Annotated in this window: 51 protein-coding genes and 3 pseudogenes (1 of these 54 only partly in view); 29 read left to right on the forward strand and 25 right to left on the reverse strand. The window is 59.8% G+C overall.

All coding sequences use genetic code 11. The annotated features are described in order from the left end of the window. Positions 1-126 precede the first annotated feature (126 nt). Positions 127-543 carry an RrF2 family transcriptional regulator gene (locus tag ACXAED_RS23410; RefSeq protein ID WP_027233574.1) on the reverse strand — a complete coding sequence of 139 codons (417 nt, stop codon included), beginning with the start codon at positions 541-543 and terminating at the stop codon, positions 127-129. A 238-nt stretch (positions 544-781) separates the two neighbouring features. Between ACXAED_RS23410 and ACXAED_RS23415 the strand changes: the two genes are divergently transcribed. From ACXAED_RS23415 to ACXAED_RS23425, 3 genes are all read left to right on the forward strand, one after another. Further along, positions 782-1,822 carry an NAD(P)H-dependent flavin oxidoreductase gene (locus ACXAED_RS23415; protein WP_475054086.1) on the forward strand — a complete coding sequence of 347 codons (1,041 nt, stop codon included), beginning with the start codon at positions 782-784 and terminating at the stop codon, positions 1,820-1,822. A gap of 53 nt (positions 1,823-1,875) precedes the next feature. Continuing rightward, a complete protein-coding gene (locus ACXAED_RS23420) occupies positions 1,876-2,520 on the forward strand; it encodes a 5-formyltetrahydrofolate cyclo-ligase (protein WP_475054089.1) in 645 nt (214 codons plus the stop codon). A 302-nt stretch (positions 2,521-2,822) separates the two neighbouring features. Beyond that, the gene (locus ACXAED_RS23425) at positions 2,823-3,125 is read left to right on the forward strand and encodes a hypothetical protein (RefSeq protein WP_475054092.1); all 303 of its coding nucleotides are present in this window, start codon (positions 2,823-2,825) and stop codon (positions 3,123-3,125) included. Positions 3,126-3,296: 171 nt separating this feature from the next. Here ACXAED_RS23425 and ACXAED_RS23430 read toward each other — a convergent pair whose 3' ends face one another. Then, positions 3,297-4,445, reverse strand: a complete 1,149-nt coding sequence (locus tag ACXAED_RS23430; protein ID WP_475054095.1) for an HPP family protein — start codon at positions 4,443-4,445, stop codon at positions 3,297-3,299. A gap of 463 nt (positions 4,446-4,908) precedes the next feature. On the opposite strand from ACXAED_RS23430, the gene ACXAED_RS23435 reads away from it, so the two are divergent. Together ACXAED_RS23435 and ACXAED_RS23440 are read left to right on the forward strand one after the other, a co-directional pair. Next, positions 4,909-5,349, forward strand: coding sequence for an HIT family protein (locus tag ACXAED_RS23435; protein WP_027233571.1), 441 nt, complete (start codon positions 4,909-4,911; stop codon positions 5,347-5,349). 332 nt (positions 5,350-5,681) lie between these two features. After that, on the forward strand, positions 5,682-6,425 hold the full coding sequence (locus ACXAED_RS23440; protein ID WP_475054357.1) for a Crp/Fnr family transcriptional regulator: 744 nt from the start codon (positions 5,682-5,684) through the stop codon (positions 6,423-6,425). Between the two features lie 490 nt (positions 6,426-6,915). Here the strand turns inward: ACXAED_RS23440 and ACXAED_RS23445 are convergent, their stop codons facing one another. From ACXAED_RS23445 to ACXAED_RS23455, 3 genes are all read right to left on the reverse strand, one after another. Next, the gene (locus tag ACXAED_RS23445) at positions 6,916-7,209 is read right to left on the reverse strand and encodes a transposase (protein ID WP_027233568.1); all 294 of its coding nucleotides are present in this window, start codon (positions 7,207-7,209) and stop codon (positions 6,916-6,918) included. 63 nt (positions 7,210-7,272) lie between these two features. Then, positions 7,273-7,587 (reverse strand): transposase, encoded by a 315-nt coding sequence (locus ACXAED_RS23450; RefSeq protein WP_084299294.1) that lies wholly within the window; start codon positions 7,585-7,587, stop codon positions 7,273-7,275. A 107-nt stretch (positions 7,588-7,694) separates the two neighbouring features. After that, positions 7,695-7,847 (reverse strand): hypothetical protein, encoded by a 153-nt coding sequence (locus ACXAED_RS23455; RefSeq protein ID WP_154667598.1) that lies wholly within the window; start codon positions 7,845-7,847, stop codon positions 7,695-7,697. Positions 7,848-8,156: 309 nt separating this feature from the next. On the opposite strand from ACXAED_RS23455, the pseudogene ACXAED_RS23460 reads away from it, so the two are divergent. Then, positions 8,157-8,240: pseudogene (locus tag ACXAED_RS23460) on the forward strand (transposase); the annotation flags it as partial. A 21-nt stretch (positions 8,241-8,261) separates the two neighbouring features. Here ACXAED_RS23460 and ACXAED_RS23465 read toward each other — a convergent pair. Together ACXAED_RS23465 and ACXAED_RS23470 are read right to left on the reverse strand one after the other, a co-directional pair. After that, positions 8,262-8,840, reverse strand: a complete 579-nt coding sequence (locus tag ACXAED_RS23465; RefSeq protein WP_027233567.1) for a UbiX family flavin prenyltransferase — start codon at positions 8,838-8,840, stop codon at positions 8,262-8,264. After that, a complete protein-coding gene (locus ACXAED_RS23470) occupies positions 8,837-10,345 on the reverse strand; it encodes a UbiD family decarboxylase (RefSeq protein ID WP_027233566.1) in 1,509 nt (502 codons plus the stop codon). Before ACXAED_RS23470 ends, ACXAED_RS23465 begins: the two co-directional genes overlap by 4 nt. 199 nt (positions 10,346-10,544) lie before the next feature. Here ACXAED_RS23470 and ubiT point away from each other — a divergent pair, with 199 nt between their 5' ends. From ubiT to ACXAED_RS23505, 7 genes and pseudogenes are all read left to right on the forward strand, one after another. Beyond that, entirely contained in the window at positions 10,545-11,024 is a 480-nt protein-coding gene (gene ubiT / locus ACXAED_RS23475; RefSeq protein WP_245597301.1) for a ubiquinone anaerobic biosynthesis accessory factor UbiT, read from the forward strand. Continuing rightward, positions 11,024-12,001, forward strand: coding sequence for a ubiquinone anaerobic biosynthesis protein UbiU (gene ubiU, locus ACXAED_RS23480; protein ID WP_027233564.1), 978 nt, complete (start codon positions 11,024-11,026; stop codon positions 11,999-12,001). The genes ubiT and ubiU overlap by 1 nt, the downstream gene beginning before the upstream one ends. Positions 12,002-12,005: 4 nt before the next feature. Beyond that, positions 12,006-12,461, forward strand: a pseudogene (locus ACXAED_RS23485) (U32 family peptidase); the annotation flags it as partial. Between the two features lie 48 nt (positions 12,462-12,509). Then, positions 12,510-13,220, forward strand: a complete 711-nt coding sequence (locus ACXAED_RS23490; RefSeq protein ID WP_008335478.1) for an IS6 family transposase — start codon at positions 12,510-12,512, stop codon at positions 13,218-13,220. After that, positions 13,217-13,837 carry a type IV secretory system conjugative DNA transfer family protein gene (locus tag ACXAED_RS23495; RefSeq protein WP_475054098.1) on the forward strand — a complete coding sequence of 207 codons (621 nt, stop codon included), beginning with the start codon at positions 13,217-13,219 and terminating at the stop codon, positions 13,835-13,837. The genes ACXAED_RS23490 and ACXAED_RS23495 overlap by 4 nt, the downstream gene beginning before the upstream one ends. Before the next feature lies 1 nt (position 13,838). Continuing rightward, the gene (locus ACXAED_RS23500) at positions 13,839-15,335 is read left to right on the forward strand and encodes an LPD7 domain-containing protein (protein WP_475054099.1); all 1,497 of its coding nucleotides are present in this window, start codon (positions 13,839-13,841) and stop codon (positions 15,333-15,335) included. 206 nt (positions 15,336-15,541) lie between these two features. Beyond that, a pseudogene (locus tag ACXAED_RS23505) lies at positions 15,542-16,633 on the forward strand (IS481 family transposase). 151 nt (positions 16,634-16,784) lie between these two features. On the opposite strand, the gene ACXAED_RS23510 reads toward ACXAED_RS23505, so the two are convergent. The 8 genes from ACXAED_RS23510 to capB form a co-directional block, all read right to left on the reverse strand. Then, entirely contained in the window at positions 16,785-17,066 is a 282-nt protein-coding gene (locus ACXAED_RS23510) for a hypothetical protein (RefSeq protein ID WP_475054101.1), read from the reverse strand. 193 nt (positions 17,067-17,259) lie between these two features. After that, on the reverse strand, positions 17,260-18,429 hold the full coding sequence (locus ACXAED_RS23515; protein WP_475054103.1) for an ABC transporter substrate-binding protein: 1,170 nt from the start codon (positions 18,427-18,429) through the stop codon (positions 17,260-17,262). Positions 18,430-18,442: 13 nt separating this feature from the next. Next, positions 18,443-19,501, reverse strand: coding sequence for a branched-chain amino acid ABC transporter permease (locus ACXAED_RS23520; RefSeq protein ID WP_475054105.1), 1,059 nt, complete (start codon positions 19,499-19,501; stop codon positions 18,443-18,445). 3 nt (positions 19,502-19,504) lie between these two features. Next, positions 19,505-20,419, reverse strand: a complete 915-nt coding sequence (locus ACXAED_RS23525) for a branched-chain amino acid ABC transporter permease (RefSeq protein ID WP_475054108.1) — start codon at positions 20,417-20,419, stop codon at positions 19,505-19,507. Further along, complete coding sequence (locus ACXAED_RS23530) at positions 20,416-21,162, reverse strand: ABC transporter ATP-binding protein (RefSeq protein WP_475054111.1); 747 nt, start codon at positions 21,160-21,162, stop codon at positions 20,416-20,418. The genes ACXAED_RS23525 and ACXAED_RS23530 overlap by 4 nt, the downstream gene beginning before the upstream one ends. Continuing rightward, on the reverse strand, positions 21,162-21,911 hold the full coding sequence (locus ACXAED_RS23535; RefSeq protein ID WP_475054113.1) for an ABC transporter ATP-binding protein: 750 nt from the start codon (positions 21,909-21,911) through the stop codon (positions 21,162-21,164). Before ACXAED_RS23535 ends, ACXAED_RS23530 begins: the two co-directional genes overlap by 1 nt. 3 nt (positions 21,912-21,914) lie before the next feature. Then, a complete protein-coding gene (gene capA / locus ACXAED_RS23540; protein ID WP_475054115.1) occupies positions 21,915-24,041 on the reverse strand; it encodes a caprolactamase subunit alpha in 2,127 nt (708 codons plus the stop codon). Between the two features lie 26 nt (positions 24,042-24,067). Then, positions 24,068-25,819, reverse strand: a complete 1,752-nt coding sequence (capB, locus tag ACXAED_RS23545) for a caprolactamase subunit beta (RefSeq protein ID WP_475054118.1) — start codon at positions 25,817-25,819, stop codon at positions 24,068-24,070. A 272-nt stretch (positions 25,820-26,091) separates the two neighbouring features. Between capB and ACXAED_RS23550 the strand changes: the two genes are divergently transcribed. Next, a complete protein-coding gene (locus ACXAED_RS23550) occupies positions 26,092-27,042 on the forward strand; it encodes an AraC-like ligand-binding domain-containing protein (protein ID WP_475054121.1) in 951 nt (316 codons plus the stop codon). Positions 27,043-27,169: 127 nt separating this feature from the next. Here the strand turns inward: ACXAED_RS23550 and ACXAED_RS23555 are convergent, their stop codons facing one another. From ACXAED_RS23555 to gabT, 3 genes are all read right to left on the reverse strand, one after another. After that, the gene (locus ACXAED_RS23555) at positions 27,170-28,045 is read right to left on the reverse strand and encodes a 3-hydroxybutyryl-CoA dehydrogenase (RefSeq protein ID WP_475054123.1); all 876 of its coding nucleotides are present in this window, start codon (positions 28,043-28,045) and stop codon (positions 27,170-27,172) included. Between the two features lie 4 nt (positions 28,046-28,049). After that, the gene (locus ACXAED_RS23560; protein WP_475054126.1) at positions 28,050-29,519 is read right to left on the reverse strand and encodes an aldehyde dehydrogenase family protein; all 1,470 of its coding nucleotides are present in this window, start codon (positions 29,517-29,519) and stop codon (positions 28,050-28,052) included. 209 nt (positions 29,520-29,728) lie between these two features. Next, complete coding sequence (gene gabT, locus ACXAED_RS23565) at positions 29,729-31,033, reverse strand: 4-aminobutyrate--2-oxoglutarate transaminase (protein ID WP_475054128.1); 1,305 nt, start codon at positions 31,031-31,033, stop codon at positions 29,729-29,731. A 134-nt stretch (positions 31,034-31,167) separates the two neighbouring features. Here gabT and ACXAED_RS23570 point away from each other — a divergent pair, with 134 nt between their 5' ends. Next, a complete protein-coding gene (locus ACXAED_RS23570) occupies positions 31,168-31,749 on the forward strand; it encodes a cupin domain-containing protein (RefSeq protein WP_475054131.1) in 582 nt (193 codons plus the stop codon). A gap of 42 nt (positions 31,750-31,791) precedes the next feature. Beyond that, the gene (locus ACXAED_RS23575) at positions 31,792-32,901 is read left to right on the forward strand and encodes a CaiB/BaiF CoA transferase family protein (protein ID WP_291731425.1); all 1,110 of its coding nucleotides are present in this window, start codon (positions 31,792-31,794) and stop codon (positions 32,899-32,901) included. Between the two features lie 184 nt (positions 32,902-33,085). Here ACXAED_RS23575 and ACXAED_RS23580 read toward each other — a convergent pair whose 3' ends face one another. Further along, a complete protein-coding gene (locus ACXAED_RS23580) occupies positions 33,086-34,012 on the reverse strand; it encodes a LysR family transcriptional regulator (protein WP_475054133.1) in 927 nt (308 codons plus the stop codon). Positions 34,013-34,218: 206 nt separating this feature from the next. Between ACXAED_RS23580 and ACXAED_RS23585 the strand changes: the two genes are divergently transcribed. From ACXAED_RS23585 to ACXAED_RS23605, 5 genes are all read left to right on the forward strand, one after another. Next, positions 34,219-34,926 (forward strand): isochorismatase family protein, encoded by a 708-nt coding sequence (locus ACXAED_RS23585; RefSeq protein WP_222505969.1) that lies wholly within the window; start codon positions 34,219-34,221, stop codon positions 34,924-34,926. Between the two features lie 66 nt (positions 34,927-34,992). Continuing rightward, positions 34,993-37,065, forward strand: coding sequence for a hydantoinase/oxoprolinase family protein (locus ACXAED_RS23590; protein WP_475054134.1), 2,073 nt, complete (start codon positions 34,993-34,995; stop codon positions 37,063-37,065). A 13-nt stretch (positions 37,066-37,078) separates the two neighbouring features. Then, entirely contained in the window at positions 37,079-38,857 is a 1,779-nt protein-coding gene (locus tag ACXAED_RS23595) for a hydantoinase B/oxoprolinase family protein (protein WP_475054136.1), read from the forward strand. A gap of 17 nt (positions 38,858-38,874) precedes the next feature. After that, on the forward strand, positions 38,875-39,927 hold the full coding sequence (locus ACXAED_RS23600; RefSeq protein WP_475054138.1) for a GlxA family transcriptional regulator: 1,053 nt from the start codon (positions 38,875-38,877) through the stop codon (positions 39,925-39,927). Further along, positions 39,924-41,429 (forward strand): NCS1 family transporter, encoded by a 1,506-nt coding sequence (locus ACXAED_RS23605; RefSeq protein WP_475054139.1) that lies wholly within the window; start codon positions 39,924-39,926, stop codon positions 41,427-41,429. The genes ACXAED_RS23600 and ACXAED_RS23605 overlap by 4 nt, the downstream gene beginning before the upstream one ends. A 372-nt stretch (positions 41,430-41,801) precedes the next feature. On the opposite strand, the gene ACXAED_RS23610 is transcribed toward ACXAED_RS23605, so the two are convergent. Together ACXAED_RS23610 and ACXAED_RS23615 are read right to left on the reverse strand one after the other, a co-directional pair. Continuing rightward, positions 41,802-42,938, reverse strand: coding sequence for an acyl-CoA dehydrogenase family protein (locus ACXAED_RS23610; protein ID WP_475054141.1), 1,137 nt, complete (start codon positions 42,936-42,938; stop codon positions 41,802-41,804). Continuing rightward, positions 42,935-44,110 carry a CaiB/BaiF CoA transferase family protein gene (locus ACXAED_RS23615; protein ID WP_475054142.1) on the reverse strand — a complete coding sequence of 392 codons (1,176 nt, stop codon included), beginning with the start codon at positions 44,108-44,110 and terminating at the stop codon, positions 42,935-42,937. Before ACXAED_RS23615 ends, ACXAED_RS23610 begins: the two co-directional genes overlap by 4 nt. Before the next feature lie 85 nt (positions 44,111-44,195). On the opposite strand from ACXAED_RS23615, the gene ACXAED_RS23620 reads away from it, so the two are divergent. The 3 genes from ACXAED_RS23620 (at position 44,196) to ACXAED_RS23630 (ending at position 46,953) form a co-directional block, all read left to right on the forward strand. Further along, the gene (locus ACXAED_RS23620) at positions 44,196-45,092 is read left to right on the forward strand and encodes a LysR family transcriptional regulator (RefSeq protein WP_475054145.1); all 897 of its coding nucleotides are present in this window, start codon (positions 44,196-44,198) and stop codon (positions 45,090-45,092) included. Positions 45,093-45,227: 135 nt separating this feature from the next. Beyond that, complete coding sequence (locus ACXAED_RS23625) at positions 45,228-46,256, forward strand: NAD(P)H-dependent flavin oxidoreductase (protein ID WP_475054147.1); 1,029 nt, start codon at positions 45,228-45,230, stop codon at positions 46,254-46,256. Between the two features lie 52 nt (positions 46,257-46,308). Then, positions 46,309-46,953 (forward strand): 5-formyltetrahydrofolate cyclo-ligase, encoded by a 645-nt coding sequence (locus ACXAED_RS23630; protein ID WP_475054149.1) that lies wholly within the window; start codon positions 46,309-46,311, stop codon positions 46,951-46,953. Positions 46,954-47,378: 425 nt separating this feature from the next. Here the strand turns inward: ACXAED_RS23630 and ACXAED_RS23635 are convergent, their stop codons facing one another. Next, positions 47,379-47,855, reverse strand: coding sequence for a MarR family winged helix-turn-helix transcriptional regulator (locus tag ACXAED_RS23635; protein WP_475054151.1), 477 nt, complete (start codon positions 47,853-47,855; stop codon positions 47,379-47,381). 225 nt (positions 47,856-48,080) lie between these two features. On the opposite strand from ACXAED_RS23635, the gene ectA reads away from it, so the two are divergent. From ectA to ehuR, 5 genes are all read left to right on the forward strand, one after another. Further along, positions 48,081-48,611 carry a diaminobutyrate acetyltransferase gene (gene ectA / locus ACXAED_RS23640; protein ID WP_475054153.1) on the forward strand — a complete coding sequence of 177 codons (531 nt, stop codon included), beginning with the start codon at positions 48,081-48,083 and terminating at the stop codon, positions 48,609-48,611. Between the two features lie 62 nt (positions 48,612-48,673). Then, positions 48,674-49,963 carry a diaminobutyrate--2-oxoglutarate transaminase gene (gene ectB, locus ACXAED_RS23645; protein WP_475054154.1) on the forward strand — a complete coding sequence of 430 codons (1,290 nt, stop codon included), beginning with the start codon at positions 48,674-48,676 and terminating at the stop codon, positions 49,961-49,963. Between the two features lie 3 nt (positions 49,964-49,966). Next, positions 49,967-50,359 carry an ectoine synthase gene (locus ACXAED_RS23650; RefSeq protein ID WP_260033489.1) on the forward strand — a complete coding sequence of 131 codons (393 nt, stop codon included), beginning with the start codon at positions 49,967-49,969 and terminating at the stop codon, positions 50,357-50,359. Positions 50,360-50,390: 31 nt separating this feature from the next. After that, on the forward strand, positions 50,391-51,827 hold the full coding sequence (locus tag ACXAED_RS23655; protein ID WP_475054155.1) for an aspartate kinase: 1,437 nt from the start codon (positions 50,391-50,393) through the stop codon (positions 51,825-51,827). 63 nt (positions 51,828-51,890) lie between these two features. After that, positions 51,891-53,270 (forward strand): MocR-like ectoine utilization transcription factor EhuR, encoded by a 1,380-nt coding sequence (ehuR, locus tag ACXAED_RS23660; protein WP_475054157.1) that lies wholly within the window; start codon positions 51,891-51,893, stop codon positions 53,268-53,270. A 553-nt stretch (positions 53,271-53,823) separates the two neighbouring features. Here the strand turns inward: ehuR and ACXAED_RS23665 are convergent. The 3 genes from ACXAED_RS23665 to ACXAED_RS23675 form a co-directional block, all read right to left on the reverse strand. Further along, entirely contained in the window at positions 53,824-54,897 is a 1,074-nt protein-coding gene (locus tag ACXAED_RS23665; protein WP_475054159.1) for a relaxase/mobilization nuclease domain-containing protein, read from the reverse strand. Between the two features lie 134 nt (positions 54,898-55,031). Then, positions 55,032-55,571, reverse strand: a complete 540-nt coding sequence (locus ACXAED_RS23670; protein WP_027233697.1) for a MobC domain-containing protein — start codon at positions 55,569-55,571, stop codon at positions 55,032-55,034. Positions 55,572-56,200: 629 nt separating this feature from the next. Further along, a protein-coding gene (locus ACXAED_RS23675; protein WP_475054161.1) for a ParB/RepB/Spo0J family partition protein crosses the window boundary here: on the reverse strand, positions 56,201-57,009 show its 3' portion. 253 nt of this gene lie beyond the right edge of the window; only the last 809 of its 1,062 coding nucleotides appear in the window; its start codon lies off the right edge, out of view; its stop codon occupies positions 56,201-56,203.

Genomic DNA, 57,009 nt, shown 5'->3' on the forward strand with positions numbered 1-57,009 from the left:
GACCGGATCTTCCGCAGCCGTCCTTGCAGGCACAGCCAGTGTGAAGGCCCTGAGGTTCTGGTGCATATCCAGGATTTGTTTCGCCTGACGGCATGAGGCGAGAACATGGCCTTCCGCCTTGCCCCCTCAGGCTGCGCTTTGTGTCGGTAATGCGATATCCGCAAGTGTTGTCTGATTCAGATCCTCTAGGAATACCGCTTCAGCCTGGCGCAGCCTGGCTTTCAAGCGGCAGCGTCCATCTATCGTGCAATCGCCTCCGTCGGCGCCAAAGCATTCAACCAGCGCCTGTCCTTGCTCGAGCAGCTCAACAATTTCACCAAGACGGATGTTTTTCGCAGGCATGCACAAGAAGGCGCCGCCACCAGCACCGCGCCGGGTTTCAACAATTCCGGCGCGCGCCAGCCGCTGCATGATTTTCGTCAGGTGATTTCGGGAAAGGCCGAACTCCTCAGCCAGATCGGCAGTCGAGAACCCTTGCTCTGGCTGGCTCGCCATCCTCATCAGCATTCGAAGTCCGTAGTCCGTGAAAGATGTTAGGCGCATGCGGGGTTCCCTTCGGCTATAATAAGTATTTACTGTACCAATTAAGATACTTAGGCTCAATGAGTGAAGCAGGCCAGCCAAGTCTATGCCGCCACATCACTCGGACGTGTTATGTGCCGCAGGCAGTGGTTTCGCCGGTGAACCATCGGCGCTGACTGATTTGAACAGCCCGCAATTGAGTGGAGCGGCTTACCTTGGGCGCCATTTCCACTGTTTGCGCCAAAGGGAGCATAGTCGAATGAGCGGCCAGAAAATTGACAATCCACTGCACGCTCCGCTTTGCAAGTTGCTGGGATGTGACCACCCGGTCCTCCTGGCTGGCATGGGCGGCGTATCCCGCTGGGAACTTGCTGCCGCCGTCTCCCAAGCCGGCGGCTTTGGCATGCTTGGAATGGTGCGCGAAAGCCCGGACCTGATCACCGAAGAAGTCACAAAACTCAGGGCCGCAACTGACCGTCCCTTTGCGGTGAATGTCATCCCCGCAGCCACCGAGCCTGGATTGCTTGATGCCCAGATCAGCTGCTGCCTGGAACTCGGTGTTCCGGCCTTCACTTTCTTTTGGGATGTCGTGCCCGATGCCGTTTTCCGGGTGAAGGCGGCAGGCTGCCTCGTCTTGCACCAGGTCGGCACAGTTGAGGCCGCCCGCGCGGCAGAGGCGGCCGGCGCGGATGTGATCATCGCGCAAGGGATCGAGGCAGGCGGTCATGTCCATGGCCGCCGCCCGGTCCGCGACCTTACCGAAGCAATTCTGGAAGCCGTGTCTGTACCAGTGGTTGCCTCAGGGGGTCTTTCTTCCGGCGAAGATCTGGCCCGGTTTCTGTCAATTGGTGCCTCCGGCATACAATGCGGGACCGCCTTCCTAGCCACAGATGAATCCTTTGCTCACCCCTACCACAAGGAACGCGTCGCAGCCTCCACCGGCGGCGATACTGTCCTGACCGATGTCTTCGTCTTGAACTGGCCAATGGGGGCGGCGGTGCGTGTGCTGGAAAACAGCGTGACCAAAGCACTCAGCGGCACCTACCTGGGCCACGATCCGGATGCCCTGCCGCGCGAGGCGATCGCCTGGGACGGATCCCAGCCGCGCCTGCGGTTCAGCACGGATTCTCCTCTGCGGACAACAACTGGAGACCTTGAGGCAATGGCTCTGTTTGCAGGACAAGGCGCGGGGGCCATCAGCCGGATTGTACCGGCAGCAAGCCGTATCGGGGATATTGTCAACGAAGCAGAGCAGATCCTCGGATACTCCCTTTCGCACCGCAGCGGAGCAGGACTATGAGCCGAAGTTCTGATGGTCCGCCCGATCAGAAACAATACGCTTCCTCACCCTGCATGGCTGCGGAGGCCGGACATTACGACCCGCAGGCGGTTTCTCCGCAGCAGACTGCTGACGTTGCCCGCTGGCGCAAGGCAGAACGGAACCGGCTGCGGGCGGAGCGCTTGGCATTGCCGGTTGCTATCCGTCAGTCCGCTGGAGAAGCGCTGGCCGGACATCTGCGCGAATTGATCCGGAACCGGTTCTCCGGCGCAAACGGGCGTGTTATCTCCTTCTACTGGCCGATCAAGGGCGAACCCGATCTGCGCCCCCTAATGGCAGAGATGCACGCACAGGGCGCCGCCATTACCCTGCCGATTGTCGAGACCAAGGCTGCGCCGCTGGTTTTCCGGCTGTGGACACCAGATACTCAGCTGGTGCGCGGCGACTGGAGCATACCGGTTCCGCCGCCCAGTTCGCCCGAGCTCATTCCCGGAATTGTCCTTGCGCCGCTGGTGGGCTGGGCTTCTGGAGGTTTCCGGCTGGGTTATGGTGGCGGATATTTCGACCGGACCCTCGCTGCAATGTTGCCGCGCCCCTATTCAATTGGCATTGGCTTGGAAAGCGCACAGCTTCCTACAATCTTCCCGCAACCGCACGACATTCCTTTGGATGCTATCCTGACCGAAGGCGGCGAAAGGTACGCAAAAGTAGGTGCGTAACGAACGCCAGCACGCGGATTGGTGCCAGACGGCTGGCTGAAACCCTGGCACCGGAATGTTGCCTACGCAGACAGATGGATCTCGTTCGAAGCGCACTCACAATTGGCGGGCTGACTTCACTGCTATTGTTTTGAGCGACCTGCCGCCATCTGAGGCTTGACTTAAGCCCATCGCACAAATAGGTATTTTGGATACCGATTAAGGGAATAGCGATTTCAGCTTTTGCCGAAGCTGTCCATCAAGGACATGGCCGCACTGGCGCAATTGCCCTGCTTCCCTTCAACGATCCAAAGGAGAGCGTGATGTTCCGCGTTGTTTCACTTATCGCATGTCTCATTTCACCTGCAGCGGTATTCGCCGCCTCATCCTGTGAGGAGGTCAGAGAGCTGGCAGATACAGTGATGTTCACTCGGCAATACATGCCAGTCGAAATGCAGAGTCAGATGATTGCCGTTGGAGGCCCGGAACGTGTGCTTATTGCCCAGCAACTAATTCAAGAGGCATACGGCTGGCCGAAAGTACCTTCCACTCAATGGAACGCTGCCGCCGACCAATTCGCAGAGCTTGCGGAATTAGAATGCCGGAAGTCTGGCCGGGATCAGTGACAGGCCCTAGCTGACCTTAGTCACATCCGTCACGAACTCACTCTATGCGGGACAAAGTGAAAATTGGCTGCAGCTGCTAGGTTTGGGCTCTGAAAAGTTCACACGGTGCGGACCAACCCGACATTCGCCGATGCCAATCAGTTACATAACTGCCCGCTGGAGGATTGAGGATCACCCTCGACAGCGCGCCGTATTTCTGGCGATTGCGGCAATCAGGTCCGTCCGAGTGACAATGCCGACGATTTTTCCATATTCGAGCACGGGGACAGCATCGGTGTCCCCGTCCGCCATCATTGGGAGCAGCACACCAATCGGAGTGTTGGTGGTAGCGCGGGGTACAGCTGCGCTCATTATGTCCCCCGCAGTCATCTGCTTTTGCCATTCACGGTCCAGAAGGCGCCGCAGCGCAGCCCAATAGCCTCGCTTCAGGCGCAGCGCGTCGGACCGAGCCTGGTTGATGAGATGCATCTGGAAAATGACCCCTTTGAACGCCTCATCGGCCCCCACGACAGGCAATGATGTAAACCGATGCTGTTGAAACAAGTCCGCGATCTCGCCGAGGGAGGTTTTCAAGCCGACGGTGATGAGGCTACGGGACATGATATCCTGTGCAGTCAGGGGGCCAGAAGACTGAGCTGCGGCCTGAAGTTCTGCTGCGCCGATCAGCCGCGCGAGATCCTCGGCGCCGAGATTGAAGGACTGGCTGTAACGTTCAAGGATACCAGTCAGCTCTTGCTCGGAGAGTCCGAGCCGTTCTGTCGGGTTGCGGTCTCCTGTTGCATGCTTACTAGGATCATCGAATTGCCGGAACGGGTAGTGCCGCCCGGTGAGCCTTGCATAGAGGGTTGCAAGCACTACTAGAGTTGCCGTTCCGACAGCTATGGGTGCAAGCGCGAACCAGAAACCCAGTTGTGCGATGGCGTCCGGGGACATGGCTGCAGTCATCGCGACCGCTCCTGCCGGAGGATGAACGGCGCGGCACAGGATGGTTGCGGTGATCGCAAGGCCCACCGCCAGGGCGATCCGAAGCGTCTGATCCGCCACCAGAAGGCAGACGGCCACGCCCACTAAGGCAGCAACGGTATTGCCGATAATCGCCGACCAAGGTTGCGCCAGAGGGCTGTTTGGTACCGCGAAAAGGAGGACGGAGGACGCCCCGAATGGAGCCACGAGATAGAGGCCCAATTCTGGGTCGATTTGAGGAGACAAAAGAAAAAACCCGGTTAACCCCAAACCGATGAGGGCACCAAACCCGGCACGTATGGCTTCAACGCCTGAGACGCGGGCAACAGCGGGGCCAAGTGATTTCAGATTGAGCAAATGCGCGCCTCCGAATGAGATATGCGCAAAATTTCATCAGTTTGTTAAAGGTTCAACCTGTCATTCAACTGAGATGCCGCTGCAGTGGTCGCCGGCCGTCCCTGCTGGTCGCGAGCGGCGGCCTGCCTGGCGCCGGCGCCTTGCCGAGATGCAGCACTTGCATCATGCCCCTACAAAAGCCCATACGGTCGCTAGGCTTGGTGTGAAGAAGGCAGGCAGCCCGAAGCAACCGTCTGAACCCGAAGCGATCGCAGAGCTGCTCAGAGGGCGAAGCATCAGGGTCGCCATTTGAAAGCTGCCGGTCCGCAGGCGGCTGCACCCATGGGTGATGCTGCGGGATCACGGCCGACCTCGGACATACGGTACAGCGTCAGCCAATTCCTAGCCGTTTCAGCATTGTCTTGCGGCGGGCGCCAGACGCTGTAGCGTGGCCCGGGCATGACGCTGCTGAATGGGGACTTGAATGACCGATACCTGCATCTTTTGCCAGATTGCCCGTGCGGAAGTGCCCGCACACAAGCTCATCGAGGATGACCTCGTGCTTGCGTTTCTCGATCTTCACCCGATCCGCGAAGGCCACGCCCTGATCATTCCCAAGCAGCACCATCCCTGGTTCGAGGACCTGCCCGAACCCACCGCATTACGGATCATGTCTGCGGGTCAGCGGTTGGCACGCGCGATGAAACGCGAATGGGGCGCTGAGCGCGTTTCGTTCTTCTACACCGGCATCCACGTGCCGCACGCCCATGCCCATGTTGTGCCTATGTTTCACCGCCATGATGTAACCTCGGCGCGGTATCTCGATGACGGCTTCGATGAATTTTCTTTGCCCCCGAGCCCCGGCGGTGCGGCGCTTGCCCTTACGGCCGACCGCATCCGCGCCCGCCTGGCAGAAGCTTGCTGAATGGAGGACACCAGCCGCAGCTTGGCGGCGGTGGGCTACCTGAACCATGATTGGCATGAACAAGCCCGAGTGACGACACGAGGGCTCCATTTCATGGAGTGCAGGAAGAGATTGCAACAGCCAATATGGTATGGCTCGGCTTTGGAAGTCGACATTTATCCTGAACCCTAAAGGGGTCTAACCATCTGGTGGAGGAGCCTTTCATACAGCGAAAGGCAGCATCGAAAGGATGTTGGCAGGGTGTCAGGAAAGGGTTGAAATTGCGCGCGACACTATCTTAGTGTCAACTCAACTAGTAGCTGTTTAGATACGGAAAAGATGTTCCTTTGACGGTGCCGCTAGTTTCGGACCTGCCTTATTTTGTTAATCAGATTGCCAAACATTGTGCGATGCCTCAGCATGTAAATATCCAACCCCAAGGTTGTCACTGGCCAAGTGATAAGAGGCACCGCCGCTTCAGCGACGGAGAAACGGTGATTTTGAAAGGCCGTGAAATGCCTTTCGTTGCAACTATTGTTCAGGGTCACGCTTGCATCAAAAGCAGCCTTCAAGATGGCAGGTCTCAGATAGTAGGGTTGCTCTTTCCATCGGACGTTTTGGGAAGCCCAGGTCGCAGACAGGCATCTCATACGGTCGTTGCAGTGGGCCCAGTCGAACTCTGCTGTCTGTGTGTCAAAGATTTTGAGCACTTTTCCGATCAGGAACCCGAGTTGGCAAGGCACCTTCTCGAAAGAAAGTTTGAAGAACTCGAGCGCGCTCGTAAGTGGATGGTCTTGCTTGGGAGAAAAACTGCTCGCGAAAGAGTTGCAAGCTATCTGGTTCTGCTAACACGACGCCGGCGCCAAATGGCAGACCGCCTTCAAAATCTCAACTTTCCAGAGCTGGACCTGCTGCTCAAACGCCACCAAATTGCCAACTTTCTGGGTCTCTCCGCCGCCACAATCAGCCGTCAGCTTCATCAACTTCAGGAAGAGGGTGTGCTGGAAATTCTGCGGTCCCAATACGTTTTGATCAAGGACTACCAGGCTCTGTTTTCAATGACTGGAGACGACAGCGACGGTGGGATTATTTCCTAGAAACTTACCTACTCATCAGAAATGAATTATTGAACATCACCTCAGGTGAAAATCGATCATCATATTAGTTTCCGCGCCGTGCTAATGACCGGGCTAGTGAATCTGTACTGCAGCGTTTGACTACGATGGCGAACCCTGAGTTGGCCGCTCCGTCCACTTTTCAAAGACCTCCCCCTGCTCCTTAATCATCTGAATGATCTGCTCGTCGGTGAATCTCGTCTTTTTTTGTCCGTCCATTGGTTGGGCGGGCTCTACACAAAACGGGAAGAGATCCAGGGGCTCAGGTCATAGGCTGCCGGTACAACCGCATTTCCTTCGGCGGTGCAGCGGGAGAAATTCGGCGATGCTGCGTACCGGTGCGCAGCGTGCGTACGCAGCAAATTTTCAGCATTTCCGGTATGGGCTCGAACCTGCCCAACCCATCTGCGGCGCTTCCCAAAGAACACGCAACCGGACAACGGCCATTCAAACCGCCTGTAAAATTCAGGTGTCAGCGCGGTGCTGATGTCTGGGCTTGGCGGGAGGATTGGAGGGCATCATTCTCGACTGCCAACCTCCCGATTTTGGTTTGCAGTTCTTTGACCTCTGCCTTCGTCGGAACGCTTTGCTTGCCATCGGAGAACACGTCCGCCATCCCAGCAATGGCCTGCCGGTTCCAGGTACTGACCTGGTTCGGATGCAGTTGATGCTTCGCCGCGATCTCCTGAACGATCTTGTCACCACGCAGCGCCTCGAGCGCAACCTTGGCCCTAAACTGATCTATAAAGTTTCGGTGCATCGCCATTTTCGTATCCCTTCAAAGGTTTGGGATACACCTTAGCCAACTGTCCGGTTTCCTGGGACTACTTCAACTATCGACAGTGAGAGACATCGGGCCCGTGGCTGGCCGCTTGATCGGCGCGAACCTCTGGGTTTGCCGAAGCGGCAGACCGAACACAAGGCGCAGGGCAAGGCAGGTCTCAATCGCCACATCAGAATATTGCCGCTGACCGCTCCGCTTTCCAGAACGCGCTGCGCACCATCCACACACTGCTTCCTCGCTGAACCAGACCGTTACGTTACCACGCAGTCGCAGGGCCTCGTTGTATTCGGCCCAGTTTGTTACCCGGCACTTTGCCTTCGCAAATTTATCCCGCCGCGACGTGTGGAACTTGAAAGGCACCCCGGCATCCCGCTGTCAAATCAAACGACCAGCTACGCCGGCAAACCGATCCACACAACACGGCACCACATGACAAGCCGGTCAGCCCGAGGTTTTCGGAGATACTGTCATTCTTTCAACTGGTTTTCAGTTATTTGGTAGACGCGAACAGCTTGCTCTTTAAGTATACGCTTCGCATCCGAAGGAATGCGCGGGTCAGTTGTCATACCAAGCAATGTGTTCGCCAAACTATTTAGAAGCTGGATTTCGTTTTTGTTCATGGGTGTACTCTTTAATCGGGATTGCCAAGTCGTTTGGGCGTGATTGAGAAGGGTCAGGCCTCGGCCTTTCAGGCGGTCATTTCGGCAGCATAGCTGTTCAAGAGGTCCAAAGCATCTGCTCTGCATGACGGTACGAGACGGCGGAAAGTTGATAGCGGCGGGGACGAAAGACGGTGTTCATCTGGTCGAGGGCTGCCAGAAACCTCTAGGCCTGCGTGGGAGATTTAAACTGCCCCATCAGCTTCTTGTGTTTTCGGGTTGGCCCGTGGCATCCTTCAATCCGGTTACTCAAGCTTTTGCGTGCGCGATGACCCGGCGCGCTTTAGAACAGCACGGGACGTTGCAGCATGGTTGGGTTTGGTGCCACAGCAGCATTCAACCGGAGGCAAGCAGACCAAAGTTAGCGGTAGCTAGCTAGCCTTCAGGCCCGGGTGACCAAGGTTGCGCTCGAGGAGGGGATACAGTCAACAGGTCAACCGCACGGGCGGCAACCTGGTTGGCAATATCCGTCAACGTTGTGTGCGCAAGATAGAATGCAGGAACTGGCGGCATCACGATGGCACCCATTTCGGTCACTGCTGCCATGTTTCGAAGATGCGCCAAAGTCAGCGGTGTTTCCCTTGTCAGAAGGACTAGGCGCCTGCGCTCTTTCAGCTGCACACCCGCTGCCCGGGTCAGAAGGTTGTCGTCAAACCCATGCGCGATGGCAGCCAAGGAGCGCATGGAACACGGTGCTACTATCATCCCCGACACCGGCACCGAGCCAGAGGCGATGGCGGCACCGATATCGTGCACAGGATGGCAGCGTGCAGCAATGCTTCTCAGGGTTTCCACGGCTTCCGGTCCGCATTCATGGACCAAGGTCCGCTCCGCTGCGGCGCTGGTGACCAGATCAATTTCGGCCCCCAGCTGCAGCAGATGCCGTGCGGCCGCCAGGCTTAGCGCGGCCCCGGAGGCACCCGAGACCCCCAGCACAACCCGATGCTTGCTCATGTCATCAGCTCCGGCATCAGCCGGGACACTATATCCTCTGCAAAAGCTTGATCTTTTGCATCCGCTTGCATGACCTGCCCCCAGTCGCGGGCAGTCTCGCTGCCGATCTTCGTTGTGGCGTCGATGCCGATCTTGCCTGCCAGCCCCGGCTGGGGCGAGGCGAAGTCCAAGTAATCCATCGGGGTATTCTCCAATATCATGACATCGCGGCTCGGGTCCATGCGTGTGGCCAGCACCCAAGCGATGTCATCCCAGTTCCGCGGGTCAACATCGGCGTCCACGGTGATCATCATCTTGGTATAGCTGAACTGCGGCAGCATCCCCCACAGCGCCATCATCACCCGGCGGGCCTGTCCGGGGTAGCGTTTGTCGATACTGACAATGGCGATGCGGTAGGAACAGGCAGCAGGAGGCAGCCACAGGTCGCGGATCTCCGGGATCTGCACCCGGACCGTTGGCAGGGCCAGCCGGTTGAAGACCTCGCCGATGATGGCAGGCTCATCCGGCGGCCGCCCGGTATAGGTCGACAGGTATAGAGGGTTCTCTCTATGGGTCACCGCACTGACTCGCATAACGGGAAAGGGCTCGGCCGGGTTGTAATAGCCCGTGTGATCGCCGAAGGGGCCTTCGGGCACGGTTTCCGCGGCTGACACCCATCCCTCCACCACGATTTCGGCGTCGGCGGGCACCATCAGCGGGATGGTCTTGCAGGGTACCAGGCGCGGGCGCACGCCGCTGAGGGCACCGGCAAAGGTCAGCTCCGACACGGTTTCCGGCAAGGGCAGCGCCGCGGACAGCAGTGTGGCCGGGTCTGCCCCCAGAACCACGGCAACCGGCATTGGTTCGCCATTTCCCGCCCAGCTGCGGTGATGTGCAGCGCCGCCGCGGTGCGGGAGCCAGCGCATGATCAGCCGCGAGCGATCCAGAACCTGGGTCCGGTAGACCCCCGCATTGTAGCAGTTGACTGCTTCCGGCGCGCTGCCATGCGGCCGGGTGAGCACCACAGGCCAGGTGATCAGCGGCCCGGCGTCCCCGGGCCAGTGGGTCTGCACCGGCAGTGTCTCCAGGCTGGCATCCGGCCCCTCGCGGGTGACGGCCAGAACCGGCGCGGATTTCACCCGCTTCGGACGGGTGGACAGCGCTGCCTTTAGCATGGGCCAGCGGGACAAGGCATCGCGCAGGCTATCCGGCGGCGCCGGTGATCCGAGCGCCGCAAGAAAGCTTCCCAGATCATCCAGGCCGTCCTGTGCGACTCCAAGCCCGGCCGCCACGCGTTCAGCGGTCCCGAACAGGTTCACCACGACCGGGATGCCCGAAACCTGGCCGCTTTCCAGACCCGGGCGGTCGAATTGCAGCACCGGGCCTCCAGCCTCCAGCACGGTGCGGTGCACCGCCGTCATCTGATGGCGCACGGAAACCGGATCGGAAATCCTCTGCAACTGCCCTTTAGACGCACACCAATCCAGGAAATGGCGGAGGCTGGGATATGGCGGAAGAGTACGAATGGGACCGCTCCAGTGCTGATTTCCGCCGATCCCTAGCAAAGTTTCGGGCCGCGAATTTGTCCGCCGTCAAACTCCGGCCGCGTGCGGGGCCATACACCCGCTGCAGATGAAGCCACCGGCGGGAAAGGATTAATTTTTGCCACACGCCCAGCCACAGATTCCAATTTGCCCGGCGGCCCTTGCGCGGCTGCTGCGTGTCGTGCCCCTTGTTCCCGTATCGCTTTCTCTCACGGCCTGTTCCCGGCGGATTGCCAAGCGTCACCCGGGCCTGTTCCGTCGCCTGGGCGAGCACGGCCGTAAGCGGTTTGTCCTGGATCCTGCCGATCTGCCCATTGTTCTTTGCCTTGAAGCCAATGGCGGCCAGCCGAAAGTCCGCGCAGTGCGCGGAAATTGCGACGGCGATGCCCGGATTTCCGGCCCGCTTGCTGCGCTTATAGGGCTGGTGCATGGGGCCTATGACGGAGATGCACTGTTCTTCTCCCGGGACCTGGTGATCGAAGGCGATACTGCCGCGGCGCTGGCGCTACGCAACGCGGTGGACGATGCAGAACTGGACCTGTCGCAGGAAATCGCCGCGATGTCCGGGCCGTTTGCCCGCTTTCTGTTGCGGGCCGTTGCCTTTGCCGAGCAGCGCACCGGAGTTTCCCTCGCCCGGCCGGAGGATGAAGCGGCATGGTAATGGAAATCGTTTGCCCCGCAGGAACTCCCGCGGCCCTGCGTGCCGCCGTCAAGGCCGGGGCGCATACTGTCTATTGCGGCTTTAACGACGAAACCAACGCCCGCAATTTCCCGGGCCTCAACTTTGACCGCGCGGAGATGCGCGAAGGCGTGGCTTTTGCCCATGGCCACGGCGCCAAGGTGCTGGTGGCGATCAACACCTTTCCCCGCGCAGGCGGCCAGTCGCTCTGGCACCGCGCCATTGACGACGCTGCACTATCAGGCGCGGATGCTGTGATACTGGCGGACCCCGGCTTGCTGGATTACGCGGCGCGCATCAACCCCGGCCTGCGCCTGCACCTTTCGGTCCAGGCTGCGGCCGCCAATGCCGACATTATTAATTTCTACGCCAGCACTTTCGGCGTGAAACGGGTGGTGCTGCCGCGGGTTTTGTCGGTGCCGGAAATCGCGGCCATCAATGCAGAAACGGAAGTGGAAACCGAAGTCTTTGTCTTTGGCGGGCTGTGTGTGATGGCCGAGGGGCGCTGTTCGCTCTCGTCTTATGCAACCGGGCTGTCGCCCAACATGAACGGCGTCTGCTCCCCCGCCAGCCATGTGGAGTACCGCGACGACGATGGCGCCCTGGATGCAAAGCTCGGCGGATTTACCATCCATCGCGTGGCCAAGGACGAACCCGCGCCCTACCCGACCCTGTGCAAAGGCTGCTTCTCCGCCGGCAGCCAGACCGGCCACCTGTTCGAAGATCCTGTCAGCCTCAATGCCGAGCAGCTTATCCCGCAGCTGCGAAAGGCCGGTGTCACCGCGCTGAAAATCGAAGGGCGTCAGCGCTCGAAGTCCTACGTGGCGCAGGTCGTGCGCAACTTCCGCGCTTCGGTTGATGCGCTGGAGGCAGGCAAGCCGCTGCCGCACGGCATGCTGGCGCGGCTGTCGGAAGGTCAGGCGATGACCACAGGCGCCTACAAGAAAACCTGGAGATAACAGAATGGAACTGACCGTCGGGCCGAACCAATTCTTCTGGCCGGCCGAAAACTGGAGCGCGTTTTATGTCGCTTTGGCCGAGGCTCCTGTTGACCGCGTCGTTCTGGGCGAGCTGGTTTGCTCCAAACGCCTGCCCTTCTACCAGGACCGCATCCCCGAGGCGCTTGCTCTGCTGGCGGAAGCGGGCAAGGAGGTGGTGCTGACCAGCCTCGCCCTTGTCACCCTCAAGCGCGAGCGCAATCTGACGGCGGACCTTGCCGCAATGGGAGTGACGGTTGAAATCAACGACCTGACGGCGCTGGCGCATTTGCCCAAGGGCATGGGCTTTCATGTGGGGCCGCTGGTCAATGTCTACAACGAGGGCACTTTGGCCTGGCTGGCATCGCTGGGGGCCACGCGTGTCTGCCTGCCGCCGGAGCTGCCGCTTGCGTCGGTCAAGACACTCACCCGCGCAAGCAAGGGGCATTGCCAAGTTGATCACGGGGTTCCGTCGGGATAGGCGGTCATCATGAAAACCGTGCCGACAATTCGACGCCTGAAGGGCTTTCGTTTTCCCCGCGAGATCATCTCCTATGCCGTCTGGGCTTACCATCGGTTTGCGCTGAGCACGGCAGATGTCGAGGATCTGCTGGCCGAACGCGGCGTGATGGTCAGCCGGGAAACCGTCCGGAACTGGGTGAACCGGTTTGGCCGCCATTTCGCCGATTGCATCAAGCGCGACAGGCCGGGCGCCAGTGACAAATGGCACTTGGATGAAGTCGTTGTTCCGATCAATGGCGTGAAGTTCTGGCTTTGGCGGGCAGTCGACGCGAATGGGAATGTGCTCGACATTCTCGTGCAAAAGCAACGTAATGCAAAGGCCGCCAGCCGGTTCTTGAAGCGGCTGATCGACCGGTTTGGCGCGCCGCGGGTCGTGATCACCGACAAGCTGCGCAGTTACATCAGGCCGATCCGCAACCTCGTGGCGAATGCTGATCATCGGGCGCACAAGGGCTTGAACAACCGGATCGAAGGATCCCATCGGCCTACCCGCAAGCGAGAGAAACTCATGGGGCGGTTCAAGTCACCCGGACAGGCTCAGAGATTTCTGGACGCACATGACCAGATCAACATGTTCTTCCGTCCCCGCCGCTATCGTCTTACCGCCACATCGTACCGCCACGCCCGATCCGATGCCTTTGATCTTTGGAACGGCTACGCACTCGAGATGACCGCATGACGGGCGCGGAGCAGGCCGCATTCAGCCGGGTGCAAATAAGTTGGCAATGCCAGTCGAAATACCTGGCTGAACGCAAAACGACAACTATCAGCGAGAGCGAGCAGAAGCGTGATCTGATGATGCCGCAGGAGCTGCTGGAGCTGCCCGACACGGAAGCGCTGGTTCTGATCGGCGGCGAGCGCCCGGTTCGGGCGCGCAAGATCCGCTTTTACGCGGAGGAGGTGTTTCTGGCCCGCTCGCGCATCAAGCCGCCGGAGGTCCCTGTTGTGCCGAAACGGGAGCTCGGCGAAGACTTATCCGCCCTGAAAGCCGAGAACGGGGCAATGCGTCAGCGCCTGACGGCTCTGGAAGAAACCGTGGCCCGGCTCACAATCCTCAAGGGTTTCCAGGAAGCAAACATGGCCAGCGGCAAACCCGCCGAGGTTCCGATGACCGACGAGGAGGTGGCGGATCCCAGCGGCATCTCCTTCGAGAAATTGGCGCTCGACAGTGCCGGGTTTACCGAGAAGATCGCCAAGCTGAGCACCACCCGAAAACTGACAACACCGCAGGGCACGCACGACATTCTGGCAGCGCTTGGCGTGCCGGACAAACCGCAGAAACAGGAAAGGGCCTGATATGGAAGATCATGGGCAGCAAGTTGTTCAGCCTGAGCCGCAACAGGCTCCCGAACAGGCAGTTCCGCAAGAAGACACCGCGGGCACTAGTTTGCTGGAAAAAACCGCCGGTAAGGTCAATGTCCAGGAACCTGCTTCTGATGCGATGGTTCGGCAGCCGCAGCAGGACGGTGAAATCGAACCGGACCGCCCTGCCCCGCAGCACGCTCAGGACAAATCCCGCTTCGGCATGCCGCGCAACTTTGAAGAGCGCTTCCTGATCACGAAACACGCGAACAAGCGGGAGCTGTTCCGCGCCTATGACGACGAGCGACCGGCCATCGTGGACAAGGGCGACAAGCTGTCCACCAGGAATGCCGACCGTGTCACTGCCATGGACATGATCGAGCTGGCTGCCCACCGCGGCTGGCAAGGTATCAAGGCCCGCGGACCGGAAGACTTCCGCCGTGAAATGTGGATCGAGGGCGCCGCCCACGGCATGCAGGTCCAAGGTTACCGGCCGTCCGAACAGGACCGCAAAGAATCTGATCGACGGGCTCAGCTGATTGGTGACCGGGTGATTGAGCGCCTGGATGACGCCAAATCCGGCCACGCCAGGCGCTCTTCACCCGCCCCGTCAGCATCTGCGGGCGACCGGGGTGACAGTGGCAAGACCACCAACGTTATCGACATGCCGAACTATGAAAAGGGTGTTCGCGGCACGATCACCGAAACCGGCACGGCCCCCTATCGTGACCGTGAAGGTGCTAAAGACACCCCATTCGTCGAACTCGAACTGGCATCAGGTCAGAAGCACAAGGTTTGGGGTGTTTCCCTGCCGAATATCATCAGGGAGAACCGCCTGCAGGTCGGCGACACGGCAACGCTCCGATCTGATGGCACCCAAACTGTAACCCTCCAAATCAAGGATCCAAAGACCGGCGAAATCTCTGAACGGGAGGTGCAACGGCGCAATTGGGTTGCGGAAGGCATCGAACGTGCGGAGGCAAAGAGCCCGAAACCCGCTGAAGCCGCGGTCAAAATGAACGAGCCGCAATTTACGGAGCAAGCGCCAGCCGCACCGGTTGGCCCTGCAGCCCAGCAGTCAAACCCGGAAGCCAGTGGAATCCCGGACAAGGATCGAGAACAGCAGCCTGCCACCGATCGCCTGGAGGACCGCATTCGCCGGTTTGAGCCGGGCGACGAACAGGTGAAAGGAGCCGCCAGCATCGTTGCAAAAACAGATGCCGCACTGCGCCACGCCGGAGTGCCCGAAGAAGACCGGGAAAGGGCCCTGTCCAATTTGTCGGGCAACCTGGCCGAAAGCCTGCGCGTCGGGAAGATATTCGACGTGCAGAAGCTTCCCAATGTCACCAGGGAACAGGAAGCCGAAGCGGCGAAACTGGCCAAGGCTGGCCAGCAGACGAACGCGGAGATGGGCAAGACGCAGATTCAGGAGCAAGGTCAGGGTGACCTGGAGGAACGGCAGCGTGAAGAGGCCCGCGAACGCGGAAGGTGAAAGGGCGGTTAGATCAGCAACCTGTGTCCGCCTTGTGTTGGTTCCGGTTTCGGCAAAGTCGGTGGCTCTATACGGAAGCGGACATAGGCTCCGAATGCAGCGAGCGGCAGGTCCGAGCCCAACGCGTAAATTGGATTTACTTGTAGAACACGCGACTTGATCTGACATTTCTGCTCTTCTGGAGCGCAAGCAAGGAGTGTCGATCAATGACGAGTATTCAGGACAAGATCATCAAACCGAAGCTGGGGCTGCTGGAGCTTGCCAAGCAGCTCGGCAGCGTTTCGCAGGCCTGCAAGGTAATGGGATACAGCCGGGACAGCTTTTACCGCTTCAAGGAGCTCTACGAACAGGGCGGCGAGCAGGCGCTGATGGATCTCAGCCGCCGCAAGCCGATCCTGAAGAACCGGGTGCCGGAGCATGTCGAACGGGCGGTGATTGAACTGGCCATCGAAAACCCGGCACTGGGGCAGAAACGCGCCTCCTGGGAGCTCCAGCAAAAGGGCGTCATTGTGTCGTCCTACGGGGTCCGCTCGATCTGGCTGCGGAACGATCTGGAGACCATGAAGAAGCGGCTGAAAGCCCTGGAGGCCCTGGAGGCCCGTGCCGCCCAGGACGGCATCCTGCTCACCGAGGCGCAGATGGCGGCGCTGGAAAAGGCCCAGCAGAAAAAAGAGGCGCATGGCGAGATCGAAAGCCATCATCCAGGCTATCTCGGCAGCCAGGACACCTATTACGCGGGCACGATGAAGGGCGTGGGCCGCATCTACCAGCAGACCTTCATCGACACCTATGCGCGGGTGGCGGCCTGCAAGCTCTATACCGAGAAGACGGCAATCACTGCCGCCGACCTGCTGAATGACAGGGTTATTCCTTTCTTTGCCGAACACGGCATCAGCCTGCTGCGCATCCTGACGGACCGCGGCACCGAATATTGCGGCAAGGTCGAGAACCATGCCTATCAGCTCTACCTGGCCGTCGAGGACGTGGATCACACCAGGACCAAGGCGAACAGCCCGCAGACCAATGGCATCTGCGAACGCTTCCACCGGACCATCAAGGACGAGTTCTATGACATCGCCTTCCGCAAGAAGCTCTACCGCTCGGTGGAGGAATTGCAGGTGGATCTGGATGCCTGGCTGGCCAAATACAACGGGTAGCGGCCGCATTCGGGACGATACTGCTATGGCAAGACGCCTATGCAGACCTTCCGCGAAACGCTACACATTGCCAGGGATAAGACGATCGGAGCTTCCGAGACATCGGACAGCCAGCAAGCCATTCTCAGCACTGAAAGTTGAGGTGTCCGTCAGATCAAGTCGGAGTTTTACAATTTACTTGCTGCGTGCGCCCGCAACGCAGTGATCCGCTGCATCGCCGAATTCCGCCCGCTGCATAGCAGAAGGAAATGCGGCCATTCCGGTAATCCGCAGCAAATCTGAAACCACAAATTCACACAAAGCGGGCTAGAATCGAAATTGCGGAGAGAAGCGGACCTACGACGGGCAGCCTGCAAATGGTATCTTCGGCCATTCGGCAATCCGGGAAGAAGCCGGATTCAATCGCGCGGCGCTTCATAGCCTCGCTCAGGTGTCGATCATGGAGTTCCCGCAAGCTCGGATTGGAGTTCGTCGCAGCCTCCATAATTTCGATGGCTTCTTCGAGCGTCTGGTCCTTGAAGACGGTCATGGTCAGGCGAGCCTCCATGACCTCAGCAATGCCTTCGGCGGTCATGCCCAAGGGAAAGGCATTGGTTCATTTCACTTGGATATCAAGTGCTACAGGCGGTGTAAGGTGCGAATTGATAAAGGCGCCAGGAAACAAGGCATTTAGATCACTTTCGCGGTAGGCCAAGCTTCAGCCACATCTCAAGAAAAATGCCCGCTCCGTAATCACAGAGCGGGCCTGTTTTAGTTGGAGGGATGATCTACTTCAGCAAGACCCCCAGCGGCACAGGTTCGCTGATCGTCCATTCTCCCACGACGCTTGGGGTGGCATTCGAAATTTCAATGATCTGCATTGTCGCGCTGTTCTGGTGATGCAGCTTATCGCTGAAACTGCGTGGGCCAAATGCGGTAGTTTCACCTTTCATCTTTTCCAGTTCTGCAGTGACGGCAGTGCCTTCAACTGAGCCTGCACGCTCGACTGCCTTGGCCCAAAGGTCGATCAGGATGTAGCCCGGATATGCGTATTGGCTGGCCGGGCGCGCACCGGTCGCGACTTCATACGCTTTGTTGAAATTCTCCACATCGTTGCGCGGGTCATCACCATATATAGAGCCTTGCACTGGCAGAACGAAGCCTGACAGATCCGGCACGGCGTCCAACCAGTAAGAACCGTCTACCGCTGAACCGTTCAGGATCAGCGAATTAACACCCGCTGCCCGCAACTGGCGCACGGCGGCGGCCGCACCTGGAATGTAGGAGCACAGCATGATCACGTCGGGCTGTTCCGGCAGCGCTTTGATACGGCTGATCTGACTTGCGATCGAGGCGTCACTATTCTTGAATGTGTCGCGCCCGACAATCTCACCGCCCGCTTTGGGGAACATCCAGTCGAATCCGGTGCAGATACCCTTATTGTATTCAATAGTGGTGTCCAGAAGCACATATCCGGTTTGGGCCTCGCGCACGGATTTCGACCATTCAGCCATTGTCGCGCCTTGTACCGCCGCCAGGACCGAGCCCGAAAAGCTGTTTGGACCGACACCCTGAATGCCAGCCTTGACGTCTTCAGCACAGAGAAAGAACGAGTTCTTACCCTCGGCTTCGGCCGCCAGCGCCGCGGGAGCCCCAAAATCATAATCGCAGCTTACGACCATCATGTCTGCATCTTCGTCCAGAACCTGAAGGCCTGCCTTGGCCGATTGTGCCCGGTCAGTCTTGGTGTCAGCCTCGACCCATTTGATTTGCTTGCCCAGTAAACCGCCATTCGCATTGATCTCCTCGATGCGGATCTTGGCGGCGGTGGCTGCGGGAGTGTCATACGCCTCCATCCAACCGGACTTTGCGATGGCAAAGCCGACCGTGATATCGTCGGCAAGGACGGGCGCAGTCATGGCAAGTGTCAGTGCCGATGCAAGTAGCGTGTGTTTCATTGGAAGCGTCTCCTCAGTTGGATTGGTTTTGTCTTGTGGGAATGGGAAGTCCGGCCAGCGGAAGGCGTAACTCCTTGCCAGCCAGAAGCCCGGCAGGACGCAGAACCAGAACCAGTATCATCACTGCGCCAATGAGAATTTCCTGGGCACCGCTTGGCAGAGCGAAATCTGCAGTACCGATGGTGACACCCTGCTCCAAGCGGACCAGCGCCTCGATCAATAGCGAGAGACTGAGCACGCCGACCACCGCACCCGACAGGCTGCCAATCCCACCAACCACCAGCATCGCCAGTGAAATGAAAGTGATGCCGAGATAGAAGCTATCGGGGTTCAGCACACCGATAGAGTGGCCCAAGAGCGCGCCTGACACACCGGTGAAGAAGCCGCTGATCACCAGGGAAATAAGGCGATGGAGGTACATGTTGATACCGGAAGCGCTGGCTGAGACCTCATCTTCACGGGTGGCGCGCAATGCCAGACCGCTGGCTGAGTTCGCATATAGATTGGCTGCGATGATCGCTGCGCCCGCCCAGCAAAGCGCCGTCCACATGCCTACATACCGGGGCAGACCAACCACAGATGAGGTCGCGCCGGTCACTCCCTCCCAATTGGAGTAGACCGTGTTAACAATCGCGAGGAATGCAAAGGTGGCGATCGAAGCTGCAATGCCTGTAAGCCGCAGAATTGCCGAGCCTGAGATCAGCGCCACCAGCGCCGCCAGTAAGCCGGAAGCAACAGCGGCCGGGAAGACTGGCCATTCGGCCTGCGCGAGCCAGGGCCACAGATCAGGCAGGAACAGCGCTTTCGTCTGCGGCTTCAGTGTCAGCCAAGCCGAGCAGTAGGCACCGATTGCCATGTAGCCGGCATGACCAAAGCTGACCACACCCGAATTGCCGACGAATATCCACAGGCTGACCACCAGAACCACCCGGATCAACGTCTCGGCAGCCATGCGTGCCAACGACTTATCGGCGGTCAGGGTGACAAGGCCTGCAAACAGTAGGAGTATTCCGATCAGCACAAACGGTGTCGAATAGGCCAGAAGCCGGTTTTTTGCGTGCTTAGCCATCATAGATTAGATCCTTGGTTTGGCTGAGCTGGGCACGAACAGCCCCTGCGGCCGCAAAAGCAGGCAGACGATGACCAGCGTGTATAGAAAGGCGTCGCGGAAAGGACGAACTTCGAGGGGGAGGAATGCTTGCAGAACAACCGACACCGCTCCGATCAGGAAGCCCGCGGTTACGGCCCCGGGCAAGGATCCCAGCCCGCCGATTACCGTGGCGATAAAGGCGACCAGCATGATCTGCCCGCCCATGCGCACATCGGCGACGCCGGTTTGCGTGGCCATGATGAGAGCGACAGCAGCAGCCAGCGCGCCGGAAAGCGCAAAGGCACCGGTGATCACCACGTTAGCCCGCACGCCAAGCAGGCGCGCCATGTTGAAGTTCTCTGCCGCGGCGCGCATTTCCAGCCCGAGCCGGGTTTTCTTCAAAAGAAGCGCCAGGCCCGAGACCACCGCCAGTGTCGCCAGAATAACGATCACCTGCAAAAGCGGGACTTCCGCCCCAGCCAGCGCGACTGGTGTGTTCAGGTCGGGCCACAGGCTGATTGCCTTTGGCCGTCCGCCATAGACCGCCAGCAAAGCATTCTGGATTACGAACCCCAGCGCAAAGGAGGAGATCATCATCGCTACGGGGGTCGCATTGCGCATGTGGCGGAACACAGCATATTCGCTTGCCACCGCGGCCCCGGCCCCTAGCCCCAGAAGAACGGGGATCAGCAGGAAGGCTGGGGCTTTCCCCAGGAACATAACAGCCACAGCCTCTGTAGACGGCACAATCAGGGCAAAGACGCAGAAAGCGATATACTCGCCATGGGCAAAGTTCACGAGGTTCATCACCCCGAAAATCAACGCAATGCCGAGAGCGGCCATGGCATAAACACCGCCCAATGAAGCTGCATCAAAGAATAGCTGTGCAATCGTGTTCATTGTGCTGCCTCATTTTGGGGGAGTTCGCTAGGCCGACCGAAATACGCTTCGCTGAGAAGGTCTTTTTCCGCGAAGGCAGCAGCATCGCCGTCACCAACTACCGACCCGCCGCGAAGCAGGATCATGCGGCCGCCGACCCGCGCGGCGCGGGTCGAGCTTTGTTCGACAATCAACAGTGTCAGCCCCCGCTCTTCTTGCAACTGAAGAAGCGTGTCATAAACCTGATCGACGATTTTTGGCGCTAACCCCAGCGAGGGCTCGTCAACCATCATCAGTTTCGGGTTGGTCATCAGCGCCCGGCCAATCGCCAGCATTTGCTGCTGCCCACCAGACAATGCACCTGCATTGGAATGGCGGCGTTCGCCGAGTATCGGAAAATTCTGATAAACGTCTTCGAAGTCGCCATCCAGCGCTGTGCGGTCCCGGCGCAACCCAGTCCCGACCCGCAGATTTTCCTCCACTGTCAAGCCGCCGAAAATCTCGCGTCCTTCGGGCACCATTGACAACCCAAGCCGCGCAATCGCTTCAGGAGGGCGTCCGGTCAGCAGGTCACCATCCATCTCGATCCGGCCGTGGCTGGTCGTCACGGCACCACTGATCGCACCCAGAAGTGAGGATTTTCCGGCTCCGTTGGGGCCTGAGATGAAAGCCCGCTCACCCTCATCGATGTGCAGAGTGACATTGTTTAGTGCAGGCACATTGCCATAGTTCACCGAGACGTCGAATACTCCAAGTTTTGACATCACGCGGCCTCCTGATCTGCACCGAGATAGGCGTCCCGCACGGCCTGGCTTGCGAGGATTACATCAACGTCACCCTCTTCGATGATCTGACCGGCATCCAGCACATAGACATGGTGCGAGACCGACAGGACCAACCCGACATTATGCTCGATCAGCAGAACCCCAGTGCCTAGCTCCTCGGCTACGCGCCGGATCAGTGAAGCAAGATCAGCGGCCTCGGCCTCCGACATTCCAGCCGCCGGCTCATCCAGCAGCAGAAATTCAGGGGCAAACATCAGCGCCCGCGCAATGCCGACGCGCCGCTCATCGGTGTAAGGCAGGCCCGCCGCCGGGCGCTCGGCCAGGTGAGCAACGCCCATCCAGTCGAGCAGCCGTAGTGCTTCCGCTTCCGAGGATGAGCGGGAGTGACCAAGACCAACCCCGGTCACTGCCAGATTGTCGAGAACATCCAGGCCGGTGAACAACCGTCCGGCCTGGAACGTCCGCGCCACTCCCTCTCGGCGCAGCTTATGCGGCGGCAGCCTACTGACATCCTTGCCCGCAAGGCTGACGGTGCCAGAGGTCGGGGTCTGAAAGCCGGTCAGCGTGTTGACCATTGTGGTTTTGCCTGCCCCGTTCGGCCCGATCAGCCCATGGACGGCACCCGAGGTAATCGACAATGTGACATCGGTGAGGGCCTTGAACCCGCCGAAGGCCACCGTCACCCCGGACGCCGCCAGGGAGGAAACCGTATTCTTCCGCCGCACCATGGGTCAGACCTCGGCCAGTTCTTTAAGCTGATCGATCTGGCGGTCTTGCGCTGCTGCATCGGCGGTCAGCACATATACCCCGGTTTCATGCAGGCTGACCGTCCATCCGGGTTCGACCACGATTGTGGTTGTGACTTCCTCAATCACCGCCGGCCCATGCAGCGTGTCGCCCGCGCCCATCGCTGATCCGTCATAGACTGGCGTGTCCTGGGCAATGCCGTCAGCACTGAACACCATCGGGCGGGTACCCTTCAGGGTTTCATGAGCCCCCTTGCCGACGGCGATGGTCATCCGCTTGGGCTTGTCGACATGGCCCGCAATGGTGCTTTCTACATTCACCACCTCGACGGCGCTGTGCGGCTCGTCATAGGTATAAAGTTCCTTGTGGCGGGTATGGAATGCGGCCTTGATGTCGTCCAAGGTGGCCTCGGTGACATCGAACGGATCGATCTCGACGGTGCATTCATGCACCTGCCCGACATAGCGCATATCCAGGGAGCGGCGGGTTGAGATGCGCTCTTCCGGGAAGCCGTCCTGGCTCAGGTCGTCCTTGCCGCGCGCTTCCAGCGACTTGAACAGGCTGTCGAGCTTCGCCGCCGCCTCAGCCCCTTCCAGCCGGACCGGCGCCGGTGCCATGTAGTTGTATTTGACGTCCGAGATGATCTGGCCATAGGCGCAAAGACCCGAGGCCAGCTTGGAGATCAGCACCTTGGAAATACCCATCTCGCGGGCCAGCGCAGTGATATGCGCGCCGGTGGCACCGCCGGCGCCCATCAGCACGAAGTCCCGCGGGTCATAACCACGTTCCACCGAGACGCGGCGGATCGCATTCACCATATTGTTGTTGACGATAGTGAACATGCCGTAGGCGGCTTTCTCGACCGAGATGCCCAGCGGATCGGCGAGCTTGCCCTTGATGGCGCTGCGGGCCTTTTCCAGGTCCAACGGCAGCCGGCCGCCGACCAGGCCGTCGGCATTCAGATAGCCCAATGTGAGGTTGGCGTCGGTGGTGGTGGGATTCTCGCCGCCCTGGCCGTAGCAGGCCGGGCCGGGCTCGGAACCTGCCGATTGCGGACCCATCTGCATCAGCCCCATCGAGTCGATCCAGCCGATCGAGCCGCCGCCGGCCCCAAGGGTTTCCACCTGGATCATCGGGATGCCGATGCGGTAGCGCAGAAAATCGATGTTCTTATTGACATTGGCCTGGCCGTCCTTGGTCAGGGTGATGTCAAACGAGGTGCCGCCCATGTCACAGGTGATAATGTTCCTGTCCCCCCAAGGCTCGGCCACGTCCAGCGCCGCCTGCGGCGCCGAGGCAGGGCCCGAGTTGATGGCGTAGACAGACTGATCGCTGACCACCTTGCCCAACGCCAGGCCGCCGTTCGACTGGAAGTAGCGGACCGGGTGCTGGCTGCCGAGCTCGCGGAAATATGCATCGATGGCTTCGACATAGCGTTGCAGGATCGGCGCCAGATAGGCGTTCACGATGGCGGTGGAGGTACGGGTGTACTCGCGCACCTGCGGGTAGAGCTGCGAGCCGATGGTCAGCCGCACACCGGGCATCATCTCACGGACGATCTCGGCGGCGCGGTTTTCGTGCTCGGGATGCAGCACCGACCAGACAAAACTGATCGCCACCGACTCGACGTTCTCGGCAATGAAGTAACGGCACGCGGCGCGGACGTCCTCTTCGTCGAGAGGTGTCTTGACCGAGCCGTCCGAGATCACCCGCTCGCTGACGCCTTTGCGCAGATGGCGCGGCACCAGCATGGTGGCGGGCGGGTAGTCGGGATCATAGCGATGGCCGTCTTCCTTGTGGCCAAGGCGGATCTCGATCGAGTCCTCGTGGCCTCTGGTGGCGATCAGGCCGGTCTTGGCGCCGGTGTGGGTGATCAGCGCGTTCAGGCCCACGGTCGTCCCGTTGATGCAGAGATCCGAATTGGACACGATTTCTTCTGCGGTCAGGCCGGTTTCCTCGGTGATCAGCGCCAACCCGTTCTTGATAGCCTTGGTCGGCTCAGTCGGGGTGGACAGCACCTTGAAGATTTGAGTGCTGCCTTCCTTGTCGGCGAGAATGAAGTCGGTGAAGGTGCCGCCGGCATCAATGCCCAGGCGATATTGGGTACGCATGTTGTTAACCTTTCGGGTTTTTGGGCTCAGGCAGCGGAGCGCGCTTCGGCTGTGGCGGCTTCGTCAATGGCAAGGGTTTCGGCATCAGCGATGATCACACCGTAGTCGAGCCTTGCGCCTTCGATGGAAACGAGACCGTTTCTGACATCCTCGACAACCTTCAGCGGGTCGCGCTCGAACGGATTGCCGAAGCCACCGCCGCCGGGGTTGAGGTTGGCCGCAATCTCGCCCGGTTTGATGGTCTCGATCACGTTGTCGGTGATGATCTGGGTCTCGCCATTCCGGGTGACTTCCAGTCTGCCGACCTTCTTGTCGATCATGGTGGATTTTGCGCCGCCAGCCCCCATGGCAGGAATGCGGCGGCCTTCGCCGAAGGTGACAAGCGTCATCTCCTCATCGAGTGGCTCGACAGCCCAACGAGTGCCCGAACCTCCGCGAAACTTGCCCGCCCCGCCCGAGTCGGTCATCAGCCCGTATTCGTGGATAATGATCGGATAACTGTGCTCCAGCATCTCGATATCGCCCGAGGTCAACGCGCCGAAGCAGCATTCCGGTCCGCAGGCGTGCCAGCCATCCTGGCTTGCCGTCGCCCCAGCTCCCGAAATGATCGAAGCCAGCACCATGGTGACGTATTCCTCATCATGGCGGCTGTCCCAGCCAGCAATGTTGCATCCGTTTGCGTGGCCCCAACTGGCCGAAACCTTCTCTGGCGCGGCCTGTTCAAAGGCGAGCCGCACCGCATCGGTCAGCGTTTCCATGGGTGTGGTTGTGCAGTTCATGTGAGGCGCCGGCGGCTTGGCGTTGCACAGCGTGCCTTTGGGACCCATGTCCACCGTCACGTTGCGATAGAGACCTTCGTTGTAGGGTGGCGGCAGCTGCGCAAACATCATCAGGCCGAGATAAACGCCGGAGTAGGAGTTCCCCTCGTAGGAGTTGATGAAGTAGGGGATCTGCGGCGGGCTGGCGATTTCGATATGACAGCTTTCGCCGTTGATGGTCACTGTCGCGGTGATGTCGAAGTCCCCGAAACCGTGCCCGGCATCTTCAAGAACGGCCGTGCCGGAGTATGTCCCATCGGGCACCTCTGCAATCAAGCCGTTCATGTGCTTGTTGGCCATGGTCAGCAACTCTTCGATGCAGGCCTGCACCGTGTCCTTGCCGTATTTGTCCATCAAAGCGACCAGATTGCGTGCCCCCACCTGGCAGGCGCCGATCAGAGCATTGAAGTCCCCCTCCTGGTCGCGCCGTGCCCGCATATTCGTCAGCAGCATGTTCATGATGTCATGCCGTGGCACCCCCTTATCCCAGATCTTGATTGGTGGGATGCGCAGCCCCTCGGCAAAGATCTCCTTGGCCTCGGGGTTGTACCCTGCGGGCACGGGGCCACCGATGTCGGTCAGGTGACCCTTACAAACGGTCCAGAAAACCAGCTCACCTTCGTAGAAAACTGGGTAGTACATGCAGGTGTCGATGATGTGCGACCCGGCGTAGTCGGGGTCGTTGTGCAGGATCAGGTCGCCTTCGTGGATGTCGCCGCCGAAGAAACTGTCCACGGCCTTCATCGCCGGAATCAGGCTTCCAAGATGAATTGGGATGTCCTGGCCCTGCAGGATCATCTCCGGGGTATGGTTGAACAGCGCAGTGGAATAGTCATGGGCCAGGTTGAACACCGAGCTGCGCGCGGTCTTCTCTAGCGCCAAGGTCATTTCGCGCTGTGTGGTTTCCAAAACCCCGCGCACCACTGACAATGTGATGGGGTCAACTTGTCTCGTTTCCATTCGATCTGGTCCTCTGCATAGGTGCAAAGGGGCCGCCTTACGGGTGCATTTGATCCCCCGATGCGGCGCGCTCCTCCTGCACGTCGATCTGGTTAATTCAGGATGCTTTCGGTCCGCCAATTCGTCTTGGCGTTCAGCGCAGAAGCATTTGCACTGCCGCGCAGAAGATTTTGCCGCACAGCGCAGAAACGTTTGTCCGCCAGCGCACAAGCCCCGATTTCCTTTGGTTTGCGGGTCGATTGAGGTATGTTTTTGGCTGGGAGGACGAAAGCATGACCGCCGAGTTGAATTTCTCGACGGCCACAACAGAGCCGCAACACCGCTCCAGCAGATGGAACGCGGTGATCGCGGAATCGTATTTTCCGTTGGAATTGCAATTCCGTGATCCGATCCACTTCGACGGGCGGCTCAGCCGCACGCCGTTAGGCCATGTTGGGTTGTCGCACTTGACCTCGGACCCGGTGAATTATGAACGAAGGCGGGCCCATATCCGCGAAGCCCGGGAAGAGGAATACCTGATTACTCTCCCGCGCGTCAGCTCGGTCGAGTTTCGCCAACTTGGCCGGGATGTGCGTTGTGATCCTGGGGGATTAATTATCGAACGCGGAGACGAACCCTATCGCTTCATGTATGAAAAACCCAATGACTTGTACGTATTGAAGGTGGGCCGCAAAGCGCTAGAGGAAAGGGTGCGCCAACCCGATCGGTTTTGTGCCCGCGTGTTTGATGCCACGTCAGGCACCGCCGGTCTGTTCGCCGCCATGGTAGAGCAGGCGCAGGTGCAATCTGGAACTCTTGCTGTTGCTGCCGCCGAAACCGTGGGTCGTCATCTGCTGGAATTGCTGGGGCTAATGATAGATGAGACCTCCGATGCCAGTACAAGCTCGGTATCCACGGTAAGGGCAGCACATATTGCGAGGGTCGAGAAATTCATCAGGACAAATCTGAAGAACCCCGATCTGTCGCCGGATCTGATTGCCGAAAGCTGCGGCATTTCAAAACGCTACCTGCACGACCTTTTCAAGGATGTGAACGGCACTGTCAGCCAGCAGATCCGTGATCAGCGTTTGGTCGCAGCACGGGACCGGTTGGCAGCAACGCCCGGCTTAGCCATTGCCGAAGTGGCCTATCGTTTCGGTTTCTCTGATCAAGCCCAGTTCTCTCGTTTGTTCAAAACCAAATTCGGAATGACACCGACGGATTTCAAATCAATTGCAACGTGATGTTCTTGTGAATCCAGCGCTTAATGGATGCGCTTTCAGCGTTCGATTGCAATGTCTCCGCGTCCAAGCCTTTAAAAATGCGTCTGGATGGGCGACACTCGGGTCCGCCCTGTCGCGACCTGGCTCTTCAGCGGGTTGGAACGGGAATGTCCCCCCGGTAGTCATAAAAGCCACGGCCGGTTTTGCGGCCCAGCCAACCGGCCTCGACATATTTCACAAGCAGAGGGCAAGGGCGGTATTTGGTATCCGCCAGCCCTTCGTGCAGAACATTCATGATGGCCAGACAAGTATCCAAACCAATGAAATCGCCCAATTGAAGCGGCCCCAACGGGTGGTTTGCACCAAGTTTCAGTGCCGAGTTGATGCTCGCCACGTTTCCCACGCCCTCGTAAAGCGCATAGGTCGCCTCGTTGATCATCGGGATCAGGACTTGGTTGACTATGAAAGCCGGGTAGTCCTCAGCCGAAGCGGAGGTCTTGCCCAAAGTGTCCACCACACCCAGCAGCGCTTGGTATGTGGCATCGGACGTGGCAATACCGCGGATCAGTTCCACCAGCTTCATTAGCGGGACTGGGTTCATGAAGTGGAAGCCCATGAACCGTTCCGGGCGGTCGGTCTTGGCCGCAAGCCGCGTAATCGAGAGCGACGACGTATTGGTGGTCAGTACCGTGTGCGCTTCCAGCGAGTCCTTCAGGCCTGCAAAGATTTGGTCCTTGACATTTTCGCGCTCGGTTGCGGCCTCGATCACGAGATCGGTGCCGCCGATCTCACCCAGATCCTGGGTGGTTCGAATACGAGCCAAAGTGCTGGTACGCTCAGCTTCTGTCATCTGCCCCTTGGAAACCTGTCTTGCCGTATTCCCCGAAATGCGCTGCACCGCCCCCTTCAGCGCCTCATCGGAGATGTCATTCAGCAGCACCTCATAACCGGCGGCGGCGAACACATGGGCAATTCCATTGCCCATCTGACCCGCCCCGACCACGCCTACTGTCCGGAACTCCATTTCACTACCCCGCGTAGCTGTAGGCGGTCTTGACCGACGTATAGAACTCAGCTGCATAACGCCCTTGTTCACGCGAGCCATGGGAGGAGCCTTTACGCCCGCCAAACGGCACGTGGTAGTCGACACCCGCAGTCGGCAAGTTGACCATGACCATGCCTGCCTGGCTGTACCGTTTGAACGCCCGGGCGTATTTCAGGCTCGATGTGCAGATGCCCGAGGAAAGGCCAAATTCGGTATCATTTGCCACTGATAGCGCTTCGTCGAAATCGGCAACCTTGATGACGCTTGCACAGGGGCCGAAAATCTCATCGCGGCTTGACCGCATTTCGTTGTTTGCATTCAGAAACAGGGCTGGCGCCTGAAACCAACCTTCGGTTTCGAGATCCAGGCGCTCCCCGCCGACTACCTCTGCGCCTTCGGTTGCGGCAATGTCGACATAGGTCAAGTTGTTGATAAGCTGGCGCTCGGAAACCACGGGCCCGATCTGAGTTTCCTGATCCAATGGGTTGCCGACCTTCAATGCCTTCATTTTGGCTGTCAGCCGTTCCACGAAGGCATCGTGAATGCCTGCCTGTACCACGATCCGGCTGGAAGCGGTACAGCGTTGCCCGGTCGAGAAGAAGGCGCCATTCAGAACTGCTGAAACAGCAATATCCAAATTGGCATCGTCCATGACTACCATTGGGTTCTTGCCGCCCATTTCGAGCTGGATCTTCTTCATGGTCTGCGCTGCAGTCACGGCCAGCGCCCGTCCCACTGGTACCGAGCCAGTAAACGACATAGCATTAACGTCGGCATGGGTTGCAATCGCGTCGCCGACAACCGAACCGCGCCCCATGACCAGGTTGAATACCCCGGCAGGACACCCCGCTTCGTGCAGGATTTCAGCAAGCACGTGGGCGCATGCAGGGGTTAGATCGGCAGGTTTGAATACCACCGTGTTGCCATAGGCGAGGGCTGGCGCGATCTTCCAGGCAGGGATCGCAATCGGGAAATTCCAAGGGGTAATGAGGCCGACCACACCGACGGGTTCCCGCACCACTTCCACATCTACGTCCGGCCGCACCGAGGCGATGGCGTCGCCGCCAGCGCGGATCGCCTCGCCGGCGAAAAAACGGAAGATCTGGGCGGCGCGTGCGGTTTCGGCCACGGCCTCGAACAAGGTTTTGCCTTCTTCGCGGGCCAGCAAGCGGCCGATGTCATCCTTGCGCGCCAACAACCGCTGAGCCGTCGCTTCCAAGAGGTCAGCGCGCTCCTGCGGTGACGCTCCGGCCCATCCCGGCAGTGCCTCACGCGCCGCTTGAACGGCGGTGTCGACCTGACTTTCTGACGCGCGAGCGAAGTGGCCAATCACGTCGCTGACATCGGCGGGATTGAAGTTTGCGGCTTGCTCTTCACCCGGCACCCACCGGCCGGCAATTAGGTTCAGTTTCATGGTTTCATCCGTAAGAGAGAGATTGAGAATGCGGATCATCCCAGTTTTCTTCAGGAGCGCGGCACCGCTATTGTACTCCCGAGCGGACTAAGGCTCGCGCGTGGCCGGAGCCCAGTCCCGGATCGGGTTCTACACTCTTTGCTTGCCTTGACAGGCGACGGAAGCTCCCTAGCTTCCGTTTGCCCGCAAGCGGCGCTCAAGCTGGGTCTGAAATCGGTCAAAAGCCCTGAGCCTTGTCAGAGGCCCCCTCATTCCGCCGCCACAGCTGCAGCGTTGATCGCGGCCTCGATGGAGGTTTCAATGATGTCCAAGGCTTCCTCAACTAGCGGCATTGGCGTGGTCAGCGGCGGAAGAAGACGGATGGTATTTCCGCGGGTGCCGCAAGGAAGAATGATCAGCCCGCGCGCCTCGGCCTCGGCTACGATGGCCTGTGTCAGGACCGGGTCTGGGTTGTTCGTTTGGCGGTCGGTCACAAGTTCGAAAGCTATCATTGCACCCAGACCGCGCACATCGCCAATCGCCTCCATGCCCTGACGTGCGGCTAGGCTGATTAGGCGCGCCTTGATAACATCACCGACCTCGGTGGCACGCGCGCAAAGATCCTCCTCAGCGATCACATCCAGCACAGCATGTGCGGCGGCCACTGCCAACGGATTACCGGCATAGGTACCGCCGATGCCACCCACCGGGGCGGCATCGGCGATTTCAGCCCGGCCGGTCACGGCTGAGAGCGGAAACCCGCCGGCCAGGCCTTTGGCCATGGTCACCAGATCGGCGGCCACGCCAGCATGCTCAAAGGCAAAAAGTTTGCCTGTACGTGCGATCCCGGCCTGCACCTCGTCTGCGATCAGGACAATGCCGTGGTCATCACAGATGGTACGCAAGGCTCGCAGAAATTCAGGCTGGGCAATGTTGAAGCCCCCTTCGCCCTGAACGGGCTCGATTATCATCGCTGCAACACGTTGAGGGTCAATTGAAGACCGAAGCAGGTTCTCCAGAACGGCCAGGCTATCCCGAACAGTGACGCCGTGAAACTCGTTCGGGAAAGGCACGTGCAGGACTTCAGGCGGCATCGCGCCAAATGCTTTCTTGTAGGGGTTCACCTTCCCGCACAGTGCCATGCCCATCAGGGTTCGACCGTGGAAGGCCCCGGAAAAAGCGATCACGCCAGAGCGGCCGGTGTAGGCACGAGCCATCTTAACGGCATTCTCAACCGCCTCGGCGCCAGTGGTGACCAGCATCGTCTTTTTGGCAAAATCGCCCGGGGTGGCAGCGTTCAGGCGCTCGGCCAGCGCGAGATAGCTTTCATAAGGCGCGACGTGGAAGCAGGTATGCGTGAAGGCCTCTGATTGCTGGGCAACTGCCGCCATCACCCGCGGATGACGATGACCGGTATTGTTCACGGCGATGCCTGCCGCAAAGTCGATATAGCGCTTGCCATCAACATCCCACAGCTCTGCATTCTCGGCCCGAGCGGCGTAAATGCCACGAGACGCCACACCCTTTGCAATGGCAGATGTCCGGCGGTTCTTGAGGTGTTGAGTAGCGCTCATGTGCGAATCTCCCTTTTGGATCGCTTCGATTCTTCAATTTTATTGCTCAAAATTTCGAACAATGATAGTGTTAAATTGCGCAGCATCATGGGATTCGCATATTCTGCATCAAGGAAGACGACGGAGACGTAGAAATGATTGACGAATTTGATGTTGGTGGGCGCTTGAAAGCTTTGAGGGGACAGTTTGGCATGTCTCAAAGGCAGCTCGCGGATGCCGCCGGAGTGCCACATGGTCAAATCTCCATGATTGAAACCAATAAGAGCAGCCCTTCCGTCGCATCATTGCGCAAAATATTGGGCGGATTTGGAATGAGCATGTCGGAGTTTTTTGAGCCCGAAGCTGCGAGTAAACAGCAGCCCTTCTTCACGCCGTCTGAGATGCGCGATCTGACAAGCCTGCTTTACCAGAGTGATGAGCTGGCCCGCCAAAAGATTGCCATAAAGCAAGTGGGCGACGCCAAAGCGCACGGCCTTCAGATTCTGCACGAGCGGTACGAAGCCGGCGCGGACACGGGCGGCTCCATGATTGAGCACGAAGCCCACGAAGGCGGGATCGTCATTTCGGGTGAGCTCGAGGTCACGGTCGGCGACGATACCCGCGTTCTCAAGGCTGGCGACGCCTATTTGTTCAACAGCCGCGAACCGCACCGGTTCCGCAATATCTCCGACCGTCCGGCCGAAGTCATTTCGGCCTGCACTCCCCCCTACCTGTAAACAACGCGGGCCTCATCTCGTCCGCCCCAAAAGGAAGCCTTCATGTCACCTCTCAACGGTTTGAAAGTTGTCGAACTGGCTCGCATCCTGGCCGGCCCCTGGATTGGCCAGGCGCTTGCCGATCTCGGTGCTGAGGTAATCAAGGTCGAAGCGGAGAGCGGTGACGACACCCGAAGCTGGGGGCCGCCTTTCATCGAGCGGAACGGCGACAGGACTGCTGCCTACTACTATTCCGCCAATCGCGGAAAGTCCTGCGTTACCGCCGATTTCCGCACCGAGGAAGGTCGGAAAACAGTACTGGAGTTGATCCGTGATGCAGATATCCTGATCGAGAATTTCAAGGTTGGCGGTCTGGCAAAATACGGCCTCGACTACGACAGTCTTAAAGACTCGAACCCGCGTCTCATCTATTGCTCGGTAACGGGTTTCGGCCAGGATGGCCCCTATGCCAAGCGAGCGGGGTACGACTTTTTAATCCAGGGCCTTTCCGGGCTCATGTCGATCACCGGTGAGCCAGGCCAGCAGCCGCAGAAGGTCGGTGTCGCGGTAACGGATGTGGTAACCGGACTGTATGGTGCGATCGGAATCCTGGCTGCTGTGGAGCAACGGCACCGTACCGGCAAAGGGCAGCATTTAGACATGTCGCTGCTGGATTGCGCAACGGCGATGCTGGCGAACCAGGCGATGAATTTCCTCGCCACCGGTGAAAGCCCGATGCGCCAAGGTAATGATCACCCCAACATCTCACCTTACCAAGTCCTGCCAACAGCAGATGGCCATATTATTTTGGCCGTAGGCAATAACGGGCAATTCGAACGCCTCTGCGATGTGATTGACCGGCCCGACCTGCTGGCAGCATCGGACTATGCCAGCAACGGGCTGCGCGTCACGAACCGAAAGACGCTTACACATGAACTAGAGCGGTCGCTTAAGCGATGGGCTTCAGCAGACCTTCTTGCGGCACTTGAGGAGGCAACCGTGCCCGCCGGGCCAATCAACTCGATCGGGCAGGCGTTCGACGACCCTCAGATCCGAGCGCGCGGTCTGGTGATCGAGCCTGAGGGGGTGAAAGGTGTGCGGGGACCTTGGAAATTTTCAGATGCAGAATTGACTTTGGATCGAACCGCGCCGACGCTACCCAAGGATAACTAAGTGAGAGGCGGACACTGTTGGTGGAGACTTCCCGTCGAGTACTGTGCCAAACAATCCGCGCAGTGAAGGGAAGAGGTGGCCTGACCTGTAGCGTACTGATGCCCCCCATGAGATTTTGCTGGGCGTATTCATCGAGAAGTAACCTCCCCCATTGTTTTGCACTGGGGGCATCAGTACCTCTCGTTCAAGCTTGCCGAGCTTCTCCGCATTGCCTTTTGACAAACTCCTCCGCGACAGCGATGAAATTCATTAATGCGGGGGATTTATAGGCTCGGTTCCAAACCAGAAGGGTGGATATCTCGGCTTCGCAATCCGAGATTGGTTTCGTCATAATCGTTCTTGGCTGAAACCTCGTTATCCCCTGCGCATAGACAGAAACTCCGAGGCCGCTGCCGACGAGGCCAAGGATCCCCAATGCATTTGACGCTTCGTATTTGACATCGATCGCATTGCCGCTTCTCAAGAACACATCGTCGATGAACAGGCGGAAAAAATCCCATTCAGCCATGCTCCCCAAGACCATGGGGTACTGAGCTATTTCATTGAGTGTGACCGTTGGCCGGGTCGACAAGCGATGGTCCACTGGCAAGAGCGCGACGAGCCTCTCACTTGCCACTTTTCGGGTTTCGAACTGGGGGTGCTTGAATGGGCCCAGCATAAAACCAACATCGATGTTGTTTCGGGACAGCTCAATTTTCTGCCCTTGAGTGCGAATATACTTCAGCTCCAGTTCTATGTCTGGGTAGCGGCGGGTAAATTCCCGCACCACCCCAGGCATGAGATCAAGCGCTGCGAAGGACATGTATCCGACGCGCAAAAACCCTTTCTTGCCCTCCGCTGCGATGCGCCCGGCTTGAACGGCCGCAGAAATTTCAGAGGAGATAAGCCTGGTCCGTTCGTAAAAGACCTCACCCGCGGCCGTCAGTGAAACTTCGCGCGTTGTGCGCCGGATGAGTTGATAGCCAAGCTGCTCTTCCAGCTGCCGGATGCGTCGGCTGAGCGCGCTTTGGTCTATCGAGAGGCGTTCCGCTGCACGCCTGAAGCTGAGTTCGACTGCGACTGCATTGAAGGCTTCCAAGTCGCGCGTCTGAGGTGTGTGGGTCATTGGCATTCAGAAATTCCCTTCATTTTCTGAGCAATAGCACGAGGCTTTTGATTAATGCAAAACCAACAACAATAGTGGCCGATACGGCGATTGTTTATGAGCTGTGTGTGTCCGATTTTGTAGATGGGAACTCTAACCCGCGATCAAGATGCCAATGCAGCAAGGGCTGACTGAGGCAGACATAGCGACTTACCAAATCGAAGGACAACAAAATGAGTAATGTTGATCACGCAGCACTGGATAAGATGCTGCACGAGGCATTCGATGCTGCATCCGCACTGTACAAAGAGCGTGGCTTCCAGCGCCGTGTGGGCTTTGGCAAGAAACCGGCCCTTGTCAGTGTCGACCTGGCAAATGCCTGGACCCGCCCCGGAAACCCATTCACTTGCGACCAGGAGAAGATGGACAACGAGATCATTCCCGGCATGCAGCGTCTGTTGGAAGCCTGCCGGGCCAACGGGCATCCGGTCATCCATGTCACTACTGCCTATGAGATCACCGATCGGAAGGCGCCGTTCACTGACATGGGGCTGTGGCACGACAAAATTCCGGTTGATGTGGTGGATTTGGCTGACAAGGACCTGTGGGCAATCGACAGCCGGATTGCTCCGGTCGAGGGCGAATATACGCTGCTGAAAAAACGGGCGAGCTCGTTCCACGGCACCGAACTGGCCGGCATTCTGCGCGCCAACGGCGTTGACACCATCCTGGTGACCGGCGTGACCGCTTGCGCCTGCGTGCGCCAGACAATCTGCGACGGTATTGCCGACGGCTTCCGCACGATTGCAGTGAAAGAGGCAATCGGCGACCGGGTTCCGGGTGCCGTCGCCTGGAACCTGTTCGACATCGACGCGAAGTTTGGCGACGTCGAGACCGTCGATAGCTGTGTCGATTATCTCAACACCGTCAACAACCGTTAAGCGCTGGAAAGATTTCCGGGAGGGTGCTCAAGCGTTCTCCCGGACAGGGAGGAATTGGAGGACATCATGGCTCGCATCGGCGTTGACGTAGGCGGTACAAATACCGACCTCGTGCTGGAATGTAATAAGGGGACCTTTTTCCATAAAGTGCCCAGCACCTTGAAAGACCAGTCTATCGGCGTGGTCGAGGGTATTCACCAGATTTGCGAAATTGCCGGGATCGGCAAGGAGGCGATCGAAGTCATCAATCACGGCACGACTGTTGCGACGAACATTACTATCGAGCATAACGGCGCTGAAGTCGGGATGCTGACGACGAAAGGCTTCCGCGACATCTTGCACATCGGGCGCCACAAGCGGCCGCACAACTTCTCACTGCATTTCGAAGTGCCTTGGCAGAACCGGCCGCTCGTTAAACGGCGCAACCGGATCGCTATCACTGAACGCATCCTGCCGCCCACCGGTGAGGTCGAGACGCCGCTTAACGAGGACGAAATCCGTAGTGCCTGCGCTCTATTCCGGAAGCGCGGCATCAAGTCTGTCTGCATCGGCTTCATGTTTTCTTTCCTGAACGACGCGCATGAAAAGCGCGCCCGTGACATCGTGCTGGAAGAAATCCCCGATGCCTATGTGTCGGCGTCCTCTGATGTGGCAAACGTCATTCGCGAATACGAGCGGTTTTCCACGGTTGCCATGAACGCTTTTGTTGGCCCGCGGTCTGCCTGGTACCTTCGCAATCTTGAGCAGAAGGTCAAGGATGGCGGTATTCCAGCTAAGCTGCGCGTCATCCAGTCCAATGGTGGAATATCCACCATTGATGGATGTGCCAGAAAGCCCGTGAGCATTCTGATGAGCGGTCCAGCAGGCGGCGTGCTGGGTGCGCTTTCTGAAGCACGGCTGGCAGGGACCGATAACATCCTTACCGTGGATATTGGCGGTACGTCGGCTGACATTTCCACCATTGCTGCTGGAGAAATGCGTATCAAGAACCCGCGCGACACCCTGGTATCGGGACATGCGGTCATGGCCCCGATGATCGACCTGGAAACCATCGGCGCGGGCGGCGGGTCAATCGCTTATCTCGATGAGGCAGGCGGTTTCAACGTCGGACCCCGCTCAGCTGGTTCAGAGCCTGGGCCTGCTTGTTACAACCGCGGCGGCACAGAGCCGACCGTGACCGACGCGCAAGTCGTATTGGGCCGCATGGATGCGGACAAGTTTCTTGGCGGTGATCTGCCGCTGGATCCGGAGCTGTCCCACAAAGCAATCAAGGAAAAGATCGCTGATCCTCTGGGTGTTTCGGTTACCGAGGCCGCGCTTGGGATCATCAAGATCGTCAACAACAATATGGCGCTGACGATCCGATCCAACTCAGTAGCGCGCGGCTATGACCCTCGTGAGTTCTCGCTCATGCCGTTTGGCGGCGCAGGCCCCTTCCATGGTGTTGCCCTGGCCGAGCTTGTTTCCGCGAAGGACGTGCTTGTTCCGATCGCGCCTGGGATCACAGCTGCCATGGGCCTGCTGGGCACTGACCTTCAGTACGAGCACACCCGCTCTGTCATCACCAGTCTGTTCAATGCCGACCAGGGCGCCATCGACAGGGTGAACGCAACCGTTGCTGAATTGAAAAATGTCGGTAAAGCCGATCTTGAGAATGACGGCATCCCGGAAGTGCAGCAGAATTTCGACGTTATCGCCGAAGTGCGCTATCACGGCCAAGGTTTCGAGCTGCGCGTGCCCATGCCGAAGGAAGGCTTGGCGCTGGAAAACGTACCGGACGTGATCAGCGCGTTCCATAAGCAGCATAAGGCAGATTACGGATACTCCTTCGATGACAGCCTTGTCGAGCTCTACAACGTGCGGGTCATCGCGTCGGCAAGTGTCCGGCACCTGGAGCTGACGCCGCTTTCATTAGGCAGCCAGGACGATATCAAGGCAGCTTTCATGTACGAGCGCGAAACTATCTTCGACGATGGATCGGTGCATATGACACCGCGCCTGGATCGCGGAAAGCTTGGCGCGGGCACCCGTGTGGAAGGCCCGGCCATCATCATCCAGCACAATTCAACAACGCTGCTGCCGCCCGGCTATGCCGCCGAGGTTCAGGACTTCGGAAGCCTGCGCTTGAGCAAGTCCTGAGGGAGGAAAACCAATGCCAAAAGACATCAATAAACCGATCGATCCGGTCACCCTTCAGGTCATCCGGGGTTCCATCGAAACCATTGCAGAGGAAATGGCACACGTTCTGTTCCGCATGTCCTTCTCCTCGATTATCCGCGAGTCCGAAGATCTGGGCGCCGGGCTGTTCGACACAGACTTCAACACACTCTGCGAGTTTGAATCCACGCCGATGCACATCGGCTCGATTCCGGGGTATCTCCAGGGCATCGCGGATTCTCTGGACGATGGCGAATGGTATGAAGGTGATGTCGTCGTCCACAACCATCCCTACCTGGGGTCGTCGCATACACCTGATTTGGCGATTGTCATTCCGATTTTTTACGAAGGTGAACTGGTCGGATACGCGGGCAATACCGCACATCATATCGATATCGGCGCCGCCACACCGGGCCTGATTATCGATGTGCCGGATGTCTATGCAGAGGGCATGCTCTTTGCGGGTACTAAGCTCTACCGGAAGGGTGAGCGCAATGAAACAATGTGGAATTTTATCCGCAATAATTCACGTGCCGCCCGCCAGCTTGTGGATGACATCGAAGCACAGATCGCTTCTGCCAGGCTTGGTGTGAAGCGCTTCAAGGAATTGATGGAACGGTACGGCAAGAATCTGGTGTTCGGCGCCTGCAACCAGTTGATGGACTACTCCGAAAAAATGCTGCGGCAGAGGATTTCGGACATTCCGGATGGTGAATACCGGGCCGAAGGTTGGCTGGATGACGATGGCCGTAACCGCGGCCAGACACTTCCGGTGAAGGTCTGTGTCAGAGTTGTCGGAGACACTATTGAAGTCGACCTGACCGGATCTGCGCCGCAGACGCCAACTGCCTACAACGTGCCGTTTGAAGGGTCCACAAAAGTGGCCGCATTCGCAGCTTTTCGAAAATTGCTGCTAGACACGGCCACTTCGGACACCAGGGTGCCATCGAACCAGGGGTCCTTCCGGCCGATCAAAGTGACCGCGCCGGAAGGCACCATTTTCAATCCGATCGCCCCGGCTTCCGCCGAGGCCCGTTTCACCCAGTGCAACTTCATGATTGACCTGATCCTGAAGGCAATGGCGCCGGTCCTGCCCGAGGACATCATTGCAGGGTCGTCTGCCAGCATTTCCTTTGCCTCTTACGCAGGTGTACGGGACGACGGGGAGTACTGGGTGTTCCTCGAAGTGAACGAAGGGGCCTATGGCGGCCGCCCGGACTCCGATGGCCCTGACGCCATTGACAATCTGATGGCCAATACCCGCAACAATCCGCTGGAAGACCTCGCGATGCATATCCCGATGATCTGCGAGCGGTACGAGTTGCGCGACGATGTGATGCCCGGTGCCGGCAAGCACCGCGGCGGGATCGGCGTTGTGAAGAGCCAGCGGATGCTGACCGACGGCATAATCACCCATGAGAGCGAACGGCATACCAATGTGCCATGGGGGGTTTTCGGAGGAACGGAAGGGGCGGCCGGGAAGTGCGAGATCTATAACGTCTCCAGTACCGAACCTCCGCGTCAGATGCATTCCAAGTTCCATGGCGAGGACGTCCGAAAAGACGATGTAATGGCGTACTACAGTCCCTGCGGCGGCGGCTATGGCAGCCCGCTGGAACGCACTCCGGAAAAGGTTCTGGATGATGTCCTGGATGGTTTCTGCACACCGCAGCACGCCCGGGACATCTATGGAGTGGTGCTCGATCTGGACGCCGAAACCGTCGATGTGGCGGCGACCGAGGCCCTCCGTCAGTCGCTGGACACCTTGCGCTAACAAATGCGGAGGCAAGCATGAACACCGAAAGAAAGACAAGCTATCGCAGCTTCGTACCGAAGAGCGCAGCCTATTTCGCGGTCAAAGATGCCTTGCCTCCGCGCGATATCTACTTTCTTCTGCTGCCCAGGTTCACGATGCTGGCCCTGAGCAGCGCCATCGAGCCTCTGCGTGTTGCAAACCAGCTCTCCCAGCATGAACTCTACCGCTGGCACACGGTGGCAGATACCTCTGCAGTCGCAAGCTCGTGCGGCGTAGAACTGAATGCGCATTCCAATTTGCACGACTTGCAATCACCCGATCAGTTGCTTGTGTGTTCTGGTACGGATCCGCACAATGCAGCATCCGAACAGACACTGCAGGCCCTGCGCAGGTTTTCCCGGATGGGAGGAAAACTCGGGGCTCTGTGTACCGGAGCTTTCACTCTAGCGCGGCTCGGACTGCTTCAGGAAAAGCGTTTCACGCTCCATTGGGAAAACCAAGCGAGTTTCCGAGAATTATTTCCTGACCTGGAAAGCAGCGAAAAGATCTTCGAAATTGATGGGCCGCTTATGACTTGCGGCGGCGGACATGCCGCAACGGATATGATGCTGGCACTGATTGCTCGAGATTATGGCAAGGCCTTCGCACAAGCTGTGGGGGACATGTGCCTGCATGGTGTGGCGCGTCCACCAGGAACTCCACAAAAAACCTCCTTCGCTTTCTCAAACAATGCTCGAAACCGGCATGTGACAGCCGCAATTGAAATCATGAAGCGCAATCTGGAAAACCCGCTGTGCTTGGATGAGATCGCCAGGGAGTGCGGATGTTCGCGGCGTCAGCTTGAGAGGATGTTCAAGAAGCTGCTCCGCATTTCACCGGCGAAATACTATCGCAACTTGCGGCTCGATTTTGCGCATAGCCTGTTGGCTGAAACAAATATGCAGCTCCTTGATGTGGCAGTCGCGGCAGGCTTTTCGTCACGGACACAGTTTTCAAGGTGTTTTTCCGAACGTTTCGGAACACCGCCTTCGAGGACCGGCACGTCCCCTTGTGCCGGCAATTCAACCAACAGGGAAATCAAAAAATGACAATGACCGAGAAAATCCGCGACGCGGAACATGAACGCACTGGCTTGCTTGAAGAATCCATCCTGCCGACACTGCTGGGGCAGCGTCCGCTCGGCTTGATTGGCTATGCTTGGATATGGGTCGGAATTGCGGTCATCATCGCAACCTATTCCTTAGGTGCAGCCGGGGTTGGTGGCGGCGTTCCGCTGGCAACGGTTATCCTGGTGATCATGCTGGCCAATATCGGAATTGGCGCATTCATGGTGCTGACAGCAGATATCGGGACCGAACACGGCCTGTCTTTTGCCGTCTACCTGCGCGCGCCGTTTGGCATTTACGGCACGCATCTTCCCGCAATTTCCCGTGGCTTGGTTGCCGCAATGTGGTTCGGCATTCAAACCTACCTCGGAGCACTGGCTCTGAACGGAATCGGCCAGTACTTTCTGGACTTCGACAACTGGATCGTCTGGTACGCAGTGTTCGGCATCATTCAGATCGTGAACACCGCGATGGGGATCAAATCGGTTGAACGGCTCGCGTCGCTGGCAGCACCTGCCATTATCGCGATTTCTATCTGGATGTATTATACGCTGGAAGGTGTCGCCTCGACACAAGGTGTGAACATCTGGACCTTTGAAGGGACTGGCGAAATGTCCCTACTGGTGCTTTTTATCGCCAACCTGGGCTTCTGGTCGACGCTTGCCATCGACATTCCAAACCTGACGCGGTTTGTGAAGACCGATGCTGGATCCAAAGGCTTTGTCTCGCGCAACAAGAACATCTTTCTTGCGCAGCTGGTTGCTTTGCCGGTCACCCAAGCACTTATTGCTGGAATCGGAGGCGTTTCTTTCATTGCTACCGGCAATTGGAACCCGATCGAAGTCATCCAGGGCGAAGGTGAGGGGCTGTCGCTAGTCATTTTGCTTGCGCTGGTGGTGCTGGCACAGTGGTCGACAAATAACTCCGCCAACCTCATCCCCTCAGCGCTGACCTTCATCAATCTTGCGCCGCGCGTGATTAACTACAAGGTAGGTGTTGCGCTTGCAGGGGTCGTCGGCACGCTGTGCTTCCCATGGGAAATTCTGAACAACCTGTTCGTCTTCCTAGGTTACTACGGGGCGTTCCTGTCTGCCATCGGCGGCATAATGGTGGCCGACTATTACATTCTGAGAAAGCGCCGCCTCAACGTGCCGGACCTGTTCAAAGCCGATGGCCAGTTCCGCTACTCTGGCGGTTTCAATCCAGCGGGCTTGATTGCATGGATCGTGGCCGGAGGTATTGCAGCCTGGTATTCGCAGTACGCATTCATCATCGGCTTCCCGCTTGGGCTCGTGCTCTATGCCTTGCTGATGAAGACTATCGTTCTGCCAGGGAATCCGCAGGCTGAGATCAGTAGCGGATACGCAGATGAGTTTCTCGCTACGAGCGAGGGGGTCAGCTGGGTTTATCTTGGCAAAGGGCAGTTCCGGCGAATGGCACCTGCAGAAACTCATGATGAAGAAATAGGCCGCGAAGACCTGTAAAGTTCTTAATTGACCCTCCCCGACTTGCCCGCACCAAAACGGTGCGGGCTCTTTTCATTCACTCGAACCTCGGATGTTGGCCGAAGTTAGATGTGTTCCTGACCTTCTCCATTTCGCCTTAGTTTTCCTTCAGTACCGACCATCTGAATGCATAGCTCTCAATTCTGCACCAGGCGCTGGGGATCTATGTGAGAGTGTTTCTCCGCCAGTGGAGCACCGGCGCCCCTCAGAGATGCGGACCATCGAAGGCGGGAGCGGAGCTTGATCAACGCCGGTGCGTCCCAAACAGCCTTCTCGATAAACCCTCAATTCTACTGCGTTGAAGCAATTCTATGAGGGGTGACACAGCAAATCTAATCTAACCATGAAACGCTACTTCAGCATTTCCCGGGCGATGATGGTGCGCTGAATTTCTGAGGAGCCTTCGTAGATCCGGAAGATCCGCAAATCGCGCAGATAGCGTTCAAGCGGGAAATCGCGGGTGTAACCATAGCCGCCGTGGATCTGCAGCGCCCGGTCGGCAATGCGCCAGGCCGCCTCGCTGGTATAGAGCTTGGCAAAGGCCGAGTCCGAGGAATACCGCTCACCGGTGCCACGCTTGCGGGCGGCCTGCTGCCCCAAGGCCCGTGCCGCCGCCAATTCGGTGGCGCTGTCGGCCAGCATCCATTGCAGCCCCTGGAAATTGCCAATCGGCTGGCCGCCGACCTCGCGTTCCTTGGCATAGGAAACCGCCGCATCCAGCGCCGCGCGGGCGATGCCGGTTGCCTGCGCGGCTACCTCGATGCGGCCATTGTCCAGCACCTTCATCGCGGTGCGGAATCCGGTGCCTTCGTCGCCCAGCCGGTTTTCCGCGGGCACATGGCAGTCAAGGGAGACCGGGAACACATGGCCGCCGCGCAGCCCCATGGTTTCCTCGTGCCTGCCGATCTCCACCCCGTCCGTCTTGCCCGGCTCCACCACAAAGGCGCTGACCCCGCGCGCGCCTGCTCTGCTGTCGGTCTTGGCATAGACCACGATGAAATCCGCGCCGCCCGCGTTCGAGATGAAGCATTTCGAGCCTTTCAGCCGGTAGCCGTCCCCGTCGCGGATGGCGGTGGTGCGCATGTCGGCCGGGTTGGAGCCGGCCATCGGCTCGGTCAAGGCAAAAGCCCCCAGTGCCTCCCCCGATGCGGCGGCCGGCAGCAGCCGCTTCTTCAACGCCTCATCCGCGCCCAGCAGCAGAGAATCCGTCGCCAGAAAATGCGCCGTCAGCATCGACGCAGTTGAGCCGCAGGCGCCGGCTATGGCCTCCACCGCGCAATAGAGCGCAGGACCGGACAGGCCAATGCCGCCATAGGCTTCGGGCAGGTTCATGCCCATGATGCCCATTTCTGCCAGCGCCGGGCGGTGCAGGGTTGCAAATGTCCCCTCGGCATCGATCGCCGCAGCGGCAGGCGCCAGCACCTCATTCGAAAACCGCTCGATCTGGTCGATGACGGCCTGTTCTTCACTGTTCAGATCACCGCTCATTTGGTCTCTCCTTCCTTCAGCCGATGCAGGATTTCCTCTGTATGCGCCCCCAGTCCCGGGGCTGCCTGACGGCCGCCGCGCGGCGCGCCGCTGAAATGAACCGGCTGTTCCGGCACGCTCAGCGTGCCGAGCGCGGGATGGGTGACGGGCGTCGCCAGCTCCCGCGCCTGCGCCTGCGGCGACGCCCAGGCCTCCGGCACCGAACTCAGGACCGCGGCCGGGATACCCTCCTCGGACAGCAGCGCGGCGACGCTCTGCACGTCCCGGACCGCGGCCCAGCTTTCGATATGCTGCGCCAGCGCCGGCTCATTCTGCCGCCGCAGGCTGTCGCTGGCGAACCGCGGATCCTCCGCCAGTTCCGGCGCGCCGATGACCGCCGCGAACTTTGCAAACAGCCGGTCGTTCAGCACCGCGACGGTAAAGCTGCCGTCCCTGGCCGGATAGGTGCCAAACGGCGCCGACAGCGCGTGCTTGCTGCCGGTCCGCTTCGGCGTCTCCCCGGCCATCAGCGCCCGGCAGGCCAGCACCGGCATCATCGACATCAGCGAATCGTACAGCGCCAGGTCGACATGCCGCCCCCGGCCGCTTCGGGCGCGGTCGAACAGCGCCACCATCGCCCCGAAGGCCGCGAACATGCCGCCCGCCACATCGGCAAAGGCGTCCCCGGCCATCATCGGCGGGCCGTCCTCGGCGCCGGTCACGTCCATCAGCCCGCTCATCGCCTGGATGATGATGTCATAGGCCGGCAGCATCCGGTTCGGGCCGGTCTGGCCGAACCCGGACACCGAGACATAGACCAGCTGCGGACAGGCCGCGCACAATGCCTCCGGGCCCAGCCCGAACCGCTCCATCACGCCGGGGCGGAAATTCTCGATCATAACATCGCTCTCCGCCGCCAGCCCCCGGGCCGCCGCCGCGCCTTCTGCGGATTTCAGGTCCAGAACGATGGATTTCTTGCCGCGGTTCACCGACTGGAACAGCAGGCTTTCGCCGTCCCTGAATGGGCCGATGTGGCGGTAGTCATCGCCCGCGGGCGGCTCCACCTTGATCACCTCGGCGCCGAGGTCGGCCATCAGCGCCGTGCAGTAGGGCCCGGCCAGAACACGGGAAAAGTCCAGCACCCGGACTCCCTCCAGCGGCCTACGGCCTGCGGTCTCGTCATTGTCGAACATGCATCCCCCATCAATTGCTTGCTGCAGGATAGCGTCCGCTGGGATATACTTGGAAATACTGGATGCATATAAAGAGTATACCTCTTTGAATATACCATTGACCTTCCGCCAGGTCGAAATCCTGCTGGCGGTGGCCGCCACCGGCAGCACCGCAGCGGCCAGCCGAGCGCTGAACACCTCGCAGCCCTCGGTTTCGCACGCCATCGCCCGCTGCGAGGAGGTGTTCGGCCAGAAGCTGTTCGTCCGCATCCCCGGCCGCGGCATGGAGCTGACGCCGTTCGGGCAGCACAAGGCGGCCCAGCTGCGCGAACTGGAAAACCAGGCCCGCTGGGTGCTGAGCGGCGGCGAAGGCACGCCCGAGTTCCTGAACCTCGGGGTGTTTTCCACCCTCGGCCCTCGCTATGCGCCGCAGCTGGTGCGCCGCTTCATGGACACCCGCCCCGGCGCCGAGATCCGCATCCTCGAAGGCGACCTGCAATCACTGTTCGACTGGCTCAGCGAAGGCCGGATCGACCTCGCGCTGCTTTATGATTTCGGGGTTCCGTCGGATTTCGCGATCACACCGCTGATGGCCGCCGAACCCTACGCCCTGCTGCCCGCCGGGCACCGGCTGACAGGGCTGCCCGGCGTCAGCGCCGAAGACCTCGCGCAGGAGCCCGTCATCCTGGTGAACCTGCCGCACAGCCGCGGCTATTTCCTGTCCCTCCTGCAGAACGCCAGGTTTCCGGTGCGGGTGGCGCATGAAACCGCCTCGATCGAGATGCTGCGGTCGATGGTGGCAAACGGGTTCGGCGCTGGCCTGCTGGCCACCGATCTGCCGGACGGAACCTGCTATGACGGCAACCCGGTGGTCCGGGTGCCGCTCGCGGGCCATCCGCCGCTGCATCAGATTGCGCTGGCCCATCGCGGCGCCGCGCTGAAACGGCCCGTCATCCAGGCGTTCACCGGTTTTGCCAGGGCCTTTTTCGCCCCGACGGCCTGAAGACCCGGCACCCTCCGGCGCCGCTGCCCTTGCGCGGCGCTCCGCGTCCTCCCGCTTGACGTGCAGGCCCGCGCACGCCACCCTGTCGCGCGGGGCGGCGCAGAAAGGCCGCCCTCGGCACAGGAGATCCGACCGATGACGGCGTCCTCCGGCGCAAATTCCTTGTGCAGCCTTCTAGGCTGCGATTACCCCGTCCTCCTGGCGGGCATGGGCGGCGTCTCCCGCTGGGAACTGGCCGCCGCCGTCGCCAATGCCGGCGGTTTCGGAATGCTTGGCATGGTGCGCGAAAGCCCGGCGCTGATCACCGAGGAAGTCACCCGTCTGCGTGCCGCCACGGACCGCCCCTTTGCGGTAAATGTCATCCCCGCGGCAACCGAACCGGCCCTGCTGGACGCCCAGATCGGCTGCTGCCTCGATCTCGGCGTTCCCGCCTTCACCTTCTTCTGGGATGTCGTGCCCGAGGCCGTGGCCCGGGTAAAGGCGGCAGGCCGGCTGGTTCTGCATCAGGTCGGCAGCGCCGAAGCCGCCCGCGCCGCCGAAGCAGCAGGCGCCGATGTGATCATCGCCCAAGGCATCGAGGCCGGCGGCCATGTCCACGGGCGCCAGCCGCTGCGCAGCCTCACCCAGGAGGTTCTGAACACCTTGTCCGTCCCGGTGGTGGCCTCGGGCGGCCTCTCCTCCGGCGCCGATCTGGCCGCATTCCTTTCACTGGGCGCTGCCGGGATCCAGTGCGGCACCGCCTTTCTGGCCACCGATGAGTCCTTTGCCCACCCCTATCACAAGGACCGCGTCGTCGCCGCTACCGGCGCCGACACCGTGCTGACCGATGTCTTCGTGCTCAACTGGCCCGCGGGCGCGGCAGTGCGGGTGCTGGAAAACAGCGTCACCAAAGCGCTCGGCGGCGCTTATATGGGCCACGATCCCGACACCCTCCCGCGCGAGGAAATCGCTTGGGACGGCAGCCAGCCGCGGCTGCGCTACAGCACCGATTCGCCGCTGCGCACCACCACCGGCGACCTGGAGGCAATGGCCCTGTTTGCAGGCCAGGGCGCGGGCGCCATCCGCCGGATCGTGCCTGCAGCCGAGCGCATCGCGGACATCGTCAGCGGCGCAGAGCGCATCCTCGGGCAGTCGCTGTCGCCCCGCAGCGGAGCAGCCGGATGAGCAAGACCCCCACCCCCCGCCTGCCGCCAAGGGCTACGCCTCCTCGCCCTGCATGGCGGAGGAAACCGGCCTTTACGACCCCCGGGCCGCCGCCGCCCGGCACACCGCGGACGTTACCCGCTGGCGCAAGGCCGAACGAAGCCGGCTGCGGGCGGAACGGCGCGCCATGACGGTTGCCGAACGCCAGGCAGCAGGCGATGCGCTGTCCGGGCACCTGCAGCAGCTGCTCAAATCCCGCTCCGGCGGCGCGAACGGGAAGGTCATCTCCTTCTACTGGCCGATCAAGTGCGAACCCGACCTGCGCCCGCTGATGGCAGACCTGCACGCCGAAGGCGCCACCATTGCCCTGCCCATCGTCGAGACCAAGGCCGCGCCGCTGGTGTTCCGGCTGTGGACGCCGGAAACCCGGCTGGTGCGCGGCGACTGGAACATCCCGGTGCCGCCGCCCGAGGCACCGGCCCTGACCCCCGCCACCGTGCTCGCGCCGCTGGTGGGCTGGGCGCCTGGCGGCTACCGGCTGGGCTACGGAGGCGGCTATTTCGACCGCACCCTGGCGGCCCTGACGCCGCGCCCCTATGCCATCGGTATCGGCCTGGACGCCGCACAGTTGCCTACTATTTTACCGCAACCGCACGACATCCAACTGGACGTCGTTTTGACTGAAACCGGCGAGCAGTTTGCGAACACAGCATCATGACGAGTACCTGAAGGCGTGCGGAAGCCCTGCTCGGCCCGCTTCTCCGACTAAGGTCCAGCGAACGGACGGTTTGCAATTGCTCCGCAGCGTGGTTTTGAATGTCCGGTCCGGGAAAATCCGCGACGCCGCTGAATTGCCGCTGCTGCGGGCGCGAACAGAGTTTTAGGCTTTCAGAACCTGCATCCGCTGCGGGCGCGTAGGTCTGGTATGTCCGGCTGTGCCGACCTTGCGGTGATCCCTGTATTCACAGTTGCAGCGAACGTCTCTTTTGAATGGCGTGCCGTAAGCTTCCGTTTTGATGGCAATGGTATTGCTTGGGCCGTCATCAGAGCCATAGAATAGTGGCTTATTGCCGGGGCATTTTCAGTTCCTAAGGTTTTTTGGGGGGAGAACACTGCCCTTTAGCAGATCCTGTGGTGATAGGTTCACGAAGCCGTCAGAGATTCCCCGGTATCCAGTACCGGCGCCGCATCAATGTCCTCTGCATCCAGCATGGATGCCACGCGCTCAAGTGCTGCGATCAGCGCTGCCTGCTCCCAGTCCTCCATTGCTGCAAACTTGCGCACAAACCTCTGCTGCAGCGGATCCGGTGCATCGGCAATTGCCCCGCGCCCCTTCTCGGTGACAAGGATATTTGTCTGGCGCCGGTCAGTCTGCGACTTTTCCCGCACCACCATTTCTTTGCGAACCAGCTTGTCCACCAGAGAGGTCACGGTTGCCTGGGAAATCCGCATCTGCTGCGAAATCGCTTTGGCGGTGCAGTGTTCGCTGGCGGCGATGATCTGAAGCACCCGGAACTGCGCGGCTGTCAGTTCGACCGACTGCGCAAGCTCCCGGCTGAACAGGTCAGTTGCACGCAGAATGCGGCGCAGGGCGATCAGGCTTGCATCAATGCGTTCCATGTCCCGATTCTGGCAGAGCGCAGCGGGACAATCAAGCCAGTCCAGCCGCGCAGGTCACGCACATCTAATTCGATAAGCGAAGTATAAAGTTCTCTTCCGTCGTGTCGTAAAACGTCCGCTATTTGCCGAAATGACACAATGGCGCAGACTTTTCCTAACTACTTGTCAAGAGCACGCCCTCAATATACTTAGCTTCTCAAAGTAATAACGGAGACATCAAGCCAGATGCGACACGCATTAGAGTTATTCCGGAAGGCAGCCCCCGGGCTGCGCGAGCCCACCGCAGACGACGGCCCCGAGATCTGGGAGCTGGTGCGGGCCTGCAAGCCGCTCGATGAGAACTCCATGTACTGCAATCTGATCCAGTGCGACCACTTCCGCGACACCTGCGTTGTGGCAGAGATCGACGGCGAAATTGTCGGCTGGGTTTCCGCCTATGTTCTGCCCGACGACCCGGAAACGCTGTTTGTCTGGCAGGTGGCTGTGTCTGAAAAGGCCCGCGGCACCGGTCTTGGCTCGCTGATGCTGACCGGCCTTCTGCGCCGCAAGGCCTGTGAGAAGGTCAAACGGCTGCAAACAACCATCACCCAGGAAAACAGGGCCTCCTGGGCCTTGTTCCACAAATTCGCAGCCAACCGCAGCGCACCGCTGAGGAGCCTGCCCTACTACACCCAGGGTCAGCACTTCCGGGACCGCCAGAGCACCGAACACATGGTCACGATAGATTTCTCCGAAGCGCCCAGCTGGGCAGCCTGAGGCTGGTCGGTTCCATGTGGCGCATGCCCGCTCTGATCTGCACAATCCCCAAAGGACAAACGATGCCGACTGATACGTCAGCCAAGATTTCTATTTTCAAACGCCGCGAGTCCGAGGCGCGCAGCTATTGCCGCAGCTTCGACACCGTCTTTACCCGGGCCCAAGGTTCCGAACTGACCGACAGCCAGGGGCGCACTTACATTGACTTTCTGGCCGGCTGCTCGTCGCTGAACTACGGCCACAATGATCCAGACATGAAGGCCGCCCTGATAGACCACATTGCCGCCGACGGGCTGGCGCACGGGCTGGACTTCCACACCAGCGCCAAGGAAGAATTCCTTGATACCTTCGACCAGCACATCCTGCGGCCGCGCAATCTGGACCATAAGGTCATGTTCACCGGCCCGACCGGCGCCAACGCTGTGGAGGCCGCACTGAAGCTGGCCCGCAAGGTGACTGGCCGCACCAATGTCATCGCCTTCACCAACGGCTTTCACGGCGTCACCCTGGGCGCGCTGGCGGCGACCGGCAACAGCTACCACCGCGGCGGCGCCGGCACCCCGCTCAATGGCGTTACCCGGATGCCGTATGATGGCTACTTCGGCGCGGACGTTGACACCGCCGCCTACCTCGAGACGATGCTGAGCGACGGCTCCAGCGGCGTTGACGCGCCGGCCGCGATCCTGCTGGAAACCGTGCAGGGCGAAGGCGGGCTGAACGCCGCCAGCCCCAAATGGGTGCAGCGCATCGCCGCTCTGGCCAAGGAACATGGCGCCCTGCTGATCATCGACGACATCCAGGCCGGCTGCGGCCGCACCGGCGGCTTCTTCTCGTTCGAGGACATGGGCATCACGCCGGACATCGTAACGCTGGCCAAATCGGTCTCGGGCTTCGGCCTGCCGATGGCCCTGATGCTGGCCCGCCCGCAGCACGACGTCTTCGGCCCGGCTGAGCATAACGGCACCTTCCGCGGCAACACCCATGCTTTCATCACCGCCAGCACCGCGATCCGCAAGTTCTGGTCGGACACCGGCTTTCAGCAAAGCACCGCCGCCAAGGCCCGCCTGCTGACAGCCGCGCTGGAGGAAATGTCAGAACTTATCCCTGGCTCAAAGCTAAAAGGGCGCGGCATGATGCAAGGGCTGGACGTCGGCTCCGGAGAGCTGGCCGCAAGCATCTGCGCCCATGCTTTTGACAACGGGCTGATCATCGAGACCTCCGGCAACGAGGATCAGGTGGTCAAGGTTCTGGCCCCGCTGACCACGCCCGAGGACACCTTTATCAAAGGCCTTAACATCCTGCGCAGCGCAATCCGCGGCGTGACCGATTTAAGCAAATTTGCAGCGGAGTAAGACATGATTGTTCGCGACTATAACGACATTATCAAAAGCGACCGAAGCCGGGTGGTGTCTGACGCCCAGTGGTCTTCGGTGCGGATGCTGCTGGCCGATGACGGGATGGGGTTTTCCTTCCACATCACCTTCCTCGAGGCCGGTTCCGAACACACCTTCGAATACAAGAACCACTTTGAAAGCGTCTACTGCATGCAGGGTTCCGGCTCGATCACCGATCTGGCCACCGGCGAAACCCATCTGATCCGGCCAGGCGTCATGTACGCGCTGGACAAGCACGACCGCCACACCCTGCGGGCTGAGGAAGAGCTGGTGATGGCCTGTGTCTTCAACCCGCCCGTGACCGGCAGCGAAGTACACCGCGAAGACGGCTCCTACGCGCTAGAAACCACTTGAAGAGGTCCCGGCTGAGGCCGGGAGAGACAGTTTGAAATTCCCTGACCACACCGTCGAAAAGATCGGCGGCACCTCGATGAGCCGTATCCGCGAGCTGCGGGATACGCTCATCATCGGCGGCCGCACCGGTGCTTCGCTCTATCACCGCATTTTTGTTGTGTCCGCCTTTGGCGGGATCACCAACCTGTTGCTGGAGCACAAGAAGACCGGCGAGCCCGGCGTTTATGCTCTGTTCGCCAATGACGACAACGATCACGGCTGGCTGGATGCGCTGACCCGCGTGGGTGAAGCCATGTCCGAAGCGCACAACGGTGTGCTGGACAATCCGGCAGACCGCGCCCGCGCAGAGGAGTTTGTGCGCGACCGCATCGAGGGCGCCCGCAGCTGCCTGTTCGACCTGCGGCGCCTGTGCTCTTACGGCCATTTCCGGCTGTCGAGCCAGATGATGCTGGTGCGCGAGCTGCTGTCCGGCCTGGGCGAGGCGCACTCCGCCTTTGTTACCTCGCTGATGCTGCAGCGCGCCGGGGTGAACGCACGTTTCGTTGATCTCAGCGGCTGGCGCGACGAAAGCGAATGCTCACTAGAGGGGCGGATCGCCTCCGGCCTGCGCGATCTCGACCTGGCGTCGGAAATGCCCATCGTGACCGGCTATGCCCAATGCAAAGAGGGGTTGATGCGCGAATATGACCGCGGCTATTCCGAAGTCACCTTTTCCAGCATCGCCGCCTATACCAAGGCAAAAGAGGCGATCATCCATAAGGAATTCCACCTGTCTTCCGCTGATCCGGCACTGGTGGGGACAGACGCCGTGCGCAAGCTGGGCCATACGAACTACGACGTGGCCGACCAGCTGTCGAACATGGGGATGGAGGCCATTCACCCGAATGCCGCCAAGATCCTGCGCCAGTCCAACGTGGCGCTGCGTGTCACCAACGCGTTTGAGCCTTCGGACCCTGGCACCCTCATCGACAGCCAGCCAGCCAAAACTCCCGCGGTTGAAATCGTGACAAGTATTGATGCTGTCGCGCTGGAGCTGTTTGAGCAGGACATGGTGGGTGTCAAAGGATATGATGCCACCGTGCTTGAGGCATTGCGCCGGCACAAAGTCCGGATCATCTCCAAAAGCTCGAACGCCAACACCATCACCCATTATGTCGAGGCTTCTCTGAAAGCAGTGCGCCGTGTGACAAATGATCTGGAGCGCGCCTATCCTTCAGCCCAGGTCAGCGCGCGGGCGCTGTCCATCGTCTCGGCCATCGGGCGCGACCTGTCCGGGGTGCGGGCGCTTGGCCGCGGGCTTGCAGCCTTTGAAAGGGCCGGTGTCGAAGTGATTGCAGCGCATCAGACCCCGCGCAACGTCGATGTGCAGTTTGCAGTACCGCGGGCATCGGCCGAAACAGCGGTCGCTGTTTTGCACGCGGCGCTCCTTCCGGCAACTGGCCAGGTTCAAACATCAAAAGCGGCGTGAGCCGGACGTCTGTCTCCAGACGCTTAGTTGCCCTGGCTTTGCGGGCCAGAAGAAAGAGCACCAGTGTGGTATCCTGATCCCGAAACGCTTCATGCGCCTTTGCACGCCAGCCTTGCAGCAGCCATTAAACAGGCCATTCTGACCGAAGAGCTCCCAGCCGGAGCCCGCCTCCCACCTCATCGCAGGATGGCAAACCGGCTTGGCCTAAGCGTACACACGGTGAGCAAAGCTTACGATAGTTTACGCAAGCAGAACCTGGTTGACGGGCAGGTTGGCCGGGGCAGCTATGTTTGCGGTACTGTCCCACGAGCTGTTGCGCTGCAAACCGAACCTGAGGAAGAGTTTGATTTCTCAACCTCCCGACCTGTCTACAGCCAAGAGCACAGCAAGCGGCTTCAGCGCGCACTGCAGGAGGTTGCGGCAGAACTGGGCTCTTCTGCCTTGCAGGACTGCTGCTCCGTTTCTGAAAGCGATGCCCACCGCGACGCTGGGGCGCAGTGGCTGGCAGCTTGCGGTTATCCAGCCGGACCGGACCAGGTTCTTCTGACGAATGGCGGCAGTCAGGGATTTTCCACTGCACTCTCCGCCCTGACCCGCCCCGGCGATACCGTCTTGTCAGACGGCATCACACACAATCTGCTTGTTTCCGGCTGCTCCTATTTAGGCTTGAAGCAATTGAGCCTGAAAGCGGATACGCAAGGCATTCTGCCGGAGGCTTTGGCGGAAGCCTGCCTGGCATCCGGCGCCAAAGTCCTGTGTCTGCTGCCGTCACTGGCAAATCCGGTTCCGGTCATGATGCCCGAGGGCCGGCGCATAGAGCTGGTCCAGATTGCGGAAGACCATGATCTATACGTCATTGAAGCCGATCCGCTTGGCCCCTTGGCAGAGGACCCCCCGCCGCCACTGTCCGCGCTGCTGCCAGAACGTTCAATCTATATGACCGCCTTCAGCACATGCCTGATGCCCGGGCTTCAGGCCGGATACATGGCTGCACCAAGCCATTTGCTGCCACCTCTGAAAAGCCGCCTTCTGAGTTTTGGAGGAACGGCAGTACCCTTAATGCGGGAACTGGCCAGCCGCTGGGTGCTGGACGGCACGGCGCTGGAGTTTGCAGACTGGCAGCGCAATGCGTTGGAAAGCCGCCACCGCATCGCCTGCAGGGTATTGCATGGGATGCCCTGGACAGGACATCCCTCAGCGTTGCATCTTTGGCTGCCGCTGCCTGAGGGGTGGAGCTCCGTCCGCTTCTCGCAATATGCAAGCAAGATGCAAATTGCCCTTATGCCAGACATGCCATTCCTTGCCCCAGGAACAAGCTCACCAAACGCATTGCGCATTTCCTTGGGCGGGATTCAGGAGGATAGCCATTTCCGCAAGGGCTTGGAGTTGACCGCTGCCCTCTTAAAGCTGCAGCCCCACTGCTTGCCTCACCTCGCGTTCTAGCGGCTGCACTTTGGTGGCCACCTCTTTGGGAGAACCGGACTGCCAACCAACGCACCACATGATTGGGCGAAAAGCTCTGCATGTCGCTAACAACTCCTGTGCGAGGCGGTACTGCCCGAAATGCCAGAATCCGGAGACACGAGGTTGGGTGACGGCGCGACACGAACGGCAGAATAGTCCCACGTCCCGTTTGTCCCAGCTGATTGCAGCGAAAAGGCAGTTTGAGCTCCGCCGATTTCCGCATGGTTGAATGACCACAAACAGTAAGTTCGCCGCGCTGCTGAAAATCTCGCGCAGCGGGAGCGCAGGGTTTTCTGCGGCAGCAATAGCTCCAAGAGCAAAAGGCGGCAAAGTCCCGCATCTTGCCCATCAAGCGTCCAGCATTGAAAGTCCGGTGTGTGGCAGAAATGCTTAGCATTTGAACTGCAAAGGGCTGGCAGCCGCCATCGTCGAGACTATTGGTTCTCCGCCATTACAACGGCTGCAAACCGTTTTCTTAGAGTGACTGAGGCCTTACCCCTGCGCACAATTTCAACCTCTTTCCTGCGGGGCGTTACCGTTCACGCCCCCTGCCCGGCCGTGAGCGGTCTTCTTCCCTTCGCCCGGGTTCCGGGGATTGCTCCGCACCGCGGTGTCCGGTTGTACCGCCAGTACGGCCATGCGATTGCGGCACTTCCAGTGATCTGGCGATCCCCATCCGCTGCGTGGCCACCTCTGTCAGCCGGGTGTTAAAGCGCTCTGTTGTACGCGCCAGGTCCCGGTCAGCTGGATCATCGGATTGCGCCAGTATCCGTGCGGCGCCGGCATAGGTCCGCATGACCCTGTTCCGGCGATCAGCAATTGCCGCGTCCCAGGCATGGGTTGGAAGCACGCCGTTGTTGCGATCCATATCCCGGCGCACCTCATTGCGCTTTTTCGCATCGATATAAGGTTTCCCGCCGCGCTGGCGGATCTTGTAAACTGGTGTGCTTTCGCCCCGACGGGTCTTACCCCGGGCATGCCGCGGGGTGGATTCCGCCTCGATGCCGCGCTGGCGCAGCTTCTCCGCAAAAGTGTCGCGCAGGTGCTGCAGATCAGCTTTGCGCAAATTGAGTTTCACGCCGTCATGCCCAACCGTGCGCACCGTCAGGTGCACATGCGGATGCGGGGTGTCCGTGTGAAGCGCCATGGCGTAATCGTGGCGACCGCCGAATTCCTGTTCTGCCAGAGCCCGCACCGCATCCCTTACACCGGTGGCATTTGTATTGCCTGGCATTGAAAAAAGAATGCTGGTGGTGATCCTTGTACGGTCCGACGCCATGCCTGCTGCCCGTGCATCATCATGCTTCTCGATCCAGTCCCGGTATAGCTCTGAAGTGGCCTGCTTGCCCTTCAGCACCTCGCCAGAGGAAGTTTCCACCTCAAGCTTGCCGTTCCGGCTGATATAGTTGATGTGATCAGCCACGCGCCTCGCCTCAGTTCCATGCGTGACCTTGATCGGGTTCCCATGCTTGTCAGTCTTGGCTGGCTTGGTCACTTTCACCATGACCTCAGTCGTGCCTTTGACTACCCGTGCCAGACGCGCCTTGTCAGCCACAGAAATCATCTGCCCGCCCGGTGCAGATAACGTGGTCCGCTCTGCTTTCACGCCCGGCTTGGACTGCTGAGAGCTGCTGTCCCTTTCAGTCTCCGCAACAAAAAAGCCGGATGCCGCATTCCGCACCATGCGGCCCTGCCGGGGCGGCCAGCAGTCCTGAAACCCGTAGGTGTCCTTGAAGTCGCTCAATCCGCCAGCTCCTCTTCCTCAAGACCGAGCTGAAACGCCAGCCGCCCCCGGGCGAAGTCTCGCACCTGCTGCCGCAGCTCCGCCACCTCACCGCGCAGCTGCGCCACTTCATTCCGGGTTGGGGCGTACCCATCCCCGGTAAAGACCCCGCGGTTCATCGCATATGCGATCTGGTTCACGTTTGTGGCCAAGCCGTGTATCTGCCGCAGCCCTGACATGAAACGGCGGCGGTCGCGGGCCGTCGGCTGAGGGGCTGCACAAAGCCGCGCGGTCAGTAGATTGCCCGCCCAGGTGGACGGTGTGACCCCGGCCCGCACTGCTTCCTCGGACAGCGCTTCACGGGCATCAGAGGCCAGGCGGACAGTGACCTTGCCCTCGCGGCGGGACCGCGAGGACAGCTGTGGAGGCTCTGCCGGGCCCTCCTCTTCTCCCAGAACGATATCGATGAGCTGACCCAGAAAGGCCGAAACTGTTTGCCCCTTGGCCTCTGCAACGGCTGCAAGCTGGGCATGGCGGGTTGGGGGTAAATAGGCCATCGCGGCTTTCTTTTGTGTCGGCATTTCAATCTAAGGTAAAGTACTTGCTGGCGATACGCCTATCCTGCATTAGCGCTATAGGAAAGCGGATTTGTGGTCCCGGACCACACTTTGCGTGGCACCCCCGGTCAACGACAGGCTTAACCTCACCGCCCGCAGGGCGGTGAGGTGCTTCCGGCGGCGGGCTATCCGCTGGGTGCTCCCGCCAAGGAAATGTAGTCCCGGACCACGTGTTTGGCACCCGAACCGAGGTGGGATGGCCAGGCCTCTTCACTCCGGCCACCCGGGGCATTTCAAAGAATTCAGCTGCGGCGTTGGAAAGGTTTGGGCCCCCGGACCCCGGCGGGATCCGCAGTTGAGGTCCGCCGCCCCCCGCAGTGCAACCAGTAGCACGAAGAGGGAGACCCTGGCTGCCGCCGCCGCAACTGGCAGAAATGGCGAATGGTCAAAGCTGATTGCCCCGCAGGTCCTGACAATGTGGTCCCGGACCACATTTCTCAAAACGAAAACGCGCCACCCTCCGGGCAGCGCGTTACTCAATGCCTGGATCTGCAGCGGCCTTCGTGCCCGGTCAAACCGCCTGGCATACACACAAGCGGCCCGCTTCCGGGAAAGACATGCCTGAGCTTCTACAGCGCGACGACCTCGATCAGTTCCAGCTCCGACAACAGGACCTCCTCCACCCGGCTCCCGTTTTCAAAACTCACCAGGATGGATTTCGAGTTGGAGGCAAGCTGGTCCGTCAGAAGTCGGCCAGTAGCTCTGCCGTGCCTGCAGACGATGGCAGCCCCCCTGCCCGCCTGAACATTCTGGGTGCCAGCCACGCTTTGCACCTCCGGCGCTTTGACAGTTCCGCCTTGGTCCAAGGATGCAGCCTGCCCGCCAGCCGTGTCGCCACCGGTTTGCATTTCAACGGACTGCGTTTGATCGCTGCACCCGCCTGCTGCGTCTTCCGCGGTGCGGGGACCCCTGGCAGCATCTGTAGCGTCTTGCGTCAATCTGGAACGCAGTCTCGCGACAGTCACCCGAGAAACATCCCCCGCGTCGGAAGTTTGCACAAATTCCTCCACCTCGTCAGGGTTCTTCTTCCAAAGCGCATAGAGGTCGGACAAAGCCCGGACCGGGACATCCTTTTCCGCCAGCTGCTGCAGCGGCTCAGGCATGCCAAGGACAGCCGCAAACCGCGAGACTTCGCTTTCTCCCCACCCTAGCGAGCTGGCGATGTCGCCCCGGGACTTGCCCGCTTCGCGCATGGCTGACACGGCACTGGCGATTTCAAAAGTGGTGAGGCCATCGCGCTGCACATTCTCGGTGAGCTGCGCCATGCGCAGTTCTGCGGTCATTTCCCGTTCAATCGCCGGGATCGATTGCAGACCTGCCCGTTTCGCGGCGCGGTAGCGCCGCTCCCCCATGATGATCAAATGCCTGCCATCGCCGT

It is taken from the genome of Leisingera sp. ABM4_103 (assembly GCF_056158685.1).

Coding starts and splice junctions, on each gene's coding strand:
- ACXAED_RS23410 (WP_027233574.1), bottom strand. CDS start 543: ATGCGCCTAACATCTTTCACGGACTACGGACTTCGAATGCTGATGAGG.
- ACXAED_RS23415 (WP_475054086.1), top strand. CDS start 782: ATGAGCGGCCAGAAAATTGACAATCCACTGCACGCTCCGCTTTGCAAG.
- ACXAED_RS23420 (WP_475054089.1), top strand. CDS start 1,876: ATGGCTGCGGAGGCCGGACATTACGACCCGCAGGCGGTTTCTCCGCAG.
- ACXAED_RS23425 (WP_475054092.1), top strand. CDS start 2,823: ATGTTCCGCGTTGTTTCACTTATCGCATGTCTCATTTCACCTGCAGCG.
- ACXAED_RS23435 (WP_027233571.1), top strand. CDS start 4,909: ATGACCGATACCTGCATCTTTTGCCAGATTGCCCGTGCGGAAGTGCCC.
- ACXAED_RS23445 (WP_027233568.1), bottom strand. CDS start 7,209: ATGGCGATGCACCGAAACTTTATAGATCAGTTTAGGGCCAAGGTTGCG.
- ACXAED_RS23455 (WP_154667598.1), bottom strand. CDS start 7,847: ATGAACAAAAACGAAATCCAGCTTCTAAATAGTTTGGCGAACACATTG.
- ACXAED_RS23465 (WP_027233567.1), bottom strand. CDS start 8,840: ATGAGCAAGCATCGGGTTGTGCTGGGGGTCTCGGGTGCCTCCGGGGCC.
- ubiU (WP_027233564.1), top strand. CDS start 11,024: ATGGAAATCGTTTGCCCCGCAGGAACTCCCGCGGCCCTGCGTGCCGCC.
- ACXAED_RS23490 (WP_008335478.1), top strand. CDS start 12,510: ATGAAAACCGTGCCGACAATTCGACGCCTGAAGGGCTTTCGTTTTCCC.
- ACXAED_RS23495 (WP_475054098.1), top strand. CDS start 13,217: ATGACGGGCGCGGAGCAGGCCGCATTCAGCCGGGTGCAAATAAGTTGG.
- ACXAED_RS23500 (WP_475054099.1), top strand. CDS start 13,839: ATGGAAGATCATGGGCAGCAAGTTGTTCAGCCTGAGCCGCAACAGGCT.
- ACXAED_RS23510 (WP_475054101.1), bottom strand. CDS start 17,066: ATGACCGCCGAAGGCATTGCTGAGGTCATGGAGGCTCGCCTGACCATG.
- ACXAED_RS23515 (WP_475054103.1), bottom strand. CDS start 18,429: ATGAAACACACGCTACTTGCATCGGCACTGACACTTGCCATGACTGCG.
- ACXAED_RS23520 (WP_475054105.1), bottom strand. CDS start 19,501: ATGATGGCTAAGCACGCAAAAAACCGGCTTCTGGCCTATTCGACACCG.
- ACXAED_RS23525 (WP_475054108.1), bottom strand. CDS start 20,419: ATGAACACGATTGCACAGCTATTCTTTGATGCAGCTTCATTGGGCGGT.
- ACXAED_RS23530 (WP_475054111.1), bottom strand. CDS start 21,162: ATGTCAAAACTTGGAGTATTCGACGTCTCGGTGAACTATGGCAATGTG.
- ACXAED_RS23535 (WP_475054113.1), bottom strand. CDS start 21,911: ATGGTGCGGCGGAAGAATACGGTTTCCTCCCTGGCGGCGTCCGGGGTG.
- capA (WP_475054115.1), bottom strand. CDS start 24,041: ATGCGTACCCAATATCGCCTGGGCATTGATGCCGGCGGCACCTTCACC.
- capB (WP_475054118.1), bottom strand. CDS start 25,819: ATGGAAACGAGACAAGTTGACCCCATCACATTGTCAGTGGTGCGCGGG.
- ACXAED_RS23550 (WP_475054121.1), top strand. CDS start 26,092: ATGACCGCCGAGTTGAATTTCTCGACGGCCACAACAGAGCCGCAACAC.
- ACXAED_RS23555 (WP_475054123.1), bottom strand. CDS start 28,045: ATGGAGTTCCGGACAGTAGGCGTGGTCGGGGCGGGTCAGATGGGCAAT.
- ACXAED_RS23560 (WP_475054126.1), bottom strand. CDS start 29,519: ATGATCCGCATTCTCAATCTCTCTCTTACGGATGAAACCATGAAACTG.
- gabT (WP_475054128.1), bottom strand. CDS start 31,033: ATGAGCGCTACTCAACACCTCAAGAACCGCCGGACATCTGCCATTGCA.
- ACXAED_RS23570 (WP_475054131.1), top strand. CDS start 31,168: ATGATTGACGAATTTGATGTTGGTGGGCGCTTGAAAGCTTTGAGGGGA.
- ACXAED_RS23575 (WP_291731425.1), top strand. CDS start 31,792: ATGTCACCTCTCAACGGTTTGAAAGTTGTCGAACTGGCTCGCATCCTG.
- ACXAED_RS23580 (WP_475054133.1), bottom strand. CDS start 34,012: ATGCCAATGACCCACACACCTCAGACGCGCGACTTGGAAGCCTTCAAT.
- ACXAED_RS23585 (WP_222505969.1), top strand. CDS start 34,219: ATGAGTAATGTTGATCACGCAGCACTGGATAAGATGCTGCACGAGGCA.
- ACXAED_RS23590 (WP_475054134.1), top strand. CDS start 34,993: ATGGCTCGCATCGGCGTTGACGTAGGCGGTACAAATACCGACCTCGTG.
- ACXAED_RS23595 (WP_475054136.1), top strand. CDS start 37,079: ATGCCAAAAGACATCAATAAACCGATCGATCCGGTCACCCTTCAGGTC.
- ACXAED_RS23600 (WP_475054138.1), top strand. CDS start 38,875: ATGAACACCGAAAGAAAGACAAGCTATCGCAGCTTCGTACCGAAGAGC.
- ACXAED_RS23605 (WP_475054139.1), top strand. CDS start 39,924: ATGACAATGACCGAGAAAATCCGCGACGCGGAACATGAACGCACTGGC.
- ACXAED_RS23610 (WP_475054141.1), bottom strand. CDS start 42,938: ATGAGCGGTGATCTGAACAGTGAAGAACAGGCCGTCATCGACCAGATC.
- ACXAED_RS23615 (WP_475054142.1), bottom strand. CDS start 44,110: ATGTTCGACAATGACGAGACCGCAGGCCGTAGGCCGCTGGAGGGAGTC.
- ACXAED_RS23625 (WP_475054147.1), top strand. CDS start 45,228: ATGACGGCGTCCTCCGGCGCAAATTCCTTGTGCAGCCTTCTAGGCTGC.
- ACXAED_RS23630 (WP_475054149.1), top strand. CDS start 46,309: ATGGCGGAGGAAACCGGCCTTTACGACCCCCGGGCCGCCGCCGCCCGG.
- ACXAED_RS23635 (WP_475054151.1), bottom strand. CDS start 47,855: ATGGAACGCATTGATGCAAGCCTGATCGCCCTGCGCCGCATTCTGCGT.
- ectA (WP_475054153.1), top strand. CDS start 48,081: ATGCGACACGCATTAGAGTTATTCCGGAAGGCAGCCCCCGGGCTGCGC.
- ectB (WP_475054154.1), top strand. CDS start 48,674: ATGCCGACTGATACGTCAGCCAAGATTTCTATTTTCAAACGCCGCGAG.
- ACXAED_RS23650 (WP_260033489.1), top strand. CDS start 49,967: ATGATTGTTCGCGACTATAACGACATTATCAAAAGCGACCGAAGCCGG.
- ACXAED_RS23670 (WP_027233697.1), bottom strand. CDS start 55,571: ATGGCCTATTTACCCCCAACCCGCCATGCCCAGCTTGCAGCCGTTGCA.